Source organism: Pseudomonas sp. B424 (assembly GCF_055408345.1).
In genome coordinates this window covers 111,642-169,312 of the sequence record NZ_JBUZTL010000002.1, presented here as the reverse complement: position 1 = coordinate 169,312, position 57,671 = coordinate 111,642, and the positions used below count along the sequence as shown (strand labels likewise).

Annotated in this window: 50 protein-coding genes and 1 pseudogene (2 of these 51 cut by a window edge); 13 read left to right on the top strand and 38 right to left on the bottom strand. The window is 59.2% G+C overall.

Going from position 1 to position 57,671, the window contains the following annotated elements; all coding sequences use genetic code 11:
* Window positions 1–1,321: the 3' portion of a methyl-accepting chemotaxis protein gene (locus ACZRMS_RS03130; protein ID WP_463994084.1), read on the top strand. Its footprint begins 161 nt before the window's first position; the window shows 1,321 of its 1,482 coding nt (coding positions 162–1,482); its start codon lies off the left edge, out of view; its stop codon occupies window positions 1,319–1,321.
* Window positions 1,322–1,434: 113 nt separating this feature from the next.
* Window positions 1,435–1,692 (top strand): terminase, encoded by a 258-nt coding sequence (locus tag ACZRMS_RS03125; protein WP_463994083.1) that lies wholly within the window; start codon window positions 1,435–1,437, stop codon window positions 1,690–1,692.
* A gap of 99 nt (window positions 1,693–1,791) precedes the next feature.
* On the opposite strand, the gene ACZRMS_RS03120 is transcribed toward ACZRMS_RS03125, so the two are convergent.
* The 3 genes from ACZRMS_RS03120 to ACZRMS_RS03110 form a co-directional block, all read right to left on the bottom strand.
* The gene (locus ACZRMS_RS03120; RefSeq protein ID WP_463994082.1) at window positions 1,792–2,589 is read right to left on the bottom strand and encodes an acyl-CoA thioesterase; all 798 of its coding nucleotides are present in this window, start codon (window positions 2,587–2,589) and stop codon (window positions 1,792–1,794) included.
* A 77-nt stretch (window positions 2,590–2,666) separates the two neighbouring features.
* The gene (locus tag ACZRMS_RS03115; RefSeq protein ID WP_463994081.1) at window positions 2,667–3,434 is read right to left on the bottom strand and encodes a CHAD domain-containing protein; all 768 of its coding nucleotides are present in this window, start codon (window positions 3,432–3,434) and stop codon (window positions 2,667–2,669) included.
* A 28-nt stretch (window positions 3,435–3,462) separates the two neighbouring features.
* Window positions 3,463–3,744 (bottom strand): hypothetical protein, encoded by a 282-nt coding sequence (locus tag ACZRMS_RS03110; RefSeq protein ID WP_463994080.1) that lies wholly within the window; start codon window positions 3,742–3,744, stop codon window positions 3,463–3,465.
* Between the two features lie 345 nt (window positions 3,745–4,089).
* On the opposite strand from ACZRMS_RS03110, the gene ACZRMS_RS03105 reads away from it, so the two are divergent.
* Window positions 4,090–5,127: a patatin-like phospholipase family protein gene (locus ACZRMS_RS03105; protein ID WP_463994079.1), complete on the top strand. Its 1,038-nt coding sequence runs from the start codon at window positions 4,090–4,092 to the stop codon at window positions 5,125–5,127.
* Here the strand turns inward: ACZRMS_RS03105 and ACZRMS_RS03100 are convergent.
* The 8 genes from ACZRMS_RS03100 to ACZRMS_RS03065 all read right to left on the bottom strand — a co-directional run bounded on the left by ACZRMS_RS03100 (window position 5,094) and on the right by ACZRMS_RS03065 (window position 15,073).
* A complete protein-coding gene (locus ACZRMS_RS03100) occupies window positions 5,094–5,795 on the bottom strand; it encodes a response regulator (protein WP_463994078.1) in 702 nt (233 codons plus the stop codon). The two genes, ACZRMS_RS03105 and ACZRMS_RS03100, sit on opposite strands and share 34 nt — an antisense overlap.
* A gap of 36 nt (window positions 5,796–5,831) precedes the next feature.
* Complete coding sequence (locus ACZRMS_RS03095; RefSeq protein ID WP_463994077.1) at window positions 5,832–8,498, bottom strand: DUF4118 domain-containing protein; 2,667 nt, start codon at window positions 8,496–8,498, stop codon at window positions 5,832–5,834.
* Between the two features lie 124 nt (window positions 8,499–8,622).
* The gene (gene kdpC / locus ACZRMS_RS03090; RefSeq protein WP_463994076.1) at window positions 8,623–9,174 is read right to left on the bottom strand and encodes a potassium-transporting ATPase subunit KdpC; all 552 of its coding nucleotides are present in this window, start codon (window positions 9,172–9,174) and stop codon (window positions 8,623–8,625) included.
* Between the two features lie 20 nt (window positions 9,175–9,194).
* On the bottom strand, window positions 9,195–11,267 hold the full coding sequence (gene kdpB / locus ACZRMS_RS03085; RefSeq protein ID WP_463994075.1) for a potassium-transporting ATPase subunit KdpB: 2,073 nt from the start codon (window positions 11,265–11,267) through the stop codon (window positions 9,195–9,197).
* 10 nt (window positions 11,268–11,277) lie between these two features.
* Window positions 11,278–12,972, bottom strand: a complete 1,695-nt coding sequence (gene kdpA, locus ACZRMS_RS03080; protein ID WP_463994074.1) for a potassium-transporting ATPase subunit KdpA — start codon at window positions 12,970–12,972, stop codon at window positions 11,278–11,280.
* A gap of 8 nt (window positions 12,973–12,980) precedes the next feature.
* A complete protein-coding gene (gene kdpF / locus ACZRMS_RS03075) occupies window positions 12,981–13,070 on the bottom strand; it encodes a K(+)-transporting ATPase subunit F (protein ID WP_048358668.1) in 90 nt (29 codons plus the stop codon).
* Between the two features lie 286 nt (window positions 13,071–13,356).
* A complete protein-coding gene (locus ACZRMS_RS03070) occupies window positions 13,357–14,595 on the bottom strand; it encodes a hypothetical protein (protein ID WP_463994073.1) in 1,239 nt (412 codons plus the stop codon).
* 28 nt (window positions 14,596–14,623) lie between these two features.
* Entirely contained in the window at window positions 14,624–15,073 is a 450-nt protein-coding gene (locus tag ACZRMS_RS03065) for a YcgN family cysteine cluster protein (protein WP_048358670.1), read from the bottom strand.
* A 155-nt stretch (window positions 15,074–15,228) separates the two neighbouring features.
* Here ACZRMS_RS03065 and ACZRMS_RS03060 point away from each other — a divergent pair, with 155 nt between their 5' ends.
* Window positions 15,229–15,822 (top strand): nitroreductase family protein, encoded by a 594-nt coding sequence (locus ACZRMS_RS03060; RefSeq protein WP_463994072.1) that lies wholly within the window; start codon window positions 15,229–15,231, stop codon window positions 15,820–15,822.
* 117 nt (window positions 15,823–15,939) lie between these two features.
* Here ACZRMS_RS03060 and ACZRMS_RS03055 read toward each other — a convergent pair whose 3' ends face one another.
* The 3 genes from ACZRMS_RS03055 to rnd form a co-directional block, all read right to left on the bottom strand.
* Window positions 15,940–16,872, bottom strand: a complete 933-nt coding sequence (locus tag ACZRMS_RS03055; protein ID WP_463994071.1) for a D-2-hydroxyacid dehydrogenase — start codon at window positions 16,870–16,872, stop codon at window positions 15,940–15,942.
* Window positions 16,873–16,998: 126 nt separating this feature from the next.
* A complete protein-coding gene (locus ACZRMS_RS03050; RefSeq protein WP_463994070.1) occupies window positions 16,999–17,292 on the bottom strand; it encodes a YcgL domain-containing protein in 294 nt (97 codons plus the stop codon).
* Entirely contained in the window at window positions 17,289–18,422 is a 1,134-nt protein-coding gene (rnd, locus tag ACZRMS_RS03045; protein WP_463994069.1) for a ribonuclease D, read from the bottom strand. Before rnd ends, ACZRMS_RS03050 begins: the two co-directional genes overlap by 4 nt.
* A gap of 270 nt (window positions 18,423–18,692) precedes the next feature.
* On the opposite strand from rnd, the gene ampC reads away from it, so the two are divergent.
* On the top strand, window positions 18,693–19,853 hold the full coding sequence (ampC, locus tag ACZRMS_RS03040) for a class C beta-lactamase (protein ID WP_463994068.1): 1,161 nt from the start codon (window positions 18,693–18,695) through the stop codon (window positions 19,851–19,853).
* On the opposite strand, the gene ACZRMS_RS03035 is transcribed toward ampC, so the two are convergent.
* Together ACZRMS_RS03035 and ACZRMS_RS03030 are read right to left on the bottom strand one after the other, a co-directional pair.
* Window positions 19,850–20,500, bottom strand: coding sequence for a class I SAM-dependent methyltransferase (locus ACZRMS_RS03035; RefSeq protein WP_463994067.1), 651 nt, complete (start codon window positions 20,498–20,500; stop codon window positions 19,850–19,852). The genes ampC and ACZRMS_RS03035 overlap by 4 nt on opposite strands.
* Before the next feature lie 119 nt (window positions 20,501–20,619).
* On the bottom strand, window positions 20,620–21,999 hold the full coding sequence (locus tag ACZRMS_RS03030; RefSeq protein ID WP_463994066.1) for a glutamine synthetase family protein: 1,380 nt from the start codon (window positions 21,997–21,999) through the stop codon (window positions 20,620–20,622).
* A 560-nt stretch (window positions 22,000–22,559) separates the two neighbouring features.
* On the opposite strand from ACZRMS_RS03030, the gene poxB reads away from it, so the two are divergent.
* Window positions 22,560–24,281, top strand: coding sequence for a ubiquinone-dependent pyruvate dehydrogenase (gene poxB, locus ACZRMS_RS03025; RefSeq protein WP_463994065.1), 1,722 nt, complete (start codon window positions 22,560–22,562; stop codon window positions 24,279–24,281).
* Between the two features lie 105 nt (window positions 24,282–24,386).
* Here poxB and ACZRMS_RS03020 read toward each other — a convergent pair whose 3' ends face one another.
* A complete protein-coding gene (locus tag ACZRMS_RS03020; protein WP_463994064.1) occupies window positions 24,387–24,686 on the bottom strand; it encodes a GGIII-like transmembrane region-containing protein in 300 nt (99 codons plus the stop codon).
* Window positions 24,687–24,747: 61 nt separating this feature from the next.
* Window positions 24,748–24,936, bottom strand: a complete 189-nt coding sequence (locus tag ACZRMS_RS03015) for a hypothetical protein (RefSeq protein ID WP_463994063.1) — start codon at window positions 24,934–24,936, stop codon at window positions 24,748–24,750.
* A gap of 238 nt (window positions 24,937–25,174) precedes the next feature.
* On the opposite strand from ACZRMS_RS03015, the gene ACZRMS_RS03010 reads away from it, so the two are divergent.
* The 3 genes from ACZRMS_RS03010 to ACZRMS_RS03000 all read left to right on the top strand — a co-directional run bounded on the left by ACZRMS_RS03010 (window position 25,175) and on the right by ACZRMS_RS03000 (window position 26,768).
* Window positions 25,175–25,417, top strand: a complete 243-nt coding sequence (locus ACZRMS_RS03010; protein WP_463994062.1) for a ParD-like family protein — start codon at window positions 25,175–25,177, stop codon at window positions 25,415–25,417.
* A complete protein-coding gene (gene map / locus ACZRMS_RS03005; RefSeq protein WP_463994061.1) occupies window positions 25,414–26,205 on the top strand; it encodes a type I methionyl aminopeptidase in 792 nt (263 codons plus the stop codon). Before ACZRMS_RS03010 ends, map begins: the two co-directional genes overlap by 4 nt.
* Window positions 26,206–26,468: 263 nt before the next feature.
* Window positions 26,469–26,768 (top strand): hypothetical protein, encoded by a 300-nt coding sequence (locus ACZRMS_RS03000; RefSeq protein WP_463994060.1) that lies wholly within the window; start codon window positions 26,469–26,471, stop codon window positions 26,766–26,768.
* A 244-nt stretch (window positions 26,769–27,012) separates the two neighbouring features.
* On the opposite strand, the pseudogene ACZRMS_RS02995 reads toward ACZRMS_RS03000, so the two are convergent.
* The 20 genes and pseudogenes from ACZRMS_RS02995 to ACZRMS_RS02900 all read right to left on the bottom strand — a co-directional run.
* A pseudogene (locus tag ACZRMS_RS02995) lies at window positions 27,013–27,293 on the bottom strand (transposase); the annotation flags it as partial.
* Window positions 27,294–27,364: 71 nt separating this feature from the next.
* Complete coding sequence (locus ACZRMS_RS02990) at window positions 27,365–28,375, bottom strand: serine/threonine-protein kinase (protein ID WP_463994059.1); 1,011 nt, start codon at window positions 28,373–28,375, stop codon at window positions 27,365–27,367.
* A complete protein-coding gene (locus ACZRMS_RS02985; protein ID WP_463994058.1) occupies window positions 28,372–29,100 on the bottom strand; it encodes a PP2C family protein-serine/threonine phosphatase in 729 nt (242 codons plus the stop codon). Before ACZRMS_RS02985 ends, ACZRMS_RS02990 begins: the two co-directional genes overlap by 4 nt.
* A complete protein-coding gene (gene tssM, locus ACZRMS_RS02980) occupies window positions 29,100–32,624 on the bottom strand; it encodes a type VI secretion system membrane subunit TssM (RefSeq protein ID WP_463994057.1) in 3,525 nt (1,174 codons plus the stop codon). The genes ACZRMS_RS02985 and tssM overlap by 1 nt, the downstream gene beginning before the upstream one ends.
* Before the next feature lie 13 nt (window positions 32,625–32,637).
* Window positions 32,638–33,513 carry a type IVB secretion system protein IcmH/DotU gene (icmH, locus tag ACZRMS_RS02975; RefSeq protein ID WP_463994056.1) on the bottom strand — a complete coding sequence of 292 codons (876 nt, stop codon included), beginning with the start codon at window positions 33,511–33,513 and terminating at the stop codon, window positions 32,638–32,640.
* A gap of 5 nt (window positions 33,514–33,518) precedes the next feature.
* Window positions 33,519–34,850: a type VI secretion system baseplate subunit TssK gene (gene tssK, locus ACZRMS_RS02970; RefSeq protein WP_463994055.1), complete on the bottom strand. Its 1,332-nt coding sequence runs from the start codon at window positions 34,848–34,850 to the stop codon at window positions 33,519–33,521.
* A gap of 2 nt (window positions 34,851–34,852) precedes the next feature.
* A complete protein-coding gene (gene tssJ, locus ACZRMS_RS02965) occupies window positions 34,853–35,353 on the bottom strand; it encodes a type VI secretion system lipoprotein TssJ (protein WP_463994054.1) in 501 nt (166 codons plus the stop codon).
* Between the two features lie 5 nt (window positions 35,354–35,358).
* Complete coding sequence (tagH, locus tag ACZRMS_RS02960) at window positions 35,359–36,549, bottom strand: type VI secretion system-associated FHA domain protein TagH (protein WP_463994053.1); 1,191 nt, start codon at window positions 36,547–36,549, stop codon at window positions 35,359–35,361.
* Window positions 36,550–36,566: 17 nt separating this feature from the next.
* Complete coding sequence (locus ACZRMS_RS02955; protein WP_463994052.1) at window positions 36,567–36,707, bottom strand: type VI secretion protein; 141 nt, start codon at window positions 36,705–36,707, stop codon at window positions 36,567–36,569.
* A 93-nt stretch (window positions 36,708–36,800) separates the two neighbouring features.
* Window positions 36,801–38,408: a sigma-54 interaction domain-containing protein gene (locus ACZRMS_RS02950; protein WP_463994051.1), complete on the bottom strand. Its 1,608-nt coding sequence runs from the start codon at window positions 38,406–38,408 to the stop codon at window positions 36,801–36,803.
* 10 nt (window positions 38,409–38,418) lie between these two features.
* Entirely contained in the window at window positions 38,419–41,067 is a 2,649-nt protein-coding gene (gene tssH, locus ACZRMS_RS02945) for a type VI secretion system ATPase TssH (RefSeq protein ID WP_463994050.1), read from the bottom strand.
* A gap of 13 nt (window positions 41,068–41,080) precedes the next feature.
* Window positions 41,081–42,088 (bottom strand): type VI secretion system baseplate subunit TssG, encoded by a 1,008-nt coding sequence (tssG, locus tag ACZRMS_RS02940; RefSeq protein WP_463994049.1) that lies wholly within the window; start codon window positions 42,086–42,088, stop codon window positions 41,081–41,083.
* Window positions 42,052–43,839: a type VI secretion system baseplate subunit TssF gene (gene tssF, locus ACZRMS_RS02935; RefSeq protein ID WP_463994048.1), complete on the bottom strand. Its 1,788-nt coding sequence runs from the start codon at window positions 43,837–43,839 to the stop codon at window positions 42,052–42,054. Before tssF ends, tssG begins: the two co-directional genes overlap by 37 nt.
* A 175-nt stretch (window positions 43,840–44,014) precedes the next feature.
* Window positions 44,015–44,425 carry a type VI secretion system baseplate subunit TssE gene (tssE, locus tag ACZRMS_RS02930; protein WP_463994047.1) on the bottom strand — a complete coding sequence of 137 codons (411 nt, stop codon included), beginning with the start codon at window positions 44,423–44,425 and terminating at the stop codon, window positions 44,015–44,017.
* Between the two features lie 14 nt (window positions 44,426–44,439).
* Entirely contained in the window at window positions 44,440–45,915 is a 1,476-nt protein-coding gene (gene tssC / locus ACZRMS_RS02925) for a type VI secretion system contractile sheath large subunit (protein WP_463994046.1), read from the bottom strand.
* A 26-nt stretch (window positions 45,916–45,941) separates the two neighbouring features.
* The gene (gene tssB, locus ACZRMS_RS02920) at window positions 45,942–46,445 is read right to left on the bottom strand and encodes a type VI secretion system contractile sheath small subunit (protein WP_463994045.1); all 504 of its coding nucleotides are present in this window, start codon (window positions 46,443–46,445) and stop codon (window positions 45,942–45,944) included.
* A 32-nt stretch (window positions 46,446–46,477) separates the two neighbouring features.
* Window positions 46,478–48,034: a type VI secretion system protein TssA gene (gene tssA, locus ACZRMS_RS02915; RefSeq protein ID WP_463994044.1), complete on the bottom strand. Its 1,557-nt coding sequence runs from the start codon at window positions 48,032–48,034 to the stop codon at window positions 46,478–46,480.
* A gap of 1,194 nt (window positions 48,035–49,228) precedes the next feature.
* The gene (locus ACZRMS_RS02910) at window positions 49,229–49,879 is read right to left on the bottom strand and encodes a DUF2931 family protein (RefSeq protein ID WP_463994043.1); all 651 of its coding nucleotides are present in this window, start codon (window positions 49,877–49,879) and stop codon (window positions 49,229–49,231) included.
* 11 nt (window positions 49,880–49,890) lie between these two features.
* Complete coding sequence (tssI, locus tag ACZRMS_RS02905; RefSeq protein ID WP_463994042.1) at window positions 49,891–53,364, bottom strand: type VI secretion system tip protein TssI/VgrG; 3,474 nt, start codon at window positions 53,362–53,364, stop codon at window positions 49,891–49,893.
* A gap of 162 nt (window positions 53,365–53,526) precedes the next feature.
* Complete coding sequence (locus ACZRMS_RS02900; RefSeq protein ID WP_463994041.1) at window positions 53,527–54,045, bottom strand: Hcp family type VI secretion system effector; 519 nt, start codon at window positions 54,043–54,045, stop codon at window positions 53,527–53,529.
* 409 nt (window positions 54,046–54,454) lie between these two features.
* Between ACZRMS_RS02900 and ACZRMS_RS02895 the strand changes: the two genes are divergently transcribed.
* From ACZRMS_RS02895 to ACZRMS_RS02880, 4 genes are all read left to right on the top strand, one after another.
* A complete protein-coding gene (locus tag ACZRMS_RS02895; protein ID WP_150782211.1) occupies window positions 54,455–54,697 on the top strand; it encodes a DUF4177 domain-containing protein in 243 nt (80 codons plus the stop codon).
* A complete protein-coding gene (gene yidD / locus ACZRMS_RS02890; protein ID WP_463994040.1) occupies window positions 54,694–54,900 on the top strand; it encodes a membrane protein insertion efficiency factor YidD in 207 nt (68 codons plus the stop codon). The genes ACZRMS_RS02895 and yidD overlap by 4 nt, the downstream gene beginning before the upstream one ends.
* Before the next feature lie 523 nt (window positions 54,901–55,423).
* Window positions 55,424–57,001, top strand: a complete 1,578-nt coding sequence (locus tag ACZRMS_RS02885) for a tyrosine-type recombinase/integrase (RefSeq protein ID WP_448123871.1) — start codon at window positions 55,424–55,426, stop codon at window positions 56,999–57,001.
* A gap of 651 nt (window positions 57,002–57,652) precedes the next feature.
* On the top strand, window positions 57,653–57,671 hold the 5' end (the start) of the coding sequence (locus ACZRMS_RS02880; RefSeq protein WP_463994039.1) for a hypothetical protein. Its footprint extends 320 nt past the window's final position; 19 of the gene's 339 nt are visible here — the first part of the coding sequence; the start codon lies at window positions 57,653–57,655; its stop codon lies beyond the right edge, outside the window.

Below are 57,671 nucleotides of genomic sequence, written 5' to 3'. Positions count from 1 at the left end.
GCTCGGTGCCTGGCCTGCCGGGCAAGCCTTGCCCCAGGCCGCGCATCTGCTGCGGCTTGAGCCCGGGCAAACGCCCAAGGTTCACGACCAACCGGTGCCACAACTTAACCACGCTCAGGGTTGGGTTTCGATCAACCCCATGCCGCTGTTCGGGCACGATCTGTTGGCCGGTGCCGATGTATTGACCCGTGACGACGGGCAAAAGATCGCGGTATTGGCGTACACGCCCAGCCTGGCGCAAGTGTTTGTCGAACGGCTGCCCAACTATGCCGTCGCGGTGCTGGTCCTGATGCTGGCCATGCTCTGTGCCTCGCAGTTGCTGATCCGCTTTCTGCTCAGCCAGCTCAACACCCTCAAGGACGTGATGCTCCATGTCGAAAAAACCGGCGACCTGTCCGCCCGGGTACCCTTGGCCTGTACCGATGAGGTCGGGCAGATGGCCAGCGCCTTTAATGCCATGCAGGCCGGCTACCAGCGGGTGGTGAACACCGTGGCCCAGACTGCCGCGCAACTGGATGCCGGGGCCGCTCGCCTGGCCAGCAGCATGGATGAGGTGCGTCACGGCATGCTTGGCCAGCAAAGCGAAACCGACCAGGCCGCCACCGCTATCAATGAAATGTCGGCCACGGTCTACCACATTGCCCAACATGCAGGCGCTACCCGCGACCTGTCGCAAACCGCAGACGACCTGGCCGGCAGCGGCCAGCAAGTGGTCAGCCGCGTGCAGCAGTCCATCGCCAGCCTGTCGACCGGGGTGCAAACCACCGCAGAGATGATTCAGCAGCTGGCCCAGGACAGCCAGAAGATCAACGGTGTGGTCGGCGTGATTCACAGCATCGCCGAGCAAACCAACCTGCTGGCGTTGAACGCGGCCATCGAGGCCGCCCGTGCAGGTGAGATGGGCCGTGGCTTTGCCGTGGTCGCCGATGAAGTACGGCACCTGGCCAAGCGCGTGCAAACCTCCACCGACGAAATCACCGCCATGGTTTCCGCCTTGCAGGCAGGCACACGCGACGCCGTGGACTTTATGCAGGAAAGCACTTTCAAGGCCGACGATTGTGTCCAGCAGGCCCAGGAAGCCGGAGCAGCGCTGGCCGAAATCACCCACGCCGTGGCACAGATGCGTGAAAGCAACACACAAATCGCCGTGGCCGCCGAGCAGCAAAGTCAGGTGGCGGAAGAGATGAACCGCGCAGTGGTCAGCATTCGTGATGTCACCGAAAACACGGTGCAGCAAACCGTCGACTCGGCCACCACCAGCAATCAACTGGCAACCCTGGCCGGCGAGTTGAACCGGGCGATTGGTCAGTTAAAGCTATAGGCATCTGCCTATAAGGCCCATAGCCATTGTTGATTCGCCCCTCACCGGCCCCGGGCCTATTCTTTGTTCATCCGGTTCAGCCAAGGCTGAACCCTTGAACAAGGAGAGCAATCATGGGCAAACGTCATCCCGATTTTCCGGCCTGGCAGTGGCGCTCGAACCCCCAGAGCCGTCAGAACGCAAAGAGTCAGGCACTGGACCTGATCGCCATTGCGATGATGGTGCTGGCCTTTCTACTGGTGGTCTCGGGCGTGTTCAGTGAAAACGCAACGAGCGCGGTGATTGGACTGATCGCCTTGTTTGCGGGGTTGGGGTTGCAGCGTCAGGGCCGCAAATCCGAAGCCAGACAACCGGGCAGTCAGGCCTTCTGATTGGGGGCTGTTCCCGTTTCATTGCGAGCCGCGTCGCTGCTCGCGCCGTGCCCTGCACCGCATGGGCTATCGTCGCGGCCGCAATGTAGCGGGAACACCCTAGCCAAACACCGCGACAGTCTGGCGGCTGATCGCAATCAGCTCCCCACCCGGAGCCCACAGATTGGCCGCCACATGCCCGTAGCCATCACGGGCATGCTCAATGACCGCCAGGTACTTGCACCACTCAAGGGTGCTGGCCGGCGGCAGCGGCTGCACGAACTCGATGGTCCAGGTCAGCGTGCTGCCCGCAGTCGGTTTGTTCAGCAGGGGCAACAGCGCAGGCGGCCAGGTGTCGACCAGCGCCAGCAAATGGGTTTCGGTCAGGGGCTCGTCCTTGACCTCACCGGCAAAACGCACCCACCCCCCCATTTCTCGCGTACCGCGACCGGAAAACGGCAATGCGCCCACGGCCCAGCCCATGGACAGGTGGCGCATGAATTCAGGGGTTATGCCCTTGATGTAGGGCAATAGCGGGCATTGCTCGGGCGGCGTCATCGCTGGCGCGGGCAACCCTTCGACCCGCGCCGCAGACTCGCGTGAGGCGCCAAAACTGCCTTGTACCAGAGTCACAACCTGACCCTCTTGCACAACACGTCCCAATACCTGGCTGACCGCCTTGCCTTCGCGCAATACCTCGACCTCAAAACGGATCGGCACATCGGCGGCCACGGGGCCCACAAAACTCACTGCCAACGAACGCAACGCACGTTCGGTCGAGACCTGCGCGCGCATGGCCTCGTACTGCAAAGCCACCACCAGGCCACCGAAACTGGCACGGCCCTGACCCCAGTCTGCCGGGATGGTCACGTCCAAAGGCGTGTTACGCACCGCTGCTACCAATTCGCAAAACTGCATAAGCACCTCTAGCCAGAAAAGTATGACGGGATACTACCCATCCATCTGACCCTGCACAGTGCTATATCGGCCAAACATCAGGAGTGAAAGCAAGCCGCGGTCAATTTGACCAGCGCCTTGTCAGCCCGCTTCTCACCGTGTTCAAGGGTTGCCTGCCATTGCGCAACACAGGGTTGCAAGTCGGGATGCTGCCCGGCCTGGACCAGCCACTGCCAGGCATCGTGCCACTCGCCCAAGGCCTGTTGCGCACCCTTGAGTCGCACCAGCACCTGCGGCGGTAGCTGATTGAGATCAGGGTAGGCCTCGGCCGCATAGCGCACGCGCTTGATCAGCAACCTGACACGGTGGCGATCATGGCCCGGATCATTGAGGGCTTTTTCCAGGGTTTGCCACTGTTTTTCAAGGACCTTTTCGATGCGCTGGCGCAAACCGCGCAACATGCCTTCACGCTCGGCGGCACGCAGAAAACGCGGGAACACATCAAGGATCATCAGCAACTGAGCCAGCTGTTCGCTATCTGCCACCTGGGCGTAACTGCCGTACAACTGCTGCAAGCGGCGCTGGGCCTGCGTCGTGTAGCCATTTTTCTGTAAATGCGCCGCCAGCACTTCAAGGTCGCGCAACGGTGTCGTCAAAACGCCCACCTGGGACGCCGACATCTCCAGCTGTACCACGCCCGGCAAGCCACGCAGCGGCCGCAACAGGCTGCGCAAGCGGCGCACCGTGGTGCGCAAGTCGTGCAGGGCCTCCGGGTCCGTGTCGGCTTCCAGGCGCGCCTGACAGGCCAGCAATTTGACCTCCAGACGCAGAATGTTTGCCACTATCCGGTCAACCAGCTCAGACATCCTCACACTCCCCCATTACCCCGCCGGCTCAACGCCCGGCGCGGGATTCACGAATATAGAAACGCGCCTTTTCGGCTTTTTTGCTGCAACCCTCAAACGCTTCGAATTGCTGCTGGGTTTTAGCCGCGGTCAGCAAGGACAGCGCCTTGGAGTAACTGACAGTGCCGGCAAAGCCTTCTGCCTTGGCCAGGTCCAGTTCATGCCAGGCTCCGTCCAGTTGCGCGGCGCAACTGTCACGGTAAGCCGTTTTGTTTCCCGCACAACCCGCCAGCGCCAGGGCAATCAACGGCACACAAATCCAGGCTTTCATGGTGTTTTCCTCAAAAATAAATGTTCAGTGCAATCTAAGACGGACAAACGGCGTAAAAGTGCCTTAGCCAGGGTCTGTTGACGTTTAGTTGTGAGCCGCGTCGCTGGGTCAAATTTTGCCAGGTAAGGCGCAGGGCGAAGGGAATGGTTGTTCCCTTCTCAAGCCCTGCAACGCAGCCTGGCGAAATTTGACACGCGACCCGAAGGGCCGATAGCCCATGTGGCGCGGCCACAACCAAACGTCAACAGACCCTAGCCTAGCTTGCAGATACGGGTTCTTCCCGAAAGCTGTCACTGCCGGCCACAAAAAGGCATTGTAGGTATCTGTCCGGGGAAAGGTAGGTTCATGAAAAAGCGTATTGCATTGGTATTGGGCTCAGGCGGCGCCCGCGGCTATGCCCACATTGGCGTGATCGAAGAGCTCGAAAGCCGGGGCTATAACATCGCCTGCATCGCCGGCTGCTCCATGGGCGCGGTGGTCGGGGGGATTTACGCAGCCGGCAAGCTTGACGTGTACCGCGACTGGATTCAAAGCCTGGACTACCTCGATGTGCTGCGGCTGGTGGACGTCAGCTTTCGGCTGGGGGCCATTCGCGGCGAGAAAGTCTTCGGCCAGATCCGCAACATCGTCGGCGAAATTAATATCGAAGACCTGCGCATCCCTTACACGGCCGTGGCCACCGACCTCACCCACCAGCAGGAAATCTGGTTTCAGGAGGGCTGCCTGCACCAGGCCATGCGCGCCTCAGCGGCAATCCCCAGCCTGTTCACCCCGGTGATGCAAGGCAACCGGATGCTGGTCGACGGCAGTCTTCTCAACCCGTTGCCCATCGTGCCGGTGGTCTCCAGCCATTGCGACCTGATCATCGCCGTCAACCTGAATTCAACCCAGCAGAGCAACTACCAATTGCCTGTCATCCAGCGCCCTGCCGCCTTCAAAGGGCGCTTTGATCATTTGATGAGTTCGTTGGGTTCGCGCATGCCGTTTCGCACCAAACATGCCGAACAATTGCTGAACCTGGAACAGGAAATGCTCCACCCCCTGGCCGAGCCCCTGCCCGACCCCTGGCTCGACTCGACCCGACCCGCACGCCCTGCGCCAGCCCAGGGCTCGCCCAAATCGGCCACCGGTTCGGTGATCGTCGACAACGTCGGCCCGGCCTCACTGCTGGACCTGATCAACCAGAGTTTCGAGGTGATGCAAACCTCTTTGGCGCAATACAAGATTGCCGGTTACCCGCCGGATATCCTGATCAACGTACCCAAGCGCGTGTGCCGGTTTTTCGAGTTTTACAAAGCCCAGGAACTGATCGCCCTCGGCCGGCAAATTGCCAAGGACACCCTGGATCGCTACGAAAATGAAGACGGGTCCAACAACCGGTAACCGACCCCGGCCTCGGTCACGATAAACCGCGGACAGGTCGGGTCATCCGCCAGCTTCTGACGTAAATGACCGACGACAATGCGCAGGTAATGGCTGTTCTCGATGTGGGTCGGGCCCCAGATATCCTTGAGCAATTGCTGCTGGGTGATGACCCGCCCGGGATGGCGCGCCAGCTGCGCCAGTACGGCGTATTCCTTGCGGGTCAGGGCCACCTCGACACCGTCCAGCAGCACCCGGCGAAAGGCCAGATCCACCACCAGCGGGCCGAGCTCCAACGCCGGCTCCTGAGCCTCGCCCGCAGGCGCCTGACGCAATAACGCGCGAATCCGGGCCAGAAATTCCTGAATACCGAAGGGCTTGGTCACGTAATCGTTGGCCCCGCCGTCCAGCGCCTGGACTTTTTGCGCCTCGCTGGCGCGAACCGAAAGCACCATCACCGGCACCCCGGACCATTCGCGAAGCTCGCGCAGCACCTGCTGGCCGTCCATGTCCGGCAACCCCAGGTCCAGCACCAGCACATCAGGTTGCCTGAGCGCTGCCAGGCTCAACCCTTCAGCGCCGGTGGCCGCTTCCAGCACGGTGTAGCCCTGGGACACCAGGCTGATGCGCAGAAACTTGCGGATCTGCGGTTCGTCGTCGATGACCAAAATGGTCGCACTCTGGCTCATGGCTTGTTGTCGCGGCAAAGGAATGGCCAAAGAGTATCAGTCTTCACGCTCTGCCTCTTCATGCTCAAGGCCTGGCTGCTCGGGCAACGGCAGGTACAGAGTGATACAGGTGCCCTGCCCGCCAATACCATCACCCACAGTGATCCGCCCGCCATGGGCTCCGACCATGCCCAGGCAAATCGCCAGCCCCAGCCCCGTGCCTTGCCCGCCACGATCGCCCCGGGCAGCGGTGTAGAACATGTCGAAAATACTCGCCCGTTCCTCTTCGGGTATGCCAGGTCCCTGATCGCTGACGGCAAACCACAACTGCACCCCGTCCGCTCCCGCCGTGAGTTGCAACTGACCATGGGCCGGTGAAAAACGTGCGGCGTTCTCCAGCACATTGACCAGCGCCTGCTCGATCAATGCGGCATGGACGTGCAACAGCGGCAGTTGCGCCGGCACATCAACCTGCACCTGCAGGGGCGCCAACACCGCACGCAGGCGGTTCAGGGCACTGCCCACGATGTCGGCCGGCGATACCCAGTCGCGGGCCAGCTTCAGCGCGCCGTGGCCCAGGCGAGTCATGTCCAGCAGGTTCTGGATATAGCGGTCCAGTCGCTCGGCCTCATCACGGGTGCCTTCGAGCAGATCACGCCGGTCTGCCAGCGGGATTGCCTCGCCCAGCGCCAGCAAGGTGTCGATACTGCCGCGCATGGTGGTCAGCGGGGTGCGTAAATCGTGGGACACCGACGCCAGCAGCGCACTGCGCAACTGCTCGGTTTCGCCATGCAGGCGGGCGGCTTCAAGGTCTTGTGCCAGGCGCGCACGCGCCAGCGCCTGGGCCAGTGGCTGACTGAGCGCCATCAGCAAGCGCCGACGCTGGCCACTCAACTGCTGCCCTTCTTTGGGGCACACACCGAGCAAGGCCAGCGGTCCTTCTTCGGCGCTTATCGGCCACCACCACCAGCGGCCCATGGGCAAGGTACCCGTGCCCTTGCCGGCCGGCTGGTCGTGGGCCCAGGCCCAGTCCGCAGCGGCGCGTTCAGCTTCGGAAAACTGCAACGGCCCGCCAGTTTCCACCTCCCAGCCACCATTGCCATCGCGGTTGAGCAAGCACACATCCAGTTCTTTGCAGCCGCTCAAATGCTGACCCGCAGCATTGACCACGGCCTTGCGGTCAGTGGCGGCGGTGAGCTTTCGCGACAGGTCGAGCAGTTCGGTGGTTTCTTGCTGGGTGTCCCTCAGGGCCTGCAACTGGCGGCGCTGGCGGGAGGCCAGGTTGCCGGTCAGCGCGGCCATCAGCAGGAAGAACAACAGCGTCAGCACATCTTCTTCGCGCTGAATGTTCAAAGAGAAATTGGGCGGGATAAACAGAAAGTCGTAGGCCAGAAAAGACAGCGCCGCACAGGCCAGTGACGGCCCCAGGCTGCTGCGCACCGCCACCAGCAACACGGCGGCCAAAAACACCAGCGAGATATTGGGCAGCGCCAGCACACCGGACACCCCCCAGGCCAGGGCGCTGGCCAGTACCGTGGCAATCAGCGCCAGCCCATAGTCGAACCACACCAGCGTGCGTTCGCTGCGGTTGGCGGGTGGCGTGGGCGACTGCTCGTTGTCGAGCACGTTGATTTCCAGGCCATGGGCATCGCGCAACAAGCGCGACGCCAGCCCGCCACCGAACAGGCGACGACGCCAGGTCAGGCGCGATTGCCCCACCAGCAGCAAACTGGCGCGGCGCTCGCCGGCGTGTTGAATCAGGGTCCTGGCCACTTCGCCTGCGCGCAGCAACACCACTTCGCCGCCGAGGCGCTCAGCCAGTTGCTGGGCGCTTTGCAGGCGCAGGCGTGATTGCTCGTCACGTACCGTGCCGTTGTCCACATGCACCAGGCTCCAGGGCAAATGACGGCGTTCCGCCACCCGGCTTGCGTGACGCACCAGGCGCTCGGCATGTACATCGCCATCAATCCCCACCAGCAGCCGGCCACGCAGCGCCGGGGCCGATTGCCCCTGCTGGCGATAGCCTTTGTCCAGCTCATCATCGACGTACACTGCCGCCGTCTGCATCGCCAGCTCACGCAAGGCGTTGAGGTTGGTCTGGCTGAAAAATGCATCGATCGCCGCCCGCGCCTGCTCCGGCACATACACCTTGCCCTCGCGCAGACGCTCCAGCAGTTCACGGGGCGGCAGGTCGATCAACAGCAGCTCGTAGGCTTCCTGCACGATCCAGTCCGGCACGGTTTCACGCACTTGCACCCCGGTGATGCCGCGCACCTGATCGTTCAGGCTTTCCAGGTGCTGGACGTTGACCGTGGTGTACACGTCGATCCCGGCCGCCAGCAATTCCTGCACGTCCTGCCAGCGTTTTGCATGACGGCTGCCGGGGGCGTTGCTGTGGGCCAGTTCATCGACCAGCACCAGCGTGGGCCGGGCGGCGAGCAGGCCGTCCAGGTCCATCTCTTCGAGCTGCACCCCGCGATACTCCGAGCGCAGCATCGGTTGCTGGGGCAAGCCGTTGAGCAACGCTTGCGTCTCGGCCCGACCATGGGTTTCAACCACCCCCGCCAGCACCGCCACTCCTTGCCGGAGCTGAGTGTGGGCCGCCTGCAACATGGCGTAGGTTTTGCCCACTCCGGGTGCCGCACCCAGGAACACCTTGAGCCGGCCACGGCCTGCCCGTGGCAAATCAGCTAACAGCGCATCGGCGCGACCGGAATGGCTCATGTTTTTACCTGTAAATCGGGGGTGTGTGACCTGTGGGAGCGGGCTTGCTCGCGATGACATCGACCCGGCTTCAATGAAGTACCGCGTCGCCAGCATCGCGAGCAAGCCCGCTCCCGCAGGGGGGTCAGTGGTTGAGCTGCGCCAACGCCTGATTCAGCAGCAGGACGTTAACCACCGGCGGCCCTACCAGCGGCTGCTCGATATGGCTTTCAACCAGCCGTTCAACGGTCTGTACCGGCAAGCTGCGCGCTGCAGCAACCCGTGCCAGTTGATAGCGAATTGCCTGTGGTGGCAAGTGCGGGTCCAGCCCGCTGCCCGAGGTGGTGAGCATCGCCAATGGCACCGGGCCCTGGCCGTCGACTGATTGTTCAGCGGCGCTGGCCTTGACCCGTGTGGCCAGTGCCGGGTTGCTCGGCGCCAGGTTACTCGCGGCACTGGAAACCGTGGCAAACGCCCCCGCCGATGGCCGTGGGTGGAACCAGCTGTCACCCGTGAAATTCTGCGCGATCAGTGCCGACCCCAGCACCTTGCCGGCACTGTCACGTACCACGCTGCCATTGGCCTGTTCAGGGAACGCCAGTTGCGCGATCCCGGTCACGGTCAGCGGGTAGATCACCCCGGTGATGGCGGTCATCAACAGCATCAGGCTCAGGGCCGGACGTAAAAAAGCAGTCATGTCATTTCCCCTTCAGGTGGTTAAACCAGATGCACAGCGGTGAGCAGCATGTCGATCAGCTTGATGCCCACAAACGGCACCACCAGCCCGCCCACGCCATAGATCAGCAGGTTGCGGCGCAGCAAATGAGCGGCACTGGCTGCCTTGACCCGCACCCCGCGCAGGGCCAGCGGGATCAGCACCACGATGATCAGGGCGTTGAACACAATGGCCGACAGGATCGCGCTTTGCGGGCTGCTCAGATGCATCACGTTGAGCACCCCCAGTTGCGGGTAGATCGAGGCAAACAGCGCGGGCAAGATCGCGAAATACTTGGCCACGTCGTTGGCAATCGAGAACGTGGTCAACGCGCCGCGTGTCACCAGCAACTCCTTACCGATTTGCACCACATCCAGCAGCTTGGTCGGGTCGCTGTCGAGGTCGACCATGTTGGCCGCCTCACGTGCAGCCTGGGTGCCATCGTTCATGGCCATGCCCACGTCAGCCTGGGCCAGTGCCGGGGCGTCGTTGGCGCCGTCACCGCACATGGCCACCAGCCGCCCGTCATTCTGTTCGTGACGAATGCGTGCCAGTTTCTTCTCCGGCGTGGCCTCGGCCAGCACGTCATCCACCCCGGCTTCGGCGGCAATCGCAGCAGCGGTCAGCGGGTTGTCACCGGTCACCATCACAGTGCGGATCCCCAGCTTGCGCAACTCGGCAAAGCGCTCGCGGATCCCGGGCTTCACCACGTCCTTGAGGTGAATCGCGCCGAGCAAACGGCCCTGGGCGCACACCAGCAAAGGCGTGCCGCCGCTTTGGGCGATCTTGTCGATTTCTCGCGACAGGGCGGGCAGCAGCTCGCCGCGTTTGAGGCCGACAAACGCCAGCACCGAATCCACGGCCCCTTTGCGGTACACCCGACCGTTGCAGTCGATACCCGACAGGCGCGTTTCAGCGGTAAATGGCACCGCCGTAAAGTCGGACACCGGCAGTTCAGGCAGGTCGTAATGCCCCCGAATGAATTCGACGATGGACCTGCCTTCGGCTGTTTCGTCTGCCAGCGAGGCCCGCAACGCGCCCTCGGCCAGCTCTTTGACGGTCACGCCGGGGGATGCATACAACGCCGTGCAGCGACGGTTGCCAAAGGTGATGGTGCCGGTCTTGTCGAGCATCAGTACATGCACATCACCGGCCGCTTCCACCGCACGCCCGGATTTGGCGATCACGTTCAGGCGCACCAGACGATCCATACCGGCGATACCAATGGCCGACAGCAAACCGCCGATGGTGGTGGGGATCAGTGTCACCAGCAGCGCCACCAAAAACACCAGCGGCAGGCTGCCACCGGCGAAGTAGGCAAACGGCTGCAAGGTCACTACCACGATCAGGAAGATCAGGGTCAAGCCGATCAGCAGAATATCCAGCGCCACTTCGTTGGGGGTTTTCTGGCGTTTGGCGCCTTCAACCAGGGCGATCATGCGGTCCAGTGTCGACTCGCCCGGGTTGGCGCTGATTTGCACCAGCAACCAGTCACTCACCAGTCGCGTGTTGCCTGTCACCGCCGAACGATCACCGCCCGACTCGCGGATTACCGGTGCGGATTCGCCGGTAATCGCCGCTTCGTTGACCGCGGCAATCCCTTCAATCACCTCGCCGTCGCCGGGGATCATCTCCCCCGCTTCGACGCGCACCACGTCCCCCTTGCGCAAACGGGTGGCGGGCACCACTTCAAAACCGCCCGTGGCCGTGCGACGACGCGCACTCAAACCCACGCTGCCCGCCTTGAGGCTGTCGGCCCGGGCTTTACCCCGGCCCTCGGCCAGGGCTTCAGCAAAGTTGGCGAACAACACGGTAAACCATAGCCAGAGGGCGATTTGCACCGCTACGCCGGTAGGTACCGCAGGCTCGGGCATAAAGCACAGCACGGTGGTGAAGAGGGCAGTCAGCTCGACCACCAGCATCACCGGTGAGCGCTTGAGCTGGCGCGGGTCAAGCTTGACGAACGCTTGCAGCAACGCCGGGCGCCAGATATCGGCGAACGACGTTTTCGGTGACTCGGGCACCTTGACCTCAGGCGTGGGTGTCAACTTTGAAACAGGAGCAGGCATAGTCATCATCGTCTCCTCAGAAGCCCAGGGTCAGTTGTTCAGCGATTGGGCCAAGGGCCAGCGTCGGCAAGAAGGTCAAGCCGCCCACCAGCAAAATGGTCACGGTCAACAGCGCTACAAACAGCGGGCCGTGGGTCGGAAAACTGTCCTGGCCAATCGGCGCGGTTTTCTTCAGCGCCAGGCTGCCTGCCAACGCCAGCACCGGCAGGATGTAACCAAAGCGCCCGATCAACATGCCCAACCCCAGCATCAGGTTGTAGAACGGCGTGTTGGCGTTGAGCCCGGCAAACGCAGAGCCGTTGTTGGCACTGGCCGAAGTGAAGGCGTACAGAATCTGGCTGAAACCATGGGGGCCAGGGTTGCTCACTGACGCCACGGCACCGGGCAGCACAGCCGCTATCGATCCCAGCACCAGCACGCCCACCGGCATCACCAAAAGCGTGACCACCAGCAACTGCACTTCTTTGGCTTGCAGCTTTTTACCCAGGTACTCCGGGGTTCGACCGATCATCAAACCGGCGAGAAACACCGCGATCAGCACATTGAGCAGCATGCCGTAGAGCCCGGCACCGACGCCGCCGAAGATCACTTCACCGACCATCATGTTGACCAGCGCCACCATCCCGGTGAGCGGGTTGAGGCTGTCATGCATGGCGTTAACCGAGCCGTTGGAGGCCGACGTCGTGGTTTCGGTCCAGAGCACTGAACCCGTGGTGCCGAAGCGCACTTCCTTGCCTTCCAGCGGCGCAGTTTGCTCAACCAGCGGGCTGTTGAGCGCCGGGTTGGGCTGGTGTTCGGCATACAGCGCCGTGCCGCCGCCGATCAGGAACAATGCCAGCATGCAGGCGACAATGGCCCGGCTCTGGCGCAGGTCCTTGACGTAATAGCCAAAGGTGAACACCAGCGCCACCGGGATCAGAATGATCGACGCCAGCTCGAACAGGTTGCTCCAGGCGCTCGGGTTCTCGAACGGGTGCGCCGAGTTCACGCCGAAGAAGCCGCCACCGTTGGTGCCCAGTTGCTTGATCGCAATCTGGCTGGCTGCCGGGCCCAGCGGAATAACCTGATCTGCGCCTTGCATCGTCACTGCATCGACGTAATGGGCGAAGGTCTGTGGCACGCCCTGCCACACCAGGAACAGCGCCAGCACCAGGCACAACGGCAACAGGCCGTAGAGGGTGGCACGGGTCATGTCGACCCAGAAGTTGCCCAATGTGTGCGCAGAGCGACGGCTGATGCCCCGGCACAACGCAACCAGCACCGCCAGACCGGTGGCCGCGCTGACAAAGTTCTGCACGGTCAGGCCGGCCATCTGGCTGAAGTAACTGAGGGTCGCTTCGCCGCTGTAGCTCTGCCAGTTGGTGTTGGTGACAAAGCTCACGGCGGTGTTGAAGGCTTGCGTCCACTCTTGCCCCGGCAACTGCTGCGGGTTGAGCGGCAAATATTGCTGAAGCAACAGAATCGCAAACAACAGCACGAAGCCCGCCAGGTTAAAGGCCAGCAGGGCCAGGGTGTATTTTTGCCAGCTTTGCTCGATGGCCGGGTCCACCCCGGCGATGCGATAGCAGACTTTTTCGACGGGCCCCAGCACCGGGCTCAGCCAAGTGCGCTGGCCTTCCATCACCTTGTAGTAAAAGCGCCCCAGCCAGGGCGCGGGCAATAGCACCAAGGCGAAAAAGGCGAGGATCAGCCCATAGTCATAACTGTGCATACCCGCTCCTAGTTCCGATCTGCGCGCAACAGCGCAACCAGCAGATAAACGAACAGTGCCACTGCCAACAGCAGCGACACACCATCCAGAACGCCCATGGCAACTCTCCCGAAGCGGCACTTGCCGCGTATGGAGAGAGTGTGGGGAATGAGGGCGTAAAGGATCGAGACCCAGGGGGGTGCGGGGGCGTAAAGAAGGCGTAAAGAAGCAGGCAAACATGTGGGAGCGGGCTGGCTCGCGACGGGATCGCCGCAGTGCGCCTGATAGACCGCGGCGCCTGAATCGCGAGCCCGCTCCCACAGGAGACTGGCCTGGCGTCGCTTTTGTAGCCGCTGACGAGCGTAGCGAGGCTGCGATGGGCCGCATAGCGGCCCCATGACAGGATCAGCGCAACAACGGGGTGTCCAGCACCTCAGAGGGGCCGCCCAGCACGCTTTCACTCAGCTGGATAAAGCTTTGGGTATTGACCTTGTCCATGCGCATCAGGGCCTGGCTCACGTCGTCCAGCGAGCGCTTGTTGTGGGTTTGCAAACGGATTTCGCGGTCCAGCGCCTGCAACAGCGTAACTGCCCGCGCAACTGTTGCCGGGTTGGCCTGCGGGCCGCGCAAGCGGGTCACGCCCTTGCCGGCAGCATTGAGTTTGCGTTGCAGGGTCAGGTAACGCTCGTCACTCATGCCGCCCGCGCGGCGCATCAGTTCGATGGCGTAGTACTCGCTCACGCCTTCACCGATCCAGTCATGGCCCGGCTCGTCGTTGATGCCGCTGAACAGTTGCACCACTTCACGCAACAACGGGCTGCTGCCGCTTTCGCTGACCAGCGGCAAACCGCTGTAGACGTAAATCGAGTTGCGCGCCGCTGCGCTGCCTTTCCACATCGGGCTGCCCGCGCCGACAATCAGCAGTTTGGGCGGGTTGCGCGGGAACACGGCCTGGATTTGCGGCCACACGAACGTGAGCAAGGTCAGCACATCCATACGGTGCATGCCCTGCCCTTTCGGTGCACTCACCGTCACTTCGGTTTCGCCCAGGGTGGTACGGCGACTGCCCAGGTTGCCCGCGAGCATCCAGCCGGTGGGCCGATCAAACAGGCGCGACACATCGTCGATACGAAAACGGTTTTTGCCGATGCGCGGCCACGGGGTTTCAACGCTTTTCCAGCCTTTGGGCAATTCAAACTCAAGGCGCGACACCAGCTCGGTGCCGTCTTGCTGATCCAGGCTGGCGGGCGGGATCAGGTCTTCACCGCGAAACAGCGCCCAATCGGGCGTGATGCGGGTGTCAAAGCTGCCGTTCTTGCGCGGATGGCTCAACTGCACGCGGTAGCTCAGGCTGGCCTTGCCCGGCGCGGGATGCCACAGGCCGCGACTGTGGGCAGGATCGGCACTCAGTTGCCATTGCCCGTCTGCCTTGAAGTCGGTGTAACTGCCCGGCGCCCCGAGGTCGAAATCCAGGCTGCGCACGGCCGAACCCTCGGCCAGAGTGACCCGCACCTCGGCCTGGGCGCTTTGCGGCAGCAGGCGCACGTGGTAGTTCAGGTCGACTTTTTGCGCAGCCCACAGCGGACCGCCGCCGAACAACAGCAGCAGGCCCAACCCCAATGGCAATTTGTAACGCAGCGGCATACACACTCCTTGCAAACCGCTCCGGCACTTAACCGGCGCGGAAAATCAGATGATCTTCCCAGTCTTCTTCCGGCACGCTGCCTTCAGCGAGCATGCGTCCGGACTGCGAAATACGTTCATGGTGCACAGCGTCACGGTCGCCGCAGACCAGGTGATGCCAGAGCGGCAGGTCCTTGCGCTCGCTCACCAGACGGTAACCGCAGGTCGGCGGCAGCCACTTGAACTCTTCGGCCTTGCCCGGCGACAGCTGAATACAGTCCGGGACTGAATCACGACGGTTCGGGTAATCGGTGCACTGACAGGTTTTCAGGTCGAGCAGTTTGCAGGCAATGCGCGTGTAGTAGACGCTGTTGTCGTCTTCATCTTCGAGCTTTTGCAAGCAGCACAACCCGCAGCCGTCGCACAGCGACTCCCATTCCTCTTGATCAAGTTGATCGAGGGTTTTGCGGATCCAGAACGGTTCAACGATTGCGGCCATGGCTCAAAAATCAACATCAGGGAGTGGAAAAGGCCGCCAGTCTAGTGCCCAAGGCCCTACGGGCCAAGTGCTTGTGACTGACGGTGTAACTGGACTTGTCACATTAATGGCTTAACAGTAGCTTTGTGCCTGAAAAATCAACTCAGGAAAATCGAATGCCAGCCTCCAACCGCATAGCCGAACACCGGATTCATGAGCAATTCACCCAGCGCTGGTCGCCCCGCGCCTTTACCGACGCAACCATCGACAAAGCGACCTTGATGAGTTTTTTCGAAGCCGCACGCTGGGCACCGTCGGCCTACAACGCACAGCCCTGGCGCTTTCTGTTCGCCCTGCGCGGCACGCCTGACTTCGAGCGTTACCTGAGCCTGCTGGTGGAGTTCAACCAGGGTTGGGCCAAGCATGCCGCCGCGCTGGTGGTGATTGTGTCCAAAACAAGCTTTGCCGCCCCGGGCACCACCGAAGAAAAACCTGCGCCGACCCACGCATTCGACACCGGTGCAGCCTGGGGCCATCTGGCCTTGCAAGCGCATCTGAGCGGCTGGCATACCCACGGCATGAGCGGCCTGGATTTCGAACGTGCGCGCAAAGAGCTGAAAATCCCTGAAGGCTATGCCGTACAGGCCATGGTTGCCATCGGCAAGATTGGGGACAAGTCGAGCCTGGTGGACTACCTGCAAGCCAAGGAAGTGCCAAGCCAGCGCGAGCCGCTGAGCAAGCTGGTCGCCGAAGGTGATTTCAGCTTGTAAGCACATCACGTCCTTGTGAGAACGGGCTTGCCCGCGATGCAGACCACGCGGTCTAACTGATAAACCGCGCTGATGTCATCGCGAGCAAGCCCGCCCCCACAGGGACAAGCTGCGATTTCAATACCCGCGGTCGAAGTCCACTTCACCACGCAGGGGCTGGCCTGCCTGATACGCCCGCAAGTTGTCGACAAACAGTTGCACCATCAACGGCGGCGAAGTGGGTGCAGAGCTGTGACCGGTCAGCAGCAAGCCCCAGGCAGTCCAGAATGGGTGTTTGGACGGCAACGGTTCCTGACGGCACACATCGATGATCGCGCCCGCCAGATGCCCCTGACGCAAGGCCTCCACCAGGTCGGCATCGACCACTGCCACACCGCGCCCGGCGTTGATGAACACGCCATTGGGATTGAATTGCGCAAACAGCTCGGCATCGTACAGATCATGGGTCTGCGCAGTGTTGGGCAACAAATTGACCACGTAGTCCATCTGGCCCACCAGCCGCGGCAGATCACTCAAGGTCGCCACTTCGGTAAACGGTTCCTGCTCTCGGGCGCTGCTGGCGATGGCGTACAGCTCAACACCAAACGGCAACAGAAACTGCGCCACGGTCTGGCCAATATCCCCGGCACCGACGATCAGGACCTTGCGCCCGACCAGGCTCTGGCCCATGCGGTTGTCCCACTTGCGCTCGACCTGGCTGACCAGCCGGGCCATGACTTCACGCTCGTGACCGAGCATGTAGGTCAAGACATACTCAGCCATCACCTGGCCAAAAATACCCACCGCACGTGTCAGCCGGTAATCACGGGTCAGACCTTCTGCCAGTAACGGGGTGATGCCGGCCCAGGTCGATTGCAGCCACTGTGGCTTGTGCCCCTGGCGCAACAGGGTCGCCAGCAGATCCGGCTGGCCCAGCCACACCGGGCACTCGGCGGCCATTTTCGCCAATTGCGCCGAGTCGCCGCTGGTCTGCACTTGCAGATCGGGGGCGGCTTGCTGCAAAAGCCTGGCGTACAGCGGGTAGTCGTTCTCGGCAATCAGGACACGCATGTTTCTAACCTTTCTAAACCACTGCCAGCACCCGTCGCCGAGGTTTGCCTCGTCACGTTCGGCCACCGCCAATCAATATGAGTCCGTTTGACACAGGCGCCCGGAACCGGGCACCTGACGTTGCACTTACATCGGGTCGTTGCGACGCAACAGCTCTTCGGGCAAGTGCTCGATATATTCGTCTTCGGCCGGAGGCATTTGCAAGTGATAGCCCTGGGTATCCAGGTTTTCCAGCACCTTGTTAATGTCCTCGCGGGACAGGGCGCGCTCCGGGCTCAGCACCAGGTCAAAGGCATGGTGCGGCTTGCCAAAGGCGGCCAGCAAGGTTTCCGGCACTCGCTCAAGGGCATCGGCCTTGAGCACATAAAGATACATTTCGTTGCGTTTGAGGCTGCGGTAGATCGAACAAATACGTTTCAAGACGGTTCTCCAGCGGTGGCTAGGCTATCGAGCAAGGCCTGGCCCATCAGCTCACGGCGCCAACCGCGCAGTGAGTCCGGCAATTGATAAGGGCCATTGGGGAAGCCACTTTTGAGCAGGGCTTCCAGGGTTTTCTTGCGCAGCATCAGTTCCGGCGCGATGTTCAGGCGCTCGGCCTGTGCCTGGCCAATGGCACGCAGGCGTTTGATCAACAACGCGGCTTCCACCGGCAAAGGCTCCGGTACGGCAGGCGGCCATTGATCCGGCGGTAGACTGCCAGCACGCTTGATCAGATCAAGTAAAAATTCGCCGTCCTGACGCACGGTGCGCGGGTGCATGTCTTCAATACGCGCCAGCGCGACCAGGTTGTCGGGCTGGGTTTTGGCCAACGGCCACAATGCGTGCTCGCGGATGACGCGGTTACGCGGCAGATCCCGGGCACGGGCTTCGTGTTCGCGCCAGGCGCAAATTTCGCGCAGCACGGCCAGTTGATCCCTTGAAAGCTTCCACGCCAGTTTGGCTTCGCGGTACACCTCGTACGGGTCCACTTCGCGGCGCAGGTTGGCGACCAGTTCGGCACCGTCCTCCAGCACCCAGTCGTACTTTTCATCCGACAGACGCGGACGCAACAGCACATACACTTCCGCCAGATGCTGGGCATCTTCGGCGGCGTAGCTGATCTGGGTTTCCGACAGCGGGCGTTGCAGCCAGTCGGAGCGGGTTTCGCCTTTGGGCAGGTCGAGGTCGAGCACTTCCTTGACCAATCGCGAATAACCCATGGAGAAGCCCAGGTTCAGGTAGGCAGCTGCCAGTTGGGTATCGAACAATGGCACCGGCAGGCTGCCGGTCAGGCGTAGCAAAACCTCAAGATCTTCGCTGCAGGCGTGCAGTACTTTGACCACCGACGGATTTTCAAGCAATGCCGACAGGGGCTGCCAGTTGTCGATGGTCAACGGGTCAATCAGATAAGCCCGGGTGCCGTCGCCAATCTGAATCAGGCCGGCAATCGGGTAAAAGGTGTCGACCCGCATAAATTCGGTGTCGAGGGCTACGAACGGCAAATGCTGCCATTCGGCGCAATGTTGGCCGAGGCTATCGTTGTCGCGAATCCAGTGAATATCGATGGCCACACGGCTCTCCCTTGAAGAATGGCGCGCAGTATATATCGCCGCCAGATATATCGCCGCCAGAGTTTTCCCGACATTGATTCGCGATGTTGTGCACGAAAAACCCTACAAAAATCAAATCCACAACCTGCATTCAAACAACCTCTTTCGGCGTAGGTTGCCCGGATCCACAACACACATACTTCGTTACAACACATTATGTGACAAGCCGGTAGAGTCGCCGCTTAAAAGACGCGAGTAAATTTGCGCCGTACAAAAAACGAGGATAATCCAATGCAAATGTCCCGCAAGCTGTCAGGTATTGCTCTCTCAATGGTAGGTCTTTGTGCTTTTACCAATGTGGCCCAGGCGGAAAATCCTGCACCCACGCTCGATGCCGTGGTACAGAACGGTGCCCAACACGTGATGGAGCAATACGCCGTGCCGGGCCTGGTCATCGCGGTCAGCGTCAATGGCAAGCAACACTTCTACAACTACGGTGTGGCGTCAAAAACCACCCGCGCCCCCGTGACCCCCGACACGCTGTTTGAAGTGGGCTCCATCAGTAAAGTGTTTACCGCCACCCTGGCCACTTATGCCCAGGCCAAGGGCCAGCTGTCGCTTACGGACACGGTTGCCAAGTACGAGCCAGCACTTGAGGGCACGCCTTTTGGCAAGGTGATGCTGAGCCATCTGGCCACCCATACGGCAGGCGGGTTCCCGTTGCAGGTCCCGGACAGCGTGCAGAACGAACAGCAACTGATGGATTACCTCAAAACCTGGAAACCCGTGTACCCGACAGGCACTCAACGAAGCTATGCCAACCCCAGCATTGGCATGCTGGGCGTGATTGCCGCCAAGAGCATGAACATGCCTTTTGACCAGGCGATGGAGCAACAACTGTTCCCGGCCCTGGGGCTTGAAAGCAGCTATTACACCGTACCGGCGAGCAAAATGGGGCTCTATGCCCAGGGCTATAACAAGCAGGACGAACCGGTCAGGCTGAGCGCCGGCGTGCTCGGCAACGAAGCCTACGGCCTGAAGACCACGGCCCGTGACCTGATCCACTTTACCGAGTTGAGTTTGGGCCAGGGCAAGCTGGGCACGGACCTTCGCCGCGCACTGACCGACACCCGTACAGGTTATTTCCGGGTGGGCCCCATGACTCAGGACCTGATCTGGGAGCAGTACCCCTACCCTGTCGAGCTCAAGCCGCTGCTGGTGGGCAACTCGAACAAAATGGCCTACGAGAATAATGGCGCAATCGCCCTCAACCCGCCCCTGGCGCCACAGCAAGCGGTATGGGTCAACAAGACCGGCTCAACCAACGGTTTTGGCGCGTATGCGGTCTTCGTGCCGGCCGAGCAAAAGGCAATCGTTATCCTGGCCAACAAAAACTACCCCAACGACGCACGGGTCGAGTTGGCGTACCAGATCCTCAAAGCCCTGAATTAAGTCTCTTTGCGCAAGATATAGATGCTGCCCATGTCACAACCGGGCAGCACTTCGTATTGTTTGAGGATGCTGAAACCTGCCACTGCAAACTGGTCTTCAATCTCGGCCTTGCTCACCACGATACGTTGCAGATCATTGACCTGAGCCGACGAACGAGCAACCGGCACCGACAGGATCAGACTGTCACGGCTGACCCGGTGCAGCTCACGCAAAATCGCCAACCGGTGTTCACTGTCACGCACATGGTGGAACAACTGCATGCAAAAAATGCAGTCCACCGCGTTTTCGGACATGTCGATAGAGAACACCGAGCTTTGAAACAGCTTGATGCGGGCCAGCAGACCGGCGCAATGATGAGTCCGGGCGTGCTCGAGCATGCCTTGAGAAGAGTCCGCCGCCAGAATCACCCGGTTGCCGTGTTCGGCCAGCACCGGCCAGAAACGCCCGGCACCGCAGGCCAGGTCCAGCACCAGGCCCGGCTCGCCCGCGACCTTGAGTGCACGGCGCACCAGACGCTTTTCGCGCCACAAGGCCAACCTGCGCACGAGCCCTTGCGGCCGTGCCTGCAGGCAAACCTTCGCATGCTCGCGGTCGTAACGCTCGGCGAACTCAAGCTCAATACGGGTAGACGGTAGTTGCGATGACATGGCCCGCGAACTCTTGTGTTTGATGATGATCGACACAGAGGTTAACGGGACGCCAGTGAAAAAATTGTCAGAAAAGCATGAAAAACAAAGGGCTCGGGCAGATAAAGCAGGCCAAAAACCTATGCCTGGTGCAAGTACCAGCGCCAGTCCTGCTCGCCCACTTCCCCCATGAACTGCCGGTACTCGGAATTCTTCACCGCCAGGTACACCTTCAGAAACTCTGGCCCGAACGCCTCCTTCGCCCACTCCGAGCCTTGCAGTGCACGCAGGGTGGTCAACCAGTCGGTCGGCAGCATTTCGGTGGCCTGGGCGTAGCCATTGCCTTCAACCGGCGCCCCCGGATCGAGCTGTTCGCGAATGCCGCGATGAATGCCGGCCAGAATGGCAGCAGCGGCCAGGTACGGGTTGGCATCGGCACCACAAATACGGTGTTCGATATGCCGCGAAAAAGCCGGACCGCCCGGCACCCGCAAACTCACGGTGCGGTTATCCACACCCCAGGTCGCGGCCAGCGGTGCATAGCTGTTGCTCTGAAAACGGCGGTAGGAGTTGGCATTCGGGCAAAACATCAACAACGAATCCAGCAAGGTGCTGAGCATCCCGCCCACCGCGTGCCTGAGCAGCGGCGTACCGTCCGGCGCTTCGCTGGCGAACAGGTTGTTGCCCTCTTTGTCGGCCAGGCTCACATGCATGTGCATGCCCGTACCGGCCAAGTCATCAAACGGCTTGGCCATAAAACAGGCGACCATCCCGTGTTTGTGTGCCACGCCCTTGACCAGACGCTTGTAGCGCACCGCTTCGTCCATGGCCTGCAAGGCGTCGCTGCGGTGTTCCAGAGTGATCTCAACCTGCCCCGGTGCGTACTCGGAAATCGCCGTGCGCGCCGGGATCCCTTGCAACTTGCAGGCGCTGTACAGATCGGCCAAAAACGGCTCGATCTGCTCCAGCTCACGCAAGCCGTACACCTGCGTGGCCCGCGGGCGCTGACCATCAGCATCGCGTGCCGGTTGCGGGCGGCCGTTACTGTCACGTTGTTGATCGAGCAAATAAAACTCCAGCTCCGCCGCCATCACCGGGTAGTAACCGTCCGCCTTTAGCCCGTCGATGACCTTGGCCAACAAGTGCCGGGGGTCTGCCACGGTTGCAGGCATGCCCTGCTGCGGGTGCATGCTCACTTGCACTGCTGCCGTCGGGATCAGGCGCCACGGCATGCGCTGCAAACTGCCGCTGATGGGGTATGCACGGCAGTCGATATCGCCCACATCCCACACCAGCCCGGTGTTTTCCACATCATCACCATTGATGCTCAACCCCAGGATCGTGCTCGGCAGCGGCCGGCCGCTCTCATAGACCGCCAGCAGTTCGTCACGGTGCAGCAACTTGCCCCGGGGCACGCCGTTGTTATCGATGATGAACAGCTCGAACATCTCGATGTCCGGGTTCCGTTCCAGAAAATCCAGGGCTTCTTGCAGCGGGGCAAAGGCGGTGATGGCACTCATGGGAATACTCGTAAATTCGTTTCAGGCAGGCGCACAGGCACGCCATTTTGGCCGCACCCTCAAGGGCGCAGGCACACAAGACTCAACGGGAAATACGAGCATCCGGCGGGCGGGCATGCCGGCAATGAAACAGGGCCCAAAAGGCCAGTTTTGAAGGGAGGGCAGATAGTGACGGGGTGGCGCAGGTCAAAAGAGCAAGGCATGGCACAGCGCGTGACGCTAAAACGTCCGACATCAATTGGTACTTAATCCCAATCAGCCCAAGCCTCATACCTACAACCATTACCTACAAAGAGACAGCAGCCTCACACGGCAGACCATGTCCGTCAAATACAGGCTTTCAGACCTTTGGTTATGGGCTGGCTAAACATTTGCTTTCGGGCTGCGACGTAACGACGCCGCCTCCTGCGGGTCAGGCGCTTCATGCAAGCGCTCTGATGAACACTTGTTCATCGAACGTTTTAAAAACCGGCAAGGTCGGATGCAGTGTCTATCCTGCTTGGCAAACGGTAATACACCGGGCTCAAGCCATCTGTTTTCTTACCTGAGGAGCTTCTTCCATGTCCAGAACGGTTGCCGATTTCATCACCGAATCCCTGCAACAGGCCGGCGTCAAACGGGTATTTGGCGTGGTAGGCGATTCCTTGAATGCATTTACCGACTCGCTGCGGCGTCAGGAGCAAATCGAGTGGATACATATGCGCAACGAAGAGTCCGCCGCCTTTGCCGCCGGCGCCGAAGCGCACTTGACCGGTGAGTTGGCGGTGTGTGCTGGCAGTTGCGGCCCGGGCAACCTGCATTTGATTAATGGCTTGTTTGACGCCCATCGCAGCGGTGTGCCGGTGCTGGCCCTGGCCGCCCATATCCCCAGCAGCGAAATTGGCATCGACTACTTTCAGGCCACCCATCCCGAAAGCCTGTTTAAAGAATGCAGTCATTACGTGGAGTTGGTGTCGCGGGCCGAACAGTTGCCGCAAGTTCTTGAGCGCGCCATGCGTGTAGCCATCGCCAAACGCGGGGTCGCTGTTGTGGTGATCCCCGGGGATGTGGCGCTGCAAGCCTGCGAAGCCAAAGTCCCGAACTGGCTCAAACCTGCCGCACCGATGATTCGCCCAACCGATACCGACATCGACCGACTGGCCTCATTCCTCAATGACGGCAAAAAAGTCACCCTGCTCTGCGGCGCTGGTTGCGCGGGAGCCCACACAGAAATTCTGGCCCTGGCCGAACGCCTCAACGCGCCGATCGTGCACGCACTGCGCGGCAAGGAGCACGTGGAATACGACAACCCCTATGACGTCGGCATGACCGGGCTGATCGGTTTTGCCTCGGGTTATCTGGCCATGAAGAACTGCGACACCCTGCTGATGCTCGGCACCAATTTTCCGTATCGCCAGTTCTACCCCGAGCACGGTTATATAGCTCAAATCGACTTGCGTCCCGAAGCACTGGGCAATCGCTGCCCGCTGGAGCTGGGGTTGATCGGTGATGTGAAGCTGACACTGCAGGCGGTGCTGCCAAAAGTGGCACGCAACCCTGATTATCAGCATCTCGATTCGGCGCTCAAGGACTACAAAAAAACCCGCGAAGACCTCGACGCACTCGCCGAAAGCGGCCCCGACAGCTCAATCATTCATCCGCAGTACCTCAACAGGCTGGTCAGTGAACTGGCGGCTGAAGACGCCATCTTCACCTGTGATGTGGGCACGCCCACGGCCTGGGCGGCGCGCTATTTGAAAATGAACGGCAAGCGTCGTCTGGTCGGCTCGTTCAACCATGGTTCGATGGCGAACGCGATGCTGCAGGCCATCGGGGCACAGGCGGCGTTTCCTGGTCGCCAGGTGATTTCCATGTCCGGCGACGGTGGTTTCACCATGATGATGGGTGATTTCCTGACCCTGAATCAGGTCGGTTTACCGATCAAAGTAATAGTGCTCAACAACGGCACGCTGGGCTTTGTGGAAATGGAAATGAAAGCCGCGGGCTTCCCCGACGTGGGCTGCGAACTGAAAAACCCGAACTTCGCCGCCATGGCGCAAGCGATGGGCGTGAAAGGGATTCGGGTCGAGCATCCGTCTGAGCTGGAAGCGGCTTTGCGTGAGGCCTTTGACCATGATGGCCCGGTTCTGGTCGACGTGGTCAGCGCCCGTCAGGAACTGGTGATGCCGCCGAGCAAAACCTTTGAGCAAGCCAAGGGCTTCAGCCTGTTCATGCTCAAGACCGTAATGGACGGCCGGGCCCGAGAGTTGATTGACTTGGCCAAGGTCAATTTGTTGCGCTAAGCCAAGCGCCACGGGCGAATAGTCCCGCTGGAGCTGCCACAGGCTGCGGTCATTTGATGTTCAAGATCAAAAGATCGCGGCCTCGGGCAGTCCCGCGAGGGAGCTTCAACGGGAGTGAAAACGCCGGTTCAGGGCCTTCTTTTTATCCAGGATGGCCTGCTCGCGCTTGCGCTTGCTGCGTACCACTACCCCCCAAACGATCAACACCAGCAACACCCCGGCACCTCCCAAGATGAAGTATTGCTGCCCGGTGTCATCAACGATGCCATGGATTTCCAGCGGCAAGGTGTAGCTGGCGCCATTGCTGACTTGCTGTGCCAGTACCGGTCCTGCCCAAGTTGAAGCTAAAAACCCGCAACCGGTTATTGCAGCGCCTGAAGGCAGTAAGTTTCTGCGCGATATCACTTAAATCTCCTCGGTCATCAAAAATGCAGGCTGCCACCTAGACCTTCGATCATTCAGGTTGTTACACCGAATGTAAAAAACATCCTGCAGAGGCGAGTAATAGCACCTCGCAAAAACCGGCCTGGAGCCTCCTTAACCGGTTTACCGTCGACAGCGCCTGCGCATCAAGTCGCTCGCCGGTCAGACGGTTGAGCAAATCCTTGGCCAGTTGCTCGTAAAGAACGGCCAGGGTGGTCAGCGCAATGCTCATCACGAACACCGACGGCAGGGTATAGCGCGCAACCAGGCTACGGTGAGGCCGGGCCAACCAGTGGAGCAGCCCATGGAGAGAGGCATTGAGGTACATGGTGTATTTGATTGTTTTTTTAATGGCGCCAGCATAGGGATCGACCCTCAGACCTGCCCATGCCTGACAGGCCTTTGGGTTGCGATCACGCCCCGCCCTCGATTAATATACGTTTCATATATATTTCATATTGAGCATTGAGATGGGTATCGTAAAAATCTCGGACGCCACGCATGAAAACCTGCGCGTCGCCAGCAACGCACTTAACCGTTCGATCAACGCGCAAGCCGAGCACTGGATGCGTATCGGCATGCTGACCGAACTGCACCCCGATCTGGACCACAACCAGATTTGCCGTTTGCTGGTGCGTGCCGAACTGCAAGGCGGCCTCGACTTGAAACAACTGTGTGACCTGGCTGATGCCACTGCGGGAGCGGATCAATGAGAACTGGCGTCGTCATCAACAGCCCGGCCCAGATCGCCCAGTCCAAGGTCGCGGGCAAACTGGCGGCCGAGGTACTGGCCATGATCGGTCAGCACGTCAAGGCAGGCGTTACCACCGACCATCTCGACCAGATCTGCCACGACTACATCGTCAATGTGCAGAAGGCCATACCTGGCAATGTGGGCTATCACGGCTTCCCGAAAACCGTGTGTGCGTCAGTCAATGAAGTGGTCTGCCACGGCATCCCGTCGAACCGGGTGTTACAGGACGGCGATATCGTCAATATCGACATTGCCGTGGTCAAGGACGGCTGGTTCGGCGACACCAGCCGCATGTACTTCGTGGGCGAACCCAGCGCTCAGGCGCGGCACCTGGTCAAGACCACGTACGACGCCATGTGCGCCGGCATCCGCATGGTCCGCCCTGGCGCGACCCTGGGTGACATTGGCCACGCGATCCAGACCCTGGCCGAAAAAGAAGGTTTTAGCGTGGTGCGCGAATACTGCGGTCACGGCATCGGCAAGGTGTACCACGACGAACCGCAAGTGCTGCACTACGGCTACCCGGGCCAGGGCATGAAGCTCAAGACAGGCATGATTTTCACCATCGAGCCCATGCTCAACGCCGGCAAGCGCCATGTGAAAACCCTGCCCGACCACTGGACCGTGGTCACCAAGGACAACTCGCTCTCGGCCCAATGGGAACACATGGTTGCCGTGACGGACGACGGTTTCGAAGTCTTGAGCCCTTGGCCGGACAGTGTCGAGGACTACCCGGCTATCGTTTGAGGGGTTTGAACAGCGCCTGGATGGCGGCGGGCCCGTGCAGCATCATTCGTTCATGGATTGTTCCGGCTGTCCCAAACGATGAGGGCACGGGGCCCCAAAAGCGCCCCTGGAAACGACTGATATCCGACGCTGCACGAGCGCCTGCCGCCGAGTTAGCTCGGAAGCCGTGCGCAGAACGCCTTAAGAGTGCCAAGTAGAGTGAGCATAACGAGGAAATTGCAGTCAGACTGTTTATGCAAAGCCATCAAGCAGAGAACTCAAAAATGAAAAAAGCCCTTACCCTCGTAATCTTGCTCGCCGTATCGGGCGCAGCGAATGCAGCAATCCCCGCACTCAATGCAAGCTGCCCGGGCAATATTGAAGTACATGCGGATGCTGGTGGCCCTGTATTTATCAACGGCAAAGCGAGCAAGCTGAAGAAGTTCAACGACAACTATTACGAAGCCAAGGGCGATGGTGTGACCCTCTCTGTGAGCATTAACCCGGATGGTTCTGCTGCCGTTTCCTATACAAAAAAAGATCGGGTTAATGGGGTGTGTGAGGTAAGAGAACCGGCGGCTTAAAAAATGTACGCCGAATAGCGCCTAAAAGCCGAAATCATCCACGATGCCACGGCAAAAAAGTGGTGAAGCCATCGCGACGACGAAAGATGGCGCAGGAAGTGGTTCGTTCAGGTCGGTGCAGCATTATTCAGGGTCAGCCTCACGTGCTATCGCTATCAGCTGCGTTTGGCGGCATTACCCCTAAACAGAAATTGGGGTGGCCTGACCTCTATTTCTGATGTGTAGTAGAAATGAGGGGATTACCCTTCAACCGCACTCCTTGGCAAAGTACGCGGCGGCCTTTTTTAATATGTCTCGCTCTTCAGTAACCCGCTTGAGCTCCGCCCTCAGGCGTCGAAGTTCAGCCTGCTGATCATCGCCTTGCTGCCGCTCTTCCTGCGGCTTGCTGTAACGCTTTACCCACGCATAAAGGCTGTGGGTCGATACGCCGAGACGTGCTGCCACATCAGCGACAGGCAGCTTCTTTTCGATCACTTGATTGACCGCTTGGATTTTAAATTCTTCGGGATAACGTGGGTTGCTCATAGCACCTCCTGATTGGCCTCATTTTAAGGCATGAAGGTGTTTACGAAACTAGGGGCCATTCAGTTCGGTAGTCATACGTGACGCCAATGCATCAAGCGTTGCAGCCAGCACGAAGTGACAGCGAAAGCGTCATGCATTTGTTTGGCAGTGATCGTTCGGTCCGCCACGTTGAAAGCCAGCGCCGCTCGCAGGGCTGGCCAGCAGTGTTTGGGCAGGTTTCGCGGTGGGTGCAGCTCGCGTTCGAGCTGGCCGTCGCGAGCCTCGGTCGAGGGCAAGCGTCGGAACGGGTGTTTGCCGCCCGCCAATTCGTAAAGTACGCACGCCACGCCGTAAACATCGGCGCTGACCGTCAGTGGTTGGCCTTCGAGCAGTTCCGGGGCGGCGTAGCCGGGGGTCCAGGCATTGAAACGGTCGCGGCTCAGGTGTGGCAGGCCAGGCAAGATGCCTTCTTCGGCCTGGCCCAGACCGAAGTCGAACAGGCGCACGCCTTCTTCGCTGAGCATCACGTTGCTCGGTTTCATGTCGCCGTGTAGCACGCCGCGCGAGTGGGAGTAGGCCAGCGCGTCAAGCAGCGGCAGTGCGATGTCGCGCAGTTCTTTCCACGGCAGGCCCAGGGGCCGCTCGCAAAGTAATTTGTCCAGGGTCAGACCACGCATGAGTTCCATGGTAATGAAGGCGCGCGGGCATTCGGTGTCCACTTCAAAGCTGTGCAAACGCAGTACGTTGTCGTGGCGCAGGCGTCGGGTCAGGGCGAACTCGCTGTAGAGCAAGGCGCTGGCGTCCGGCGATTCGGCAAATTCTTCGCTGAGGATTTTCAGCGCGATGTAAGGGTCGGTATCGCCGAACTGTTCGCTCAGCAAATCCCGTGCGCGGTAAACCGCACCCATGCCACCGGCGCCGAGCAAGCGTTCGATGCGGTAACGGCCTGCGAGTACGTCGGGCATTTCGCCGAGGCTGGCCTTGGTCGGTTTGGCCTTGTGCGGCTTTCCGTTCAGAGGCGTGGCAAACGCAAAGTAAGTCAGGTTGCTGGCCTGCTCTTCGCTCACCAGCAGGTCGTCGAGCGGCGGCATGAGTTGGGTCATTGGCGGATTACCACGGCTGTCAGGTTGTCCCGGGCCGAGCCACGCAGAGCGCCGTCGAACAGGCGCTCCAGCGCAACGTGCGGCGCGGTCAGGCTCAGGGCGTTGCCCAAGGCATCGCTGCTGAGCCCGTTGTACAAACCATCGCTGCACAACAGAAACGCATCGCCGGGGTAGACCTCGAGTTCGAGCACGTCCAGGGTCAATTGCTCGGCCGCCCCGACCGCTCGAGTCAGGGCATGGGCGGCTGGATGAGCCTTGGCGTCCTCGACGCTCATGTTTTGTTCGTCGATGAGTTGCTGTTGCAGCGAGTGGTCCTTGGACAGTTGATACAAACGCTGGCCACGCCACAGGTAGCAACGGCTGTCGCCGGCCCAGATGCAGGCCGCGCGACTGCCGTCCACCAGCAGCGCCACCACGGTGCTGCCCATGATGCTGTCGTGGCGCCCGGCGGTGACGGTCAACTCCTGGCCCAAGCGGCGGTTCAACCAGTGCAGGCACTGGCGAATGCCTTTGAGGCGTTCGTCGAATTCACCCTGCACCGGCAATTCCGCCAGGCTGGCGACGATCAACTGGCTGGCGATGTCGCCCCCCTGATGACCGCCCATGCCGTCCGCGACCACCCACAGCCCCTGCTGTGGACAGTCGAGTAAGGCATCTTCGTTGCGCGCCCGCACCTTGCCGGCGTCGGTACGCGCAGCGCTGCGCCAGGGACTGGCAACCAGCATCAGAGCTGCACCGGCATACGGAAGGTACGCAGTACGCCCATGTCGAACGGGTTCGGCGTGCGCTGGCTGCTGAGCAGATAATTGGCGCGCAGGCCGCCTACATCAGCCTTGAGCACCAGCACGTCGCGACCACTCAGGTACTCGGTCTGCATCAAGTCGAACAGACGGAACAGCGACCACGGGCCAGTGTTCTTTTCGATGCCGATCGGTCGGCCGGCCATTTTGTCGAGGACCAGGCTGGTGCGACCGTCTTCAGCGTCGGTCGGCCATTTGAACGACACCGGCACGATCGGGCCGTGACGGTATTCAATGGTCTTGTCGCCAAACTTGAATTCGGAACGGCTGACGGCCGGGTCGAGGGTGTACGGCTCCAGTTTGAACTGTACTTGCGGCTCGGCCGGGTTGATCGAGAAGAAGCTCTGGCGAATCACTTGCGCCGCGGCCATCTGGTCGAGGTAGGCTCTGGAGATCGGCAGGCTGTGACCATCGATGACGCGCAGACGGAAGTTACCCGGATCGCCACTCACGAACGGACGCATGTAGGTGTCGAAGAAGCGATCGTTGATGCCCTGCGCCTTGAAGAACTCGCGGAAGTCGCTGATCGCCACGTCGCTGGTGCTGTGGGCGCTGAACGGATAACGCTTGTTGATCGCCTTGCCATAGAAGCTGTACAGCTCGCTCTGATAGCGCTGGTTCAGGTACTGGTAAGAATCGTTGAGCACCAGGCGCCAGGTGTCTTCGGCGAGCACGTTGAACCACACGCTGACCGGACGCGGCAGACGATTCGAGGCATTGCGCAGGGCGCTCAGCGCATCGCGCTGGCCGCTCATGCGGGTTTTGGCCATTTCGAGCGCGGCTTGCTCCGGGGAACTGGCACGTGCCAGGCTCGCCAGCTGCATTTGCAAGTCGTTGAGTGCAGTCAGGGCCGGGGTCAAATCAGCGGTCGGGCCGTTGTTGTCATCCAGCAAACGGTGCAGCGGTTCGAAGCGACGTTGCAGGGATTTCTTGGCGGTGTCCGGAAGGTTCTTGGTCATGTCGGCAGCTTTATCCGCCGCCGCTGCCGCGAGTCTGCCCAGTTTTCCGCCCTTCTCTGCCAGTTTCCCAGCTGCATCAGCGGCGTATTCAGCGCTGTCAGCGGCCACCGGGAAGCGCGTGTTCTCGCGCACTTCCACCAGCAGTTGCAGCACTGGCGAATTGGCCGAAGTCAGGCCCGCCAGTTGCTCGGCGCCCTCGCCCGCGTCGTTGATCGGTGGCAAGGCGACCTGGCCGACCGCTTCGCTCCAGAAGTTGGCGTAGTCCCGAAAGTACAGTTGCTCCAGTTCGACCATCAGGCGACGCAAGTCCATGCCGCTGATGCCCGAACCTTCGCCCAGCACCCAGTTGTCACGCAGGATCTCGGTGACCAACGCACTGCCCTGAACCGAGAAATACTGCTGATAACCCTGTTGGGTGTAGAAGCCCGGGATCACGTAATCGGTGCCGACAAACAGCAAGCCTTGCGGACCCAAATGTTGGCTGAGGCGATACTCCGGCAGGTTGCGCGCCTGTTCACGCAGCATCCGGTAAACCACGTTGGCCAGCGATTCGTTGCGCAAGACCTGACGTGCCTGAGCCACCAGTTGATCGTTCAGCGGGTAGATAAACGGCTGCTGGAGCAAGCGTTCGAAGTGGGTATTCAAAGCGTTCTGCACAGCGGCGTTGCCGGTATAACGCTGGGACCACTCGGTGGCAACCCAATCCTTGAGCCACGGACCGTCGCGACGGTCTTTCATGTTCAGCATCAGGTATGCGCGCAGGCTGTTGAGCAGGCGTTCGCGGTCCTGCATGTTGGTGCGGATCTGCCCTTCCAGCAGCGTTGCGACCTTCGGTAGCAGTTGCGCTTCGAGCTCGCGCTCGTACGCTGCCCTGACCACTGGGTTGACCTCTTCGCCTTGGTACAGACCGCCACGCTCGTGGTAACTCGCGTCGCCTTTTTTCGGAAAGACCAGAGTTGCCGCGTAAGCAGTGCCGAGGGGCTTGAGCACGGCCATGGAATCATCGCGGGCCGTCAGGACCGAACGCTGTTGCGTCCATTGGGAGGCCAGGTTGCGCAGGCTTTCCAGACGCTCGTAGTTGGCGGAGAAACCGCCCGCCCACAGCATGCCGAACAGCGCCAATGCCGCCAGCGCGCCCATGTAAAGCGCCCGCTGTCCCCAATGGATGCGACTGCGTTCGCGCTTGTCCAGACCGGCCAGATCGGCCTCGGGGAAAATCACCCGACTGAACAGGTGGTGAATGAAGCGCGAACGGCCACTGCGCAAGGTCGGCAGCACGCCCGCGTTCATGCCCAGATTGGCACCGATGCCGGCGGTGGCCGGGTCCATTTCCTGGGTCAGGTGCGGCGCGCTGGTCAGGTAGAAACCGCGCAACTGGCTGACACGCTGGTAGCGGTTGCCGGTGAACGCCATGTCGACAAACAGGCACAGGCGCTCGCCGATCTGTCCCAGTTGATGCGGGAAGTCGAGGATGCGGCCACGGCGCTGGGTGTCGCGTTCCTGGTGCATGTACATGATCACTTGGCTGTTGAGACGACGCAGCAGCGCTTCAAACTCGGCGCGCAGTACGGCCACGTCGGTGCCACTCTGCTCTTTGCGGAAGCTGGTGCCGAGCACCTGATCGCTTTCTTCGCGGGTCAGTTGATCGAAGAATTCGTCGAAACCGAGCAGTTTGTCGGCCTTGCTCAGCACCAGATAAATCGGCACGTCGATGTGGAGTTTCTGATGCACGTCCTGCAAGCGCGCACGTACCTGGCGGGCCAGGGTGTCGAGGTCTTGCTCGCTGCCACCCAGCAGGGTTTCCACTGGAATGGTCACCAGCACGCCGTTCAATGGGCGGTTGCGGCGACGCTTGCGCAGCAGGTCGAGCAAGGTGCTCCAGGCACTGCCATCGACTTCGGCATCCGACTGGGTCAGGTAACGCCCGGCAGTGTCGATCAGTACACCGTGGTCGGCGAAGTACCAGTCGCAATGACGGGTGCCGAGGGTATCGCGGGTCAGTTTGCGGTCGATCTTGTTGATCGGAAATTCGAGGCCCGAGAAGTCCAGCAAGCTGGTCTTACCACTGCCCTGCGGGCCGATCAGCAAGTACCATGGCAAATCACTGCGCCAGCGTTCGCTGCGGCCGCGATACAGGCTCGACGTCTTGAGGGTTTTCAGGGCGTCCTTGAAACGCACCTTCAACTCCTTCTCTTCTTCGTCGATCAGCTCTTCGCGGCGGATGCGATCCTGGCCGTCTTCGGTGTCTTCGACGGCTTTTTTACGCACACCGGCGCGCCAACTAACGAAGACCATGGTCAGGCCCCAGATCAGGAACAGCACGCTGATGGTCAGCAAGCGCGAGGTCGAGCCTTCCCAGAACTTGTAGTCATCCACCGCCAGCAGCGGCCCGACGAACCACACCAGAAGCGCGACAAACAGCACCACCAGCAAGGTCCAGACCCAGGTCTTGCACAAAAATGCGCCGAGTTTCTTAAAAAACTTTTTCATCACACGTCCCTGTTTACGGCTGCGACAGCGGCTGGACCGCGGCCGAATCAAGCGGCTGATAAGGTTGCAGAACGCTGTCGCGCTGCTCGCCCAATACCCAGGCGAAACCGGAATACATCACCACCAGGCAGACGAAGGTGAACAGCACCACCATCCACGCCGGCACGATGCGCACCAGGCTGCGGCGCCGATCGTTCAGGCCTTCCCAATGCGGCGACAGCTCACGCGGCACGTCGCCACGAAGTTGACGGATCTGCCGATACAAGGCATCGCGGATGCCGTCGAGTTCGAGCATGCCGCGCGCTTGTACGCGGTACTTGCCTTCGAAACCGAGAGACAGGCACAGGTACATCAATTCCAGCATCGGCAGGTGCTTGACCGGGTTTCTCGACAGGCGGTCCAGCAGCTGGAAGAACTTCTCGCCACCGAAGGTTTCGTTGTGGAAGCTGCTGAGCAGGCTCATCTGCGACCACTCGCTTTCGTTGCCCCACGGTGTGGTCACGACGGCTTCGTCGACCACAGTGCACAACACATAACGCGCGGCCATCACCTGGCTGCTTTCAGCGCCGTTGTGCAGTGCGCGCACCTCAAACAGCTTGAGTCCGGCGGTCAGTCGCTCGTTGAGCGCGTACATGTCTTCGCGGGTGTCGCTGTGCTTGAGGCGCACTACTTCCGACAGCAGCTCCGAGGCGGTGGCCACCAGCGAATTGAGGCTGATGTTGAACGCTTCCGCCGGGCGCAGGCGCGCGGCGTAGATCATGCGTTCTTCGAGCTGTTCGAAACGCGGCGGTGCAGCGAAATCGGTCAGCGGACTTTGCGCCGGGCCGTGGCCCTGGCGGTCGAGCAAGACGGTTTTATCGTCCTGATGGTGTTCCATGTCCTTAATCATTTCAGTCAGTTCCTGATGGCCCAGAATTTCAGTTCGAGCTCGGCAAATTCACCGGAAACGTGGAACGCGAAGCCGCCGGAGCGCTCCAGGTCTGCCAGGTCTCCCGAACTGAGTTCGAGGATGAAATAGGTTTTGTTGGAGTGGAACGCGATCTGCCGCGGGGCCACCGGCAACGGTTTGACCTTGATGCCCGGCAGGTGCAGGTTGACCAGTTGGCGGATGCGCTCCACCGGGCCGACCTTGAGGTGCGCCGGCAAGCGGTGGCGCAGTTCTTCGGAGTCGCAGTTGGCACTGGCCGCCAGCACGAACGACGCCGAGCCCAGCAGTTTGTGGTCGTGCAACGGCGAGACGATGATCCCGTACTGCCGCTCTTGCAGGATCAGTTCGATAGCGTGCTGTTCGAGCACCATTGACAACACCTGACGGATCGCTTCCATCAGCTTGCGAAAGCTCGCGCCCTGATCGCTGTGCTGGTAACGGCTGTCCAGGCGCGGGCGTTTGCTCTCGCTGGAAAACGTCGCCAAATCGCCGAGCATGGTCAGCAGCGTGCGGTACAACTCTTCCGGGTGAACCTGCTCCAGGCCAAGGTAGTGACGCAGCAGCATTTCGGTGCGGTTGATCAGTTGCAGCATCATGAAGTCACCGACTTCCGCGCCACCGACCTTGCCGTTGGAGCGGATTCGGTCGGCGATGGTGTCACCGCGGTGACCGAGCATGCTGATCACTTCTTTGAGGCACGACAGCAGGTAGCTGGAGGAATGCGCCTGGATGTAGGTCGGCACGAAATCCGGGGCGAGGCTGATCACTCCGTCGGGCGTGGTGTCGAGCACGTCGCATATTTTCAGTTTCACATAAGCCTGATCGCTCTGCTGCTCGCCGAGCAACAGCTTGAAATCCGGACGACCGCAGCGCACCTGACTGGAGGAATCATCACCAGCATTGGAGTCAGCGACTTCGGCTTCGTACGCGGTGTAGCGCGCCAACACGTCGGTTTGCTCCGGGCGGCGTGACTCGACGTGGTTACCGGTGACCAGCGGCAGCGCCAGATAAATCGGCGTGTTGCCGGTGTTCGGCGGCACGTCCAGGGCCAACGGCTCGGTGTTGCCGCCGAGTTCGAACAGGCTGCCATCCGGCAGAATCCCCGAGGCCTGGCTGATCACCAGTTTGCCCATGTTGAGGAACTGCAAGTCGATGTCCAGGCTGAGGAAGCCCCAGATGTAGCTGCCCAACAACTGGGTACGGGTTTTCATCTGGTGGTCGTAGTAGCGATCGTTGTGCTGGAAGTGCTGCGGACGCAGCAGCATGCCTTCCTGCCAAATGACTTTATGGGTATTCATGATCAGTCATCCGCCTTGGCGAGCGTTTCGAGGCTGCTGCGGATACCGGCCTGATCAAGCGTCAGGTCAGCGTCGGTGACTTCCACCGGGGTGATTTGCACGGTGTAGCGCCATTTGGTTTCCGGCAGATCGCGGTAGGCGGCGAGCACGCCAACGTAGCGGCTGCCCTCCTCCACGCTGAGTTTAAGTTCAACGGTTTCGCCCGGGCGCAACTCGAGTTCTTCGCTGGCCACCAGGTCTGGGGCCAGGGATTCCTTGGCGCGTTCATACAGGCTGAAGAAGTCGGCGTTTTCGAAGGTCACCGGGTGCTTGAGCTCGAACAGACGCACGACAATCGGCGACGGACGTCCGTTGAGGTCCAGGTTCAACTGATCGCTGGCGGTCAGTTTCAGGTTGAGCTTGGTGACTGTCGAATACGGCGACAGCAATGAGCAGCCGGCCAGCAGCACCAGGGCCATTAGCGCCGTCAGCGTCTTGAAAAAAGTGGTCGAGCAGCGAGACATGCGCATCATCCTTGGTGGTCGGTGTGTAGGGTGGAAATCAGGCGGATCTGCTCTTCGTAGGCCTGAGCGAAGTCACGGGCCAACAGGCGTTCGCTCCAGTCATCGTCCTGACGCAGGGCCTGGTGATAACGACCGTAGGCTCTCCAGCGACTGCCGGAGGTGGCGAGCAAAGGCTTATTGTCGCGCTCGAAACGCAGGGTCAATTGCTGTGGCGAGAAATGCTCCAGCGTGCCGCGAACAGCGGCGCGGCTGGCGGTCAGCAAAGCCACCTGATGCGCCTGCAAATCGCGGAACGCGCGGGAGATCGCTTGCTCGGCACGCAACTGGCCCGGCTTGTTCGACTGCAACAAAATGCCCAGCGCTTCACCGGCATCGACGGCGCATTTCAGCGGGTTCTTTTGCGAGCCTTGCACAGTGGTCTGGGCCAGCCGCAGTTCGTTTTTCAGTTCGCTGCGGGTGCGCAGGCTCTGCTGTAAACAGCCGACGCTTTGCTTGAGCAAGCGTGCCGCATTCAGCGCCACGCCTTCGCGGGCATCGTGGTCAAGGCCTTTGAGGTCCACACCCAGCGCAGCACCGAAATGCTCCCAGAAACCCTCACTCTGACGCTCGACGGCTTTCAGCGCTGGGGCCGGTACGATTTCGGCCGGAGCGTTGATCAACTCCGGAACCATCAGGCTTTCCATGTCGATGCGCGCGTAGTCGGCACGCTGACGGGTGTCTTCGATTGTGGTGCTTGGGGAGATCAATTCCTCGATTTCCGAATACACGCGTTCTTGCTGATCGAGGGCATTGAGCGGGTCGAGGTCGAGGAAGGCGTTATCCGGAATGATGCTGCCTGCCGCCTGCGGACGACCGACGTCGAAGGTTGCCGGATCGCGCACCAGCCGCGCACGGATCTCGAAATCCCCCAGCACATAGACGCTACCGTGTTCAATGCGCACCGCTTCGCCTTTGCGCAGACGTGCACCGCTTTCGCCGTCCTGGACACCGTTGCTGCTGGTGTCGGTGAGAAAAAACGCGCCTTCGCGGTAGCTGATCATCACGTGGTGATTGGACAGGTGACGCTTGCTGTCCGGGATGATCCAGTCGCAATCCTCACCACGACCGATCACGCCACCGGCCTGTTTGAAGGTCTTCTGGCATAAATCGGTGGGCACGAACTGCTTGGTGTTGAGCATTTCGAAAACCAGTTCCATGGTGATTCTCCTTGCGGTCACTTGCCGCGATTGACCGCGTGCGGATCACCCAATGGGCGATAGGTGTTGTCGTTGTATTTGTAATTGCCGCTACAGCCGCCGAGGCCGCATAGAACGACGAGGGTCAGCAGGACGGCTTGCCAGTGACGAACGGGCATCAGAGGGTCTCCAGAGGCAGACAAAGCACAAAGCGCCAGCCCGGCTGGGTGGTGCTATCAGAAGCGGACGAGATAAAGTTGACGGTCATTTGCCTAACCATTGAAATCCCCAAGATTGATATTCAGTCGCCCGAGGCGGTACAGCAGCGTGCGACGCGGTAACCCGAGTTCGCGGGCCGCGAGAGTCTGATTGCCATTGTTTTTACACAAGCAATCGAGCAAAAAACTGCGTTCGACCTGCTCCAGACGTCCACGCAGGTCCAGGCTGCTGTCTTCCAGCATGGCTTCCAGGCGCTCGCGCAACTTCAAACGATTGTCTGGCGGCATGACCGCCCTGAGTTCGCACAGGTTCACACTGTTGTCATCCGGTATCGGGGTCGAACGCAGGGAGAAATGCTCCACCAGCAATTCGCCGCCTTCGCACAGCAACACCGCACGCTCGACCAGGCCTTTGATTTCGCGCACGTTGCCGGGAAAGGCGTAACCGGACAGGTGATCCAGTGCCGCGTCGGACCAGTGCACCGCATCGCGTTGCAAGAACTTGCAGGCCTTGTCGGCGAAGTACCGCGCCAGGTTGGGAATGTCGCCCTCGCGCTGACGCAGGGCAGGCAACTCGATCGGGAATTGCGCAAGGCGGTAGTACAAGTCCTCGCGGAACTTGCCTTCGCTGACCAGCAGCGACAAATCACGGTGGGTCGCGGCGATGATGCGCACGTCGATCTTGTGGGTGTCGTTGGAACCCAGCGGGCGGATCTCGCCTTCCTGCAACACGCGCAGCAACTTGGCTTGCAACGACAACGGCATGTCGCCGATTTCATCGAGCAACAAGGTACCGCCGTTGGCCGCATCGAACAGCCCGGCTCGGTCGTGGTCGGCGCCGGTGAAGGCGCCTTTACGGTAGCCGAACAGCTCGCTTTCCAGCAGGTTCTCGGGGAGCGCCGCGCAGTTCTGCACGATGAAGGCTTGAGAACGGCGCGGACCACAATCGTGAATCGCCCGTGCGACCACTTCCTTGCCGGTGCCAGTTTCGCCGCGCAACAGCACGGTGTACGGGCTGTGCAAGACTTTGCTGATCAGCGAATAGGTCTGGCGCATGGCAGCGCTTTTTCCGATCAAACCGTAATCACTGGCGCTCGGCACGCTCACTGGCGCGGGTTTTGAGTCACCCGCAGGACGACGTAAGCGTTGCAGCAAATGCAACTGACCGAGCACGAACGAGCCCAACTGCCCGAGGGAATCGGCGAAGCCTTTCAGGTCGATGTGCTGGCGACTGACGCACAGCAGCAAACCTTCGACCGCGTTCAGGTGATTCACCAGCGGCACGCACAACAGCGACTGCCAAGGCGTTGCCTGCGGCGGCAGGAAACTGGTTTCGTGCAGGCTGCCGCTCAACTCGCCGAGGCTCACCACGCGGTTCTGGCACAGGGCGAATTGCAGCAGTTGTTCACCGTTGTAATCGGCTGGCAGGCTCGCCGCTTCCCGAGGTTGCAGAATGCCGTTGAGGCACTCGGCGTTCATTCCCAGGCACGTGTGAGTGGCGTCCAGCAGGTACAGCTGCGTCAATTCGCAACCGCTGAGTTCGGCCACCCCGCGCACGAAGTCACCCAACAGCGCAGCACCGTCCGCCGCCCGCGACAGGCTGGCGAACTGCGCCAACAAGGCTTCGGCATAGATCAACGGTTGCGGCACTTGAGTGAACATCACACCCACCTCAGGCGAACTCGCAGATCACGCTGGCGTCACCATCGAGCGTGGCATGCACACGCTTGAGGCTTTCACCGGTGGCCATTGCGTCGAGCAAGCGGTCGGCCACCAGTGGCAGCACGTGCAGGTCGAGCAAATGGTCGATCAGGCGTGCGCCGCTGTCGTTTTGCGTGCAGCGCTCGGCCAGGTGATCGACGAGGTTCTGGCAGTAGGTGAAATCCAGCTGACGACGGTTCAAACGCTCGCCCAAACGGCCGAGTTTGATTTCGATCAGCTCGCGCAGCACCGGGCCGCCGACCGGGTAGTAAGGCACCACGCGCATGCGCGCCAACAGCGCCGGTTTGAAGTGTTTGCTGAGCACCGGGCGGATGGTTTCTTCGAGCACCTCGGCGGACGGCCGCGCGCCGTTTTCACAGAGTTCGCTGATGCGGTCGCTGCCCAGGTTCGAGGTCATCAGGATCAACGTGTTGCGGAAGTCGATCTCGCGACCTTCGCCATCGTTGGCCACACCTTTGTCGAAGATTTGGTAGAACAGGTTGAGTACGTCCGGGTCAGCCTTTTCGACTTCATCGAGCAGCACGACGGAGTACGGTTTCTGACGCACGGCTTCGGTGAGCATGCCGCCCTCGCCGTAACCGACGTAGCCCGGCGGCGCACCGATCAGGCGCGACACGGTGTGCTTCTCCTGGAACTCGGACATGTTGATGGTGGTGATAAAACGATCACCGCCGTAGAGCAAATCAGCCAGGGCCAGCGCGGTTTCGGTCTTGCCGACGCCGCTCGGGCCGACCAGCAGGAACACGCCCACTGGCGCGTCGGGTTTGTTGAGGCCAGCAGCAGTGGCGCGCATCGAGCGGTCCAGGGCGTGAACAGCTTGCTCCTGACCACGAATGCGCGTGCGCAGATCGGTGGCGAAACTGGCGACCTTGGTATTGTGCTCGCGTGCCAATTGCGCCGATGGCACGCCGGTCCAGGCGCTGATCACTTCAGCCACCAGACGCGGGCAGACTTCGAAGCTCACCAGACGCTCTTTGACCTGGGCCTCGGTCAGGGCTTTGTGAGTGTCGTTGAGCTGGGTTTCCAGGGCTTCGACGCATTGCGATTCGTCGACCGGCAGGGTTTCGATCACCGTGCCTTCGGCGTCTTCTTCAACCGTGACGGTTGGTTCGACGGCGGCTGCTTTGCGGGCCTTGGCCAGTTGCTGGCGCAGGTCCAACAGGCGTTCGGCCAGCTCCTTCTGTTCTGTCCAGAGGATTTCCAGCGCGGCCATTTCGTTTTCGGCTTCATCCAGGCGCGCTTCCAACGCGTCCAGCGCTTCGTGATCGATCGACAAGCCAGCTTCGGCATCACGGCGCAGTGCCTGACGCTGACGGCCACCTTCAGCCAGTTCGCCACGCAGGAGCTCAAGGCTTTCCGGGGCCGCGGCGAGGCTGATACGGACACGGGCGCACGCGGTGTCGAGCACGTCGACGGCTTTATCCGGCAGTTGGCGACCGGCGAGGTAACGGGCGGACAGTTCCGCAGCAGCGACGACGGCGTCATCGCGCAGGTAGATGCCGTGGCCCTTCTCGTAGACCTGAGCCAGACCGCGAAGGATAGTCACCGCTTCGCTGACGGTCGGTTCGTGCAGTTGCACCGGTTGGAAACGACGGGCCAGCGCCGGGTCTTTCTCGAAGTATTTTTTGTACTCGGCCCAAGTGGTGGCGGCGATGGTGCGCAGTTCGCCACGCGCCAGCGCCGGTTTCAACAGGTTGGCCGCGTCGGAACCGCCGGCATTGCCGCCCGCGCCGATCAGGGTGTGGGCTTCGTCGATGAACAGGATGATCGGTTTCGGCGAGGCTTTGACTTCGTCGATCACGCCTTTGAGGCGACGTTCGAATTCACCTTTGACGCTGGCGCCGGCCTGCAGCAGGCCCATGTCCAGCGACAGCAACTCGACGCCTTTCAACACTTGCGGCACTTCACCGGCAGCGATGCGCGAGGCCAGTCCTTCAACAATGGCGGTTTTACCGACGCCGGCTTCACCAACCACAATCGGGTTGTTCTTGCGACGACGGGCGAGGATGTCGACCATCTGCCGGATCGCGCCATCGCGGCACAGAACCGGGTCGATTTTGCCGTCGCGGGCCTGTTGGGTCAGGTTGTGGGTGAAGCGCTGCAGCAGCGACTCGCCCGGCAAGGCGGGTTTACCGGTGGCCGGTTGCTCTTTCTGCGACAGGGCGAACTCTTTCAGGCGATCAATGTTCAGTTTGGCCAGCAACGTCTGGTAACGGCTGCCGGCGTAGCGCATCGGGTTGCGCAGCAGGGCGAGGATCAGCGCGGCCTGTTCGACCTGGGTCTGGCCCAGTTCGAGGTTGGCCACCAGCAAGGCATCCTGCAGCCATTGCACCAGCTCCGGGGCAAACACCGGGTTGCGCGAGGCGCTGTGCTCGACCCGTGATTGCAGGGCGGCGCTCAGCTCTCCGGCATCCACGTCGGCGTCTTGCAGCGCGCGTGCGAGCAGGCCTTGCGGACGCTCCAGCAGGCCGAGCAACAAGTCTTCGACGAGGATCTTGCTGCCGCCACGGGCGACGCAGCGTTCGGCAGAACTTTCCAGTTCACGACGGGTTTCGGCGTCCAGCGCCTGGATAAGTTGTTGCAGGTCTACGTTGATCATTGGTCATCTGTCCTTAATGAATTTTGCTGCCCAAGGTGACTACCCCGTCCGCTTTTTCGCGGCCCAGCCAACTGGTCCATCCCAGGTGGCAGGCGTTCTGCTCACCGATGCGCAGTTCGCGGATTTCTTCCTGGCGCAACACCAGGCGAATGTCGTAATCGAGCGGGTCACGCAGGGTGAAGCGCACCAGAGCACACAGCGGCTGGTAGCCAAAACCGATTGGCAGGAATTCGTGAAAGCGTTGCCAGTCGAGTTCGCGGATGTGAATGCGGAATTTGCCGCTGCGGTCGCGCACGTGTTCGCCCAGCACCAGGTCTTCGCCGAGCAGGCTGTTGGCGCGGCCCAAACGATTGCGCTGCTCGTCGAGGATTTCCACGCGGCGCTCGATGCACTGCTCGATGGTCAGCTCGGCGTGCTTGAAGTAGTAACGCAGCACGGCTTCGATCAGCGCCGCCGAGTGCGCCCGCAAACTGAGCAAGCCGAGGTACGGCAGCAGGCGTTTCCAGTTCAGTTCGCCGGCCTTGCGGATCTCTTCGCCACCCAGGCCAATCAACGCAAACAATTGCGAAGAAAACGGGTCGAGCGCACCGCTCTCGAAGCTTGCGCGGTAGCGGTATTTGCGCCAGATCGGCAGCATCAGCCGTTGCAGACGATGGTGGAACAGGTCGAGGAAGTTGCGGGTCGGGTTGCCGTCTTCGCTATCGCCCAAGGCCTGTTCACCATAAAACGCCGGCAGCGGCGAACCGGAACCGACCAGCCCTATCAGGTTGAACCGCAGGCGCGCGCGCATCTGCCCGTGCTCGTGGAAAAACTCCACGCGATCGACATCGCTGCCAGGGAAACCCAGGCTCGGGTTGGCCTGGAATTCCAGCTGGTCGTACAGATCGTCCTGACTCAGGCGCGGGTGGGCCTCGCGCAGCCGGTCAACCACCAGCAGCACAGCCTGAAACAGCGAGTACTCGCGTATTCCTCGGGTCAGTCCGCTTAAAGCAGCGGCTGAAGGCCCATACGTGGTGTCCATTGGTACACCTCTCCCTGTGTGCTTTTTACCCGCAACTCGTGGTACGAATTGAGACTGGCGTAAAGCGCGAAAAACTCGTTAAGAACCGAAGCGAACACGAACAGGTCGCCCTCGCCGATGTAGCCTTCCGGGTCGATGGTCAACTCGGTGCGCAACCCGCGCACCGGCAAGCCGCGATGCAGGCGGTCGACGTGTTGGTGTTTAATCGACTTGAGCCCGCCGAGCAGGCGCTTGCTGACTTTATCCGCGTGCTGGTCGTAATAGCGCGGCAGGTCGTAGGTTTCGAGAATCACCTTCAACGCATTGACGTCGGCCAACGACAGATAGTTAAGCGACATGTTGCTGATCAGCTTCCACAGGAAGTCACGGTTCAGCGGCGGCGCATAACTGGGGGTAGCCGGGGTAATGTTGCGGAAACTGAGGAACTCCGGCGTCTCTTCACAGGCCTGGCTGATCTCGCCGAGCTTGAGCTTGCGCGGCAGGTTCTGGTTGGTGCACATCAGCTCGATCGACAGGGTTTCGTGGGCTTCGGTGTGGCGGATGCCGAAGCTCAAGTATGTGTCGAGGCCGTCGTGCAACAGCGATGAACGCTGGCGAATGCTGTAATGCGGACGGCTAGTGGCCACGTCGAAACTCGGGTCGTGCTCGAAGGATTCGAACGGCACGTATTCCTGGTGGCCGAGGCCGCCGGGTTTCCATCCGGTGACGCTTTCCACCGAAAACACACCGCAGTTTTCCAAGTCGTATTCGGCGGGCAGCAACAGGTATTCGTCCTGTTTGCCGTCCAGGCGGATTGGCAACGCATCGTGCTTGAACAGGTTGACGATCGGCGTGCAATACAGCTTCACGTTGTCCAGGGTCGGGCGCATGCGCAGGATGCCGCTTTTGCGAATATCGAAGCGCAACTCCAGGCCGCGCATCTGCTTGAGCGTGTCTTGCGGCAGCGCCTTGAGAATGTCCAGACCGTTGACGTCGACGAACAGGAACTTGTCCTGGAAGGCGAAATATTCTTGCAGGTAGCGGTAGCCACGGAAGGTGTTCAGCGGATACGGGATCAACGCTTCTTCTTCGGCAAAACCCACCGGCTGCACCCGGTCACCGGGCATCTTGAACGCCATCGGTGTGCCGTTGACGCCATTGATTGGTTTACCGGCGCCATCCAGCGGGATCAACTCGATGCCTTCCAGATTGCGCAACAGGCTCAGGTACAGCATCTGGCTGATGTATCGCTCGCCAGCGAAGTGCAGACGCAAGCGGCTCAACTCCAGCTCACCGAGGTGACCGTCGGCGCTCATCTCCAGGCGCAGGCTCAACAGCGAACCGTCTCCCTTCACCGAGTACGTCAGCGCGGCCAGATCCAGCGCCTGGACTTCGGTCGGGTAGCACGTGCGGAAACGGCAACGCACGTCTTCAATCGGAACACTTTCAATCGGCGTATCGCGCTCGACTTTCAGGGCCGGGCCAGAACGCTTGAGCGGATCGAACTGCAAAATGCTGAACGCCGGTAATGGCCGCATGTAGTTGGGCCACAGCAGTTGCATCAGCGAGTGGCTGAGCTCTGGCAATTCGTCATCGAGCTTCTGACGCAGGCGACCGGTCAGGAACGCAAACCCTTCCAGCAACCGCTCCACATCCGGATCCCGCCCGGCCTGGCCGAGAAAAGGCGCCAACGCTGGACTACGTTCGGCGAACCGGCGGCCCATTTGACGCAGGGCCGTGAGTTCGCTTTGGTAGTAGTGGTTAAAAGACACAGTCAGCTCCCTGCTTTACTGGTTGGCGAAAGGTTTGAGTCAGTGGCGGTCAACAAAACGCCCTGAACATCCATGCTGATCAACCCATAAATAAAAATGTGCGCGCCTGGTATTCAACGTCAGGCAAGCGCAGTGCCCACGGGTGCAGCCAGCCGTCTTCGCTGGCATCGCAGTCTCATGAACTGACGTTGACCTGACCACGACCATCGAGGCGCGCAACGAAACTGACCTGTCGCTTGAAACCATCCACTTCCAGCAGGCCTTCAATGCTGAAGGACAGGCGAAGCTGATCGTGGTCACGCGGCAGGGAGATGACATGCACATTGCTCAGGCGTGGCTCGTAGGCTTCGATGAAATTTTCGATGGCCAGACGGGCCTGACTCAGGGAGTCGTGCAGGCTCAGACGCATGTCATTGAGATCGGGTAGCCCGTAATCGGACAGCGTTTGCACGCTGCCCGCACGGGTGCTGAGCATCTTGGCCAGATGGGCAGCCACGGACGCCATGGCGGAAACCTCGCGGCTCCAGCCGACGCGTTTGTCCGCGTCGCCACCCAGGCGTTCGAAAAGGCTGCCGTATCCAGTCATGAGTTAGGCTCCGCTTACTCTTTGTCCAGCTTGCCAACCAGCGACAGGGTGAAATCAGCACCCATGTACTTGAAGTGCGGGCGCACGTTCAGGCTGACGCGGTACCAGCCAGGCTCACCTTCAACATCGCTGACGATGATCTGGGCTGCGCGCAGCGGACGACGACCACGGACTTCGGCGCTCGGGTTTTCCTGGTCGGCCACGTACTGGCGGATCCACTTGTTGAGTTCCAGTTCGAGGTCGGTACGTTCTTTCCACGAACCGAGTTGCTCGCGCTGCAGCACTTTCAAGTAGTGAGCCAGGCGGTTGACGATCATCATGTAAGGCAGTTGGGTGCCGAGCTTGTAGTTCAGCTCTGCGGCCTTACCTTCTGCGCTGATGCCGAAGGATTTCGGCTTCTGCACCGAGCTGGCGGAGAAGAACGCCGCGTTGTCGGAGCCTTTGCGCATGGTCAAGGAGATGAAACCTTCCTCGGACAGTTCGTACTCACGGCGGTCGGAAATCAAAACCTCAGTCGGAATCTTGGTTTCGATTTCGCCCATGCTTTCGAAGTGGTGCAACGACAGGTCTTCCACCGCGCCACCGCTTTGCGGGCCGATGATGTTCGGGCACCAGCGGAATTTGGCGAAGCTGTCGGTCAGCTTGGTCCCGAACGCGTAGGCGGTATTGCCCCACAGGTAGTGCTCGTGGCTGTTAGCGACGGTTTCTTTGTAGACGAACGATTTCACCGGGTTGTCTTCCGGGTCGTACGGGTTGCGCAGCAGGAAGCGCGGCACGGTCAGGCCAACGTAACGGGAGTCTTCCGATTGGCGGAAGCTCTGCCATTTGGCGAATTGCGGGCCTTCGAAGTGATCTTTCAGATCTTTCAGGTCCGGCAAGCCGGTGAAGCTTTCGAGGCCGAAGAATTTCGGGCCGGCGGCGGCAATGAACGGCGCGTGGGACATGCAGGCTACGCTGGACACGTACTGCATCAGTTTCACGTCTGGCGAACTTGGGGACATGAAGTAGTTGGCGATGATCGCCCCCACAGGCTGACCACCAAACTGACCGTATTCAGCAGTGTAGATGTGCTTGTACAGGCCCGACTGCATCACTTCCGGCGAATCTTCGAAGTCGTCCAGCAGGTCGTCTTTGGAGACGTTGAGGATTTCGATCTTGATGTTTTCGCGGAAATTGGTGCGGTCGACCAGCAACTGCAGACCACGCCACGACGATTCCAGCGACTGGAAGTCGGGGTGGTGCAGGATTTCGTCCATCTGGCGGCTGAGCTTGGCATCGATCTCAGCGATCATGCGGTCAACCATTGCTTTCTTGACCGGTTCACCGTTGTTCTGCGGCTTGAGCAGCTCTTCGATGAAGGCCGACACTCCGCGCTTGGCGATGTCGTAGGCTTCGTCGTCCGGGGTCAGGCGGGTCTCGGCGATGATGCTGTCAAGAATGCTGTATTCGCCGTTCTCGTTGCTCTTTTGCTGTGCTGCGCTAGTGCTCATTATTGGCTTCCTTGACTCATGGGAACTCAGACGTTCTGGGCGGCGGCGTTCAAGCCCAGCTCACCCAACACGCGACCGCGGGATTCGTCGTCGGCGAGCACGCCTTCGATGGCTTTTCGGAACGCAGGCGCGTTACCCAGCGGGCCTTTGAGGGCCATCAGCGCGTCGCGCAGTTCCATCAATTTTTTCAGCTCCGGCACTTGCTCGACCAGGCTGGCCGGGTTGAAGTCCTTCATCGAGTTGACGCGCAGTTGCACGGCCAGTGCTTCGGTGTCGCTACCTTCCTGAAGACGGTTCGGTACGCTCAGCGTCAGGCTCAGCTCTTGCTTGGCCAGCACCTCGTCGAAGGTCATCTTGTCGATGCTGATCGGCTTGCGATCTTCGACTTTGCGTTCGTCCTTGCGGTGGGTGTAGTCACCGATTGCCAGTAGTTTCAACGGCAGTTCGATCTCTTCCTGGGCACCGCCGGTGGCAGGTTTGAAAGTGACGTTGATGCGTTCCTTGGGGGCTACCGAGCCTTCTTTGGCCATGGCTTTTCTCCTTGCGGTTGTGGCCCGGAGGCCTATTCGAGTACCACTTCGAGATCGAGGTGGCACAGCCTGCGATAAATCTCTTCCTTGCGTTCACGTACGGCATGGTTCTGCGGCAACAACTCGCAGCAGCTATGCAGTAAATGCAGCACTTCCAGCGCAAGGTCGGGCTCCCAGGCGCTCAGGCCTGAGTCCTGTAATGTTTGGTCGAGGGTTTCGAGTTGGGTCTTGGCCAGTTCGTATTTCTTGGCCGTGAAACACAGACGTGCGAGGGCGAACTGCCAGAAGAATCGAACGCGCCCACCCTGGGCACTGTGCAGACCTTGCTTGAGGATTTGTACGGCGGCCTTGAGGCCGTCCTTGCGCAGAATCGGCAGAACTTCTTCCAGGGCCAGTTCCCAGGCCGGCTGGGTGACGGCGACTTCGACCTTACGTGGCGCGCTGGTGGTTTGCAGGTGCGGCATCACATTGGCGGCGATCCACGCCCGGGTGGCCGGATCGGCAAAAGGGGCGCCGTCATGAAAACGCAATTCGACGATGCCAGGCAGGCGCTGAACCAACAGCGCGAAGTGAACCTCTACTTCGCGCATCGCCATCTCTGCGTTCAAGCCTTGCAGGCATTCCCAGACCATGCGCTGGCCATCGAACCAGAACGGCGCCTTCGCCAGGCTCGCCTCCAGCTCCACCAACAAGTCGGCGTATTGACCTTGGTCGGAACGGTCCCGATAAGCCTTGAGCTTATCCGCCGGCAACCCACGCAACGCGGTAATGTGTTCAGCATTACGCTCAGGCAGAGCGTCGATGGGCAGCCACAGCAAGGTGCGATTCAGGCGCAAGGCGCGCAGGTCTGTGGTTTTTTGTTTGAGCCACCAGGCGCACAATGGTCGCGCGCTCTCTTGCTGAGCACGCAGGGCCTTGTGGGCTTCTTTTTCGTTGTCGATCGGGGCATCGGCTGAGAACAAATGGGTGGCGGCCTGTTTGACCTGAGCCACTGCTGCACCCACGAGCCCTGTCTGCGGCTGATTGTCGGCGGCACGCTGGACCATACTGTTCAAGCGCCGGGTAATGGGCAGCAGTAGAGGTGCGTCGTCACTTAAGTGCTCTGTGCAGACAGCATCGAGCCCTTCCAAGTGTTCCACCAAGCGGCGGAACAACGGAATCTGTTCTTTGATCGAGACGTTTTCACTCAGTACGAGCTCAAGACGCGGCACTAGCCAGCAGATGGCGGCAGCGCGGGTGCGCGGTTTGGCTGGGTGAAGTTGGGCCCAATACTGTTCGCACAGATGCCGCAAAAGGCCACAGCCGGCCACGAGGCCCGGAAAGGATTCGCGCTGATACAACGCCCAGGTCAACCAGGCCGCAACCCGTAGATCCTTGGATTGGCTACGCAGCAAGGTCTCAGCGATTTCCTGCACTTTCAGCCAGTCGGTCTGCCCACTTTCATGCATGGATTGAGCCTTGGACAGCTCATTTTCCAGCGCCTCGAACTCACTGGAAAATCGAATATCGTCCCCGGCGAACTGCTGTGGGGAAATGGCAGAGTTCGCGAGTTCAAGATAGTCGGTGGATAGCTTACTTGAATAGGACATCTACCGACGCTCGATCAGCGCGGATCCGTTCAGGCAAATCATCAGCCCTCCTGAAAAAGGCCTCGTCCCGAGATGTTCAGCCAGCATAATCATTCCTTCCCTGAACTTTTAATTTTTAAACGACCCACATCCGGCATTGAGGACGCGGTTGCTCTGCTTGAGTTTGCATCGTTAGAAAACCAGTCGATCATAGGGAGGCGCAACATGAATAGATGTAGGACGTATCTGAAAGCGGCTCGGAATATCCTGCATTAACACCAGCAGATTTGCGCTAACGCGACGTCTGCCGGAGTAATTCAGCGTCCCTGCCCACACAGCATTGCGCGCACCTCAGAATCTTCGCTGACCGAAGCTAAAGGAGACTGCGACACTCACCAGCGTTCAGTCAGCAAAAAAAGATCAAAAGTTATCATTCATAACAAGAGCCGCTTGCACGCGGCATCCGCTCAACACTGATTGATTAAAGTATCTGTTTGCACCGCAAGAAGATTGCCCGCTTACACCAATATTCAAGACCGAATGCGCCAAAGGCATGCATCACGATGGCAAGAAAAACGAAGGTCGTGCACCCGCTCCAGATGATCTAGGTGTAACGATGCGCCTTCGTAGTCTGGCGAAGGACTCCGCAGTAGCCCCTTCCCTATTCGCGTTATCGAACTTATGGGGGAGCACCAGCATTGACTGACGAGTACAGGAAAAGCCCACCTACAAAATGAAAAAGTAGCCGGCCAACCCGTGATGGGCTGATCGCGATCTTTTGTCGCTAGCTGGACGAGTCAATATCCAACTGATAGGGCGCGCCGATGACGCGACTTCTCGTGATTTGCGCGATCTTCCGCTCGTAATCACACTCAGGGGTTGGGGCTGAGGCCAATTGTTCGTGCGCCGTGTTGAATGAATGGACTTTCCAGCGTGGCAAGTTAATGGTCAGCCACTCAGGGTGCGTGGCCACCTGACCGTAGACGTGACTCTCACTGGCCTGGACTCCACGTAGCGTGCCCTAGTGCTGCTGGGGGATTTGCAGCTTGCTGATTTCCACGTCTAGTGCACAGTACTCCCGCTCATGAGCACGCAGACACATGGGGATGCTGCACGCGGATCACGTCCGTGATGGGTGTATTAATGAGCTGTGGGGATGAAACACATCACCGGATAGCGAAAGCCCGCCGAGTGGCGAGCTAAAACCACGACGATTTACCAGCTGCCGTAGGGAATGCCGTATTCTTCAACATAGCGTTTGGAGGCTTCCTGCATGGGGGGATATCCAGATCGTCCAAGATCAGGCCCCTTGGGCTCTATCTCGGCCTGACCGCGTGCGACTTTGACCGGATTTGCACACTCATCCAGCACCCAAACTTGTACAACGCCGCCCGGTGCGAGTCCGAACCGGACGGAGACCCCCGTACGAACCGCCTTTAATTTGGGATAGCCTGGACAATCTTTGACCAGGGAATCACGCATGACCTGCCGCGCACTTTCCGGTATTTCAATCCAACCTTGATAGGTTTGCGGTTCGACCACCGATTGCCAGCGCACGTAGATCCGCACCGGCAGCTTTGCATCTCTGACATCCCTTTTGGTGCCGTCCCCCTTTACTGCCCAGCCACGTGCTCCTTTACTGCCGTTTTTTCCTCCACCGGCAGCGCCTCCACTGCCAATCCGACGAAACAGATTCCCATCGACATCGACGGTGGCGCTGTCCTCAACCCAACCATCCATCAAGTACGGAGTGACAAAACCCAGCGCCCACGGCCCGACATCGGGGTCCGAACGCCCCCAAGAGAGACCCGAAGCCTGACAACCGCTGAGAAACAAAGCTCCTAACAAGATCCATAGTGTTCGCATAATCGTGACTCCTAGTCGGGGACATGGGGATGCTGCACGCGGACCCCATCCGTGGTAGGTGCATTGAAATACAGTAGTCCGACACTGGTCCTTGGCACTGAGCCATGCAGAATGGTGGGCGGATTCCAGTTGGCCGAGGTGTGGATATACCTTAGCTTGAGCAGGTGCTCTTCCTCGGGTGTCGTGCTGTAGTCCCCCGCGATAAAGCGGTCACACAGTGCTTGAAGTTCTGCTGGAATTGCATGGCTCGAAAGATGCTCCCTGAACGGTATGAAACGCACGCCCTGTCGCTTAGCAAACTCATACATCACCCGCAGATACACCCGCGACAATTCACCTCGCACGGGACGCTTGAGCTGCAATGCCGCATAGACACGCTTGTAAGGGTTCATACGGTCCTGCTCAGAAGGTCGTAACCCGCGAACATACGGCGTCACGACCTCCAGCATTTCGGCCGGCCAGCCCTTGGCTTCCCACTGGGCTTTTGCCTGTTGCGCGTCACGATAGATCGAGGTGTATTTCACGTCCGTGGTGACGGGAACATCCAGCGCCTGCATCGGGCTAACCAGCAAGAGTTCCTCGGACTCAGTGAAGTAACCACCACCGATGTCCGAATGGACCCCGGGCAGCGTGTATTCAGCATGGTCGGCTTTAACACGGGTCAACGGGAAGTTGGCACGAACTTCATCCCGAGCGGCCAATTGGACGACGTTGGGGAACAAGCTCCGGGGCAGGTAGAGTTTGATCCCCGACGCCTTTTGGCTACGGATATAACCCAGGTTCTCGAGCCCACCCACAGAAGCTACAGTATCGAACAGTCCGATAAAGCCCATCTCAATATCACGCTGGTAGTCACCGCTGAAGGTCTCGTGAAACGCTTGGCGATTTGTTTTGATGGTTTGCCCCAAGGGACCGTGCTGACCCAGCGCTACTTCGTTGGCAAAGTGCCGTGCTGCCGCTGCGCCACGACTAAACCCAAAGGTGTCGAACGTCAAGTGGACAATTTTAGTGTCAGGGTTGGTCTTGACGAACAGGACGATAATTTCCGTTAGCTTGCGAAAAACCTCCTCTACCTTGCCGCTCACGCCTGTTGCACCACGGCCCATACCGGCGCCCATCAAGCTATCCGCTTGGCCGGATGACGTACCGATGCCTTCTATGTAGAGCATTCGAAACAGCTGATGCTGCTCACCAGTGTCCTGAATCTCATCCGGGGCAAAATACAAATCACTGAGCTTTTTGATGTTTGACTCGTCGTTCGCATAGCTGCTGTCCGGATCACTCATGTACGGTTTACAGGTCGCATCCAAGTCTTCGGGTTTGATGGGGTGGCTTGCACCACACAGCAGACCGAGCGCACCGTTGTTCGCATTGTTCAGCGTGCCATCGAAGAACACGCCAACACGCAGGGTAATGCCGACGAGAGGCTCTTCCACCGTTTCTTCCAGTTCCTCTTCCTCCTCTTCTTCCTCTACCACGGGTTCGTCAGCCTTAGCGACCAATGTTGACGTGGACGCCGATGTCTCACCAAAGAGCAGGTCGCCGACCGGTGCAGACAAATGGACGGGGATACCGGACATTGGCGAGCCACCCTGAACAATGTCCACGCTGCTAAAAATGCCCCCTGAGTTGATCACGATATGTTGACCACCCGCCGCAAGCGTCAGGCTCATGCCGGCATCGATCACCACATTGGTCGCGGTGACATGGGCTTGGGATCCAGCCTGAATGACTAACGTGCCACCCGCGGTGATGCTGCTGTTGCCGGTGATCGAAATCAGCTCATTGCCACCGATCAGCGTGTTGCGCTCGCCGTGGGTGGTGTGCTGCTCGTTACCCTGGATCAGGCTTGAGCTGTGGTTATCGACCTGTTCAAAGCGATCACGCCCAATCAGGCTACGACTGTCCTGAGTGATCTGCTCATGGCGGTCCTGGCCGATCTCGGTGTCGCTGTCGTTCAGGATCAACTGTTTCAGATCGCGCTGGGCACGCAGGTAGATCTGCTCCTGTCCGGCGCGGTCTTCAATCGACAGTTCGTTGTAGCCGCCATTGCGCGGCGAGCTGTCACTGCGCAGCACGGTTCGGGTCTTATTCGCCGGCAAGGGATACGGCACAGGCATGACCTTATTGGACATGCAACCCGTGATCAACGGATCATCGGGGTTACCCTCCAGGTAGGTGACCACCACTTCCATGCCGATACGGGGGATCGTTACCGCACCAAAGCTTTCTCCCGCCCAGCTGGAGGAGACTCGCAACCAGCAACTGCTTTTGTCACTGCCACGCTCGCTCCGGTCCCAATGAAACTCGACCTTCACCCGACCATATTCATCGCAGTAAATCTCTTCTCCCGCTGGGCCGGTGACCCGCGCAGTCTGACTAACGAGCAGCGACGGGCGAGTGACCAGCGGCGGACGGTAAAACACGTCCCAGGGAATAGCGCTAAAGCTGTTGCGGTAGCCTTGGGTGAAGCCATCCTCTGGCTTGATATCGCTACCGATGGACTCTTCCAGCACCTGCGGCTGCTTGCCTTCGTGCTTCACACCGAGCAGTAACCACAAGGCGTTACAGGACGAACGCGGGTGCTCGCTCAGCGTGAAAAAATGCCCGCTGCGCAGGTTCGACTGATCACTTTTGCCTTCGGCCAATTGGTAGTCAGCGCGGTGCCGCTCCAGGGCCTGGCGGGCCAACTGGCGGCCGCGCCGCTCACTGTCGATCAACAGTGGCGAACGGTAGTCCTCCAGCGCCGGGTTGAATTCCGCGCTGAACTGACTTTCCAGCAACAGGCTCGGCCGTTGGAAGTCGTAATCGCGACGGGTGACCTGGCTGGTCCGGGTGCTGAAACGTTGGCTGAAATGCCGCACCACCGGATGATCGGCCACTTGGCCACTACCCTGCTGGTACGGCGTGGTCCCGAGGGTAGGAAAGAAAGTCTGATCGTCAGTGAAGACAAGATGATGCCCCTGTGGGCTGTGCTGATGGTGCCAGGCGATGCCCTCCTCACTGCACAGGCGCTGGACGAACTGGAAATCACTTTCTCCGTACTGGGTGCAGTATTCGCGTGGGGTGCTGCTGCTGACATGAAAGGTATAGGCATCGGCCAAAATGCCGTGGCCCTTGAGGACCTGGGCAATGATTTGCGCGACCGTCAGTTGCTGAAAGATCCGTTGCTGGTGACTGAACTGCAAGTAATGCAGGGCCGGGACCAGCGTCAGATGGTAACGGGTCAAGCGCGGACCGGCGTCGCCCACCCAGACATCTTCGATGCAGCCATGCAGACCTTCGCCATTGAGGCCAAATTGAAGAAACGCCGGTTGACTGAGCAGGCTTTCCAAATCAACGTCTGGGCGCTCGCTGACCAGCTCAATGTGGATCGCATAAAGACTGCTAATGACTTCAGCGCCACGAAAGGCGAGCACCTTGAAATCATGGCGCACCGCGGGGATCAGCAGGTCGAACTGCGCGGTATTGGCCGGAGCGAACATAAGCGTGTCCTTGGTGGAAAGTAATAATCCGTTGGAATTAACGCCAAGTCCTGCACCCGCTGACCGCAGGTACAAAGCATGACCACACGCGGCTGAACGTCTCAGCCACGCGCAGCGCCCGACGCTGTCGCAACAGGCCGGGCCGAGGCGGGTCGCTCAGGTTTAGCCGACGACAGGGGTGCGCCAGTCATCGGAGCCGGAAGTGCCGCAGACTTCATGGGTCCAGGTGATCTTGCGGTAGGTGAAGTGCACCTCTTCCAAGTGAGTAAAGTGCGAATTCGCTGGGTCCTGGCAGTTGAGCATGTAGTCCTTGATGTCGACGATGATCGCGTCTTCCAGCTTGGTGGTGTAGTAGTGCTCCTGCGTGCCCGCAGCCGAGGTGCGGTACCACTGGATTTCGATCGAGGTCAGACGCTCGCCGGAAGTCAAGGCGGCCAACAGCAGTGGCGAGGCTTTGTCGAAGACTTTGGTAATGACCACTGGTTTGTGTACGCGCTGACCGGTTGGTTGGCCGGACTGTGGATCACGCGGGATGATTACTTCGTGCTGGAAACCTTGGACCATGACCTGGTCTTCATGACCTTCCTGGTAGGTGTTGCCCACCGAATCGGCGGTGAATGCGCCGGCAGTGATCAGACCCTGTTTGGTGCCGGTGATGGACATATAAGCGGGTGTAGCCATGGTGATGCTCCTTGCTGAAAAAGGGGACTTGTAAGGCCGAATTGCCTGCCAAGGCCTGACTTAACAGATCAAGGTTTATGCCAAGTTTAAAATATCTTTCAATAACAATGAGGTAGGTTTATTTTCGCTATCAAAGTCATTTTTTAGTGCGCAACTTCTTGCGCAACCTTTGGAAAAAGTGCGCAACTTCTTGCGCAGCACTGCGCAACTTCTTGCGCACCACGCCTTGTTGCCGCCACAGAAGACTTTGGTACTAGCGCGTGAGTTGAGCAGGGTAAAAATGACCGCATTCCACTCTCTGTCACGGGGCATAGTTGGGCGCCTAGGCTGTTCATCCAGCACCGGCCCAGCTATAAAGCAGTTGCGAATTGTGTTCAAAGGAATACAAGCATTTGTAGGGTGATCAAGGATGTATATTTACAAGATGGTTCAAGTACCACCAAATATTGAAGTTAAAGCGAAGGAGCATCGGGGAAATGAAGCCGCAGCTTATCTACAGAATGTGGTTAACGCTCATGCCGAGGATGGCTGGGAGTTCTATCGAATCGATACTATCGGCGTTTCCGTCAAGCCTGGTTGCTTCGATGCATTATTGGGGAAGAAAAATGTGCTGGAAAACTATTACGTGATCTCTTTGCGCAAGCCCCAATGATTCGGGAGTACACCCTGTCAGCAATTCACTGGTATCAGCTGGTGGCGCCAGCCCGATTGCGAGAGGCATGCCGATTTGAACCAACCTGTTCGAACTACGCGATTCAAGCTATCGAGATCCATGGCGTTCTGAAGGGTTGCCGCAAGGCGATTGGACGCATTTGCAGGTGTCGACACCCAAACGGCGGAGTGGACCTTCCTTAAGCGAGTGCGGGATTGGATGACTACGTCCAAGGGGCATGCCGTGCAGCGCTTTATCCGACTTCACGACGTCCCACTTTGCTGCCCCCTCTAGCACCAAATCCACACCGACGATCACGGAAAAATGCCGTAGCGACCTGTGCAAGATCGCTTGCACTACAGAGATTTGCTGGCATCTTCACCGTTGACGTGGACGTTTCAGATGCCCCGTCCGCAGGCATCGAGCACCTTCTGGCTTCAAACTGTAGTGGTCAACTAATCCCGGACACTACGGCGGAAAGTAGGACAGGGTTCACGGAACGAAAATCACCGAAATCCAGATAGGGGAACAAAATACAGCAAGCACAAAAAAGCCCCGTAAAACGGGGCTTTTTTGTATTGATATGGCGGAGAGATAGGGACTTTCAGAATCCAGCTACTTAACCCAACAAATACAGGCTTTTCTAGCGTTACAGAAAATTTTGCTACAAAAAATTGCTACAAAAAGCCTATGATCCGGGCACCAGTCCTCTAGTAGCGTAATGACATGGCATCTGACAATCTGATTCTTCGGTCCGGCACCTTTCATGTGCGTCTGGTCATCCCTAAAGACGTTCGGCATATCCTGAACCGTACCGAGTTCACTGAGTCCTTGAAGACCGGGAGCAAGGCAGAAGCTCAGGTGAAAAAATTTGCTTTCTTGCAGCTGTGGAAGCAGCTGATTGCCAACGCTCGGAAGCTGGTAGCAGGCTCAACGCCCGATGAATTGCCTGAAAAGTCGTTTGGCATTTCCACGTTGATTGCCACCCGCCAGCAAGCCGGACTGATGAACATAGTCACCGGCAATCAGACAGAAGAGCTTGACCTGACCTTTCCAGCTGAAAAGTTTCACCAGATTGAGAGCGAAACCGCAGACTTGATTTCAAACGCACAACCTTGGAAATCAGCCAAAGAAGCGTTTGAGTCTAATTTTGATCCGTGTGGTGAAGCACCGTATATGGAGTTTGAGAGGTTCAAAGAGAAATGGTTTGAGCTTGGCGAAAGCATTTCGCTCGAAAAGAAGATTGAAAGGTTCAATGACTGGATTCGCATGAACCGAGTTATGCAGCAGTATGTGATCACCCACGGCCAACCTATCAGTGTTGACAGCATCAATGAAATTCATTCAATCATCGAAAGCCCCAAAAACTATAAAATTAAATCACCGTTCACTAAATCACGCCTTGAAAAATTCAGAAACTACCAACGTGATGCAAAAGGGATCATCGAAAAAACCATTGACATGCACGTTTCAAGGCTCGAAAAGCTCAAAGACTGGCTTGAAGCAGAAAACCGTGAAATCAGCTTTGAATCAATAACCCTATGGCTGGAAAGCCTCACTGACCTTACAGCAAAGACTAAGAAGCAGTACTTATTTTCTGGCCAAAGTTTTTGGAAGTGGGCGATTAAAAATGACGATGGTTTCAAAACTCAATTCAAGAGCATAGTACCTCCCTTCGAAAAACATGATTTTGAAGTCAATCGCTTGGAGAAAAGAACCAAGCTCAAACGTAAAGCTTTCACTGTAGCGGACGTGAAAAAAATTTACCTTGGTTGCAAAGGTGAAAAGAACAGAGAGATTTTGACAGACCTATTTTTGATCGGTGCTCATACGGGAGCACGAATTGAAGAAATTTGTCAGCTTAGAAAAGAGGACGTGATTGATGATGAGGGCGTGATGAGCTTCGACGTGTACAAGAGTAAAACCGAAGCAGGCATTCGTTACACTCCGGTTCACCCCGTCATAAAGCCAATCATTGAACGCTTGATGAAGGAAACCACTGATGGGTTCCTTATTAAATCGCCAGCAGGCAACAAATACGGCATTCGTTCAGATGCTTACAGCAAACAGTTTGGACGATTGAAAACAGCTCTGGGATACAATGAACAGTATGTATTCCACTCTCTGCGAGCAACAATGATCACTCAATTATACAGGGCTGATGTAGCTCCAATCACCATCACTGCATTGGTAGGGCATGAAACCGGTACAGTTGCATTTGACATTTACAGTGACGGCCCTAGCCCCCACCAAAAACTTGCAGCAATCTCCAAGGTTGATTACGGACTGGCACTGATTGACTGACGATTGTTAACTAATGACTGGCCGAATTATAGATAGCTTTTTGTGTAGTCTAAAAAATCCAACGACTAAACATCACACAAACAGGTCTGACCACCAAACGTTTATAAAATGGCTGTCCAATTTTGGATGGCCTTTTTTATGCAGTCTAAAAATCAAACGGTTCAATGTCGGACGTTTTTGTCGGACACTTTTGAAAATGTCGGACACTTTTATGTCACACACAAATGTCGGACACTATTGAAAACATTAAAATATATGATACAACATTTATATGAGTTCGAAAAAGAACAGGCAAGCAATGGAAACGTCCGACATTTTTAACTTCGTTAAATGTCGGTCACAAAAAAACCTTCGGTCTTTTTTGTTCCGTTTCCGCTTGATTTTCTGCACTTCGTTTGAAAATGGTAAAGCAAAAGCAAGTCTCTGTAATGCCTTCGGACATTACAGAAAAATAAAAAACCTAAACACGAGGACCTATGAGTAAATATGACAAATTTAGAACGTGCATTAAATGCTGCCAACTCAAAGCAGTAAAGAATAGTCGTGCATATATAGAGGCTTGGCTATGCGAAGACTGTTATGCAGCCTTGGCAAAGAAGAACAACGGGCATCCGCCTAGCGTAAAAAATAAACCATAACATGAGGAAAATTATGACAGATAAAATAGATA

Bases quoted from the DNA above. Each gene is read 5' to 3' on its own strand.
- ACZRMS_RS03125 (WP_463994083.1), top strand. From the start codon at position 1,435: ATGGGCAAACGTCATCCCGATTTTCCGGCCTGGCAGTGGCGCTCGAAC.
- ACZRMS_RS03120 (WP_463994082.1), bottom strand. From the start codon at position 2,589: ATGCAGTTTTGCGAATTGGTAGCAGCGGTGCGTAACACGCCTTTGGAC.
- ACZRMS_RS03115 (WP_463994081.1), bottom strand. From the start codon at position 3,434: ATGTCTGAGCTGGTTGACCGGATAGTGGCAAACATTCTGCGTCTGGAG.
- ACZRMS_RS03110 (WP_463994080.1), bottom strand. From the start codon at position 3,744: ATGAAAGCCTGGATTTGTGTGCCGTTGATTGCCCTGGCGCTGGCGGGT.
- ACZRMS_RS03105 (WP_463994079.1), top strand. From the start codon at position 4,090: ATGAAAAAGCGTATTGCATTGGTATTGGGCTCAGGCGGCGCCCGCGGC.
- ACZRMS_RS03100 (WP_463994078.1), bottom strand. From the start codon at position 5,795: ATGAGCCAGAGTGCGACCATTTTGGTCATCGACGACGAACCGCAGATC.
- ACZRMS_RS03095 (WP_463994077.1), bottom strand. From the start codon at position 8,498: ATGAGCCATTCCGGTCGCGCCGATGCGCTGTTAGCTGATTTGCCACGG.
- kdpC (WP_463994076.1), bottom strand. From the start codon at position 9,174: ATGACTGCTTTTTTACGTCCGGCCCTGAGCCTGATGCTGTTGATGACC.
- kdpB (WP_463994075.1), bottom strand. From the start codon at position 11,267: ATGACTATGCCTGCTCCTGTTTCAAAGTTGACACCCACGCCTGAGGTC.
- kdpA (WP_463994074.1), bottom strand. From the start codon at position 12,972: ATGCACAGTTATGACTATGGGCTGATCCTCGCCTTTTTCGCCTTGGTG.
- kdpF (WP_048358668.1), bottom strand. From the start codon at position 13,070: ATGGGCGTTCTGGATGGTGTGTCGCTGCTGTTGGCAGTGGCACTGTTC.
- ACZRMS_RS03070 (WP_463994073.1), bottom strand. From the start codon at position 14,595: ATGCCGCTGCGTTACAAATTGCCATTGGGGTTGGGCCTGCTGCTGTTG.
- ACZRMS_RS03065 (WP_048358670.1), bottom strand. From the start codon at position 15,073: ATGGCCGCAATCGTTGAACCGTTCTGGATCCGCAAAACCCTCGATCAA.
- ACZRMS_RS03060 (WP_463994072.1), top strand. From the start codon at position 15,229: ATGCCAGCCTCCAACCGCATAGCCGAACACCGGATTCATGAGCAATTC.
- ACZRMS_RS03055 (WP_463994071.1), bottom strand. From the start codon at position 16,872: ATGCGTGTCCTGATTGCCGAGAACGACTACCCGCTGTACGCCAGGCTT.
- ampC (WP_463994068.1), top strand. From the start codon at position 18,693: ATGCAAATGTCCCGCAAGCTGTCAGGTATTGCTCTCTCAATGGTAGGT.
- ACZRMS_RS03035 (WP_463994067.1), bottom strand. From the start codon at position 20,500: ATGTCATCGCAACTACCGTCTACCCGTATTGAGCTTGAGTTCGCCGAG.
- ACZRMS_RS03030 (WP_463994066.1), bottom strand. From the start codon at position 21,999: ATGAGTGCCATCACCGCCTTTGCCCCGCTGCAAGAAGCCCTGGATTTT.
- poxB (WP_463994065.1), top strand. From the start codon at position 22,560: ATGTCCAGAACGGTTGCCGATTTCATCACCGAATCCCTGCAACAGGCC.
- ACZRMS_RS03015 (WP_463994063.1), bottom strand. From the start codon at position 24,936: ATGAGCATTGCGCTGACCACCCTGGCCGTTCTTTACGAGCAACTGGCC.
- ACZRMS_RS03010 (WP_463994062.1), top strand. From the start codon at position 25,175: ATGGGTATCGTAAAAATCTCGGACGCCACGCATGAAAACCTGCGCGTC.
- map (WP_463994061.1), top strand. From the start codon at position 25,414: ATGAGAACTGGCGTCGTCATCAACAGCCCGGCCCAGATCGCCCAGTCC.
- ACZRMS_RS03000 (WP_463994060.1), top strand. From the start codon at position 26,469: ATGAAAAAAGCCCTTACCCTCGTAATCTTGCTCGCCGTATCGGGCGCA.
- ACZRMS_RS02990 (WP_463994059.1), bottom strand. From the start codon at position 28,375: ATGACCCAACTCATGCCGCCGCTCGACGACCTGCTGGTGAGCGAAGAG.
- ACZRMS_RS02985 (WP_463994058.1), bottom strand. From the start codon at position 29,100: ATGCTGGTTGCCAGTCCCTGGCGCAGCGCTGCGCGTACCGACGCCGGC.
- tssM (WP_463994057.1), bottom strand. From the start codon at position 32,624: ATGAAAAAGTTTTTTAAGAAACTCGGCGCATTTTTGTGCAAGACCTGG.
- icmH (WP_463994056.1), bottom strand. From the start codon at position 33,513: ATGATTAAGGACATGGAACACCATCAGGACGATAAAACCGTCTTGCTC.
- tssK (WP_463994055.1), bottom strand. From the start codon at position 34,850: ATGAATACCCATAAAGTCATTTGGCAGGAAGGCATGCTGCTGCGTCCG.
- tssJ (WP_463994054.1), bottom strand. From the start codon at position 35,353: ATGTCTCGCTGCTCGACCACTTTTTTCAAGACGCTGACGGCGCTAATG.
- tagH (WP_463994053.1), bottom strand. From the start codon at position 36,549: ATGGAACTGGTTTTCGAAATGCTCAACACCAAGCAGTTCGTGCCCACC.
- ACZRMS_RS02955 (WP_463994052.1), bottom strand. From the start codon at position 36,707: ATGCCCGTTCGTCACTGGCAAGCCGTCCTGCTGACCCTCGTCGTTCTA.
- ACZRMS_RS02950 (WP_463994051.1), bottom strand. From the start codon at position 38,408: ATGTTCACTCAAGTGCCGCAACCGTTGATCTATGCCGAAGCCTTGTTG.
- tssH (WP_463994050.1), bottom strand. From the start codon at position 41,067: ATGATCAACGTAGACCTGCAACAACTTATCCAGGCGCTGGACGCCGAA.
- tssG (WP_463994049.1), bottom strand. From the start codon at position 42,088: ATGGACACCACGTATGGGCCTTCAGCCGCTGCTTTAAGCGGACTGACC.
- tssE (WP_463994047.1), bottom strand. From the start codon at position 44,425: ATGACTGGATACGGCAGCCTTTTCGAACGCCTGGGTGGCGACGCGGAC.
- tssC (WP_463994046.1), bottom strand. From the start codon at position 45,915: ATGAGCACTAGCGCAGCACAGCAAAAGAGCAACGAGAACGGCGAATAC.
- tssB (WP_463994045.1), bottom strand. From the start codon at position 46,445: ATGGCCAAAGAAGGCTCGGTAGCCCCCAAGGAACGCATCAACGTCACT.
- tssA (WP_463994044.1), bottom strand. From the start codon at position 48,034: ATGTCCTATTCAAGTAAGCTATCCACCGACTATCTTGAACTCGCGAAC.
- ACZRMS_RS02910 (WP_463994043.1), bottom strand. From the start codon at position 49,879: ATGCGAACACTATGGATCTTGTTAGGAGCTTTGTTTCTCAGCGGTTGT.
- tssI (WP_463994042.1), bottom strand. From the start codon at position 53,364: ATGTTCGCTCCGGCCAATACCGCGCAGTTCGACCTGCTGATCCCCGCG.
- ACZRMS_RS02900 (WP_463994041.1), bottom strand. From the start codon at position 54,045: ATGGCTACACCCGCTTATATGTCCATCACCGGCACCAAACAGGGTCTG.
- ACZRMS_RS02895 (WP_150782211.1), top strand. From the start codon at position 54,455: ATGTATATTTACAAGATGGTTCAAGTACCACCAAATATTGAAGTTAAA.
- yidD (WP_463994040.1), top strand. From the start codon at position 54,694: ATGATTCGGGAGTACACCCTGTCAGCAATTCACTGGTATCAGCTGGTG.
- ACZRMS_RS02885 (WP_448123871.1), top strand. From the start codon at position 55,424: ATGGCATCTGACAATCTGATTCTTCGGTCCGGCACCTTTCATGTGCGT.